This is a genomic window from Micromonospora sp. NPDC047467 (assembly GCF_040643095.1).
Lineage (GTDB): Bacteria > Actinomycetota > Actinomycetes > Mycobacteriales > Micromonosporaceae > Micromonospora.
On record NZ_JBEYTO010000010.1, the window covers coordinates 1 to 56100 of the forward strand.

At 71.7% G+C, this 56100-nt stretch carries 52 protein-coding genes and 1 pseudogene (1 of these 53 only partly in view); 39 read left to right on the forward strand and 14 right to left on the reverse strand.

Annotated features, from left to right (window positions below; genetic code table 11):
* Positions 1 to 133 precede the first annotated feature (133 nt).
* Entirely contained in the window at positions 134 to 823 is a 690-nt protein-coding gene (locus ABZ780_RS25085; RefSeq protein WP_357008873.1) for a TIGR03089 family protein, read from the reverse strand.
* A gap of 152 nt (positions 824 to 975) precedes the next feature.
* Between ABZ780_RS25085 and ABZ780_RS25090 the strand changes: the two genes are divergently transcribed.
* Together ABZ780_RS25090 and ABZ780_RS25095 are read left to right on the forward strand one after the other, a co-directional pair.
* Positions 976 to 2121: a glycosyltransferase family 1 protein gene (locus ABZ780_RS25090; RefSeq protein WP_357008870.1), complete on the forward strand. Its 1146-nt coding sequence runs from the start codon at positions 976 to 978 to the stop codon at positions 2119 to 2121.
* 63 nt (positions 2122 to 2184) lie between these two features.
* Entirely contained in the window at positions 2185 to 3276 is a 1092-nt protein-coding gene (locus tag ABZ780_RS25095; protein WP_357008867.1) for a sugar phosphate nucleotidyltransferase, read from the forward strand.
* On the opposite strand, the gene ABZ780_RS25100 is transcribed toward ABZ780_RS25095, so the two are convergent.
* Positions 3245 to 3862 carry an NUDIX hydrolase gene (locus ABZ780_RS25100; RefSeq protein ID WP_357487676.1) on the reverse strand — a complete coding sequence of 206 codons (618 nt, stop codon included), beginning with the start codon at positions 3860 to 3862 and terminating at the stop codon, positions 3245 to 3247. The genes ABZ780_RS25095 and ABZ780_RS25100 overlap by 32 nt on opposite strands.
* A gap of 403 nt (positions 3863 to 4265) precedes the next feature.
* Between ABZ780_RS25100 and ABZ780_RS25105 the strand changes: the two genes are divergently transcribed.
* A complete protein-coding gene (locus ABZ780_RS25105) occupies positions 4266 to 5255 on the forward strand; it encodes a winged helix-turn-helix domain-containing protein (protein ID WP_357008862.1) in 990 nt (329 codons plus the stop codon).
* A gap of 39 nt (positions 5256 to 5294) precedes the next feature.
* Here ABZ780_RS25105 and ABZ780_RS25110 read toward each other — a convergent pair whose 3' ends face one another.
* Positions 5295 to 6383 carry a coenzyme F420-0:L-glutamate ligase gene (locus ABZ780_RS25110; protein ID WP_357487677.1) on the reverse strand — a complete coding sequence of 363 codons (1089 nt, stop codon included), beginning with the start codon at positions 6381 to 6383 and terminating at the stop codon, positions 5295 to 5297.
* A complete protein-coding gene (gene cofD / locus ABZ780_RS25115; protein ID WP_357487678.1) occupies positions 6380 to 7324 on the reverse strand; it encodes a 2-phospho-L-lactate transferase in 945 nt (314 codons plus the stop codon). Before cofD ends, ABZ780_RS25110 begins: the two co-directional genes overlap by 4 nt.
* A gap of 98 nt (positions 7325 to 7422) precedes the next feature.
* Between cofD and ABZ780_RS25120 the strand changes: the two genes are divergently transcribed.
* The 6 genes from ABZ780_RS25120 (at position 7423) to ABZ780_RS25145 (ending at position 14223) form a co-directional block, all read left to right on the forward strand.
* On the forward strand, positions 7423 to 8505 hold the full coding sequence (locus ABZ780_RS25120; RefSeq protein WP_357008854.1) for a hypothetical protein: 1083 nt from the start codon (positions 7423 to 7425) through the stop codon (positions 8503 to 8505).
* Positions 8506 to 8743: 238 nt separating this feature from the next.
* Positions 8744 to 11254 carry a bifunctional FO biosynthesis protein CofGH gene (locus tag ABZ780_RS25125; RefSeq protein WP_357008851.1) on the forward strand — a complete coding sequence of 837 codons (2511 nt, stop codon included), beginning with the start codon at positions 8744 to 8746 and terminating at the stop codon, positions 11252 to 11254.
* Positions 11255 to 11416: 162 nt separating this feature from the next.
* Positions 11417 to 11695: a hypothetical protein gene (locus tag ABZ780_RS25130; RefSeq protein ID WP_203178498.1), complete on the forward strand. Its 279-nt coding sequence runs from the start codon at positions 11417 to 11419 to the stop codon at positions 11693 to 11695.
* Between the two features lie 53 nt (positions 11696 to 11748).
* Positions 11749 to 13146, forward strand: a complete 1398-nt coding sequence (locus ABZ780_RS25135) for a DUF4331 domain-containing protein (protein WP_357487679.1) — start codon at positions 11749 to 11751, stop codon at positions 13144 to 13146.
* A 20-nt stretch (positions 13147 to 13166) separates the two neighbouring features.
* The gene (locus ABZ780_RS25140) at positions 13167 to 13496 is read left to right on the forward strand and encodes a phospholipase (RefSeq protein WP_357008845.1); all 330 of its coding nucleotides are present in this window, start codon (positions 13167 to 13169) and stop codon (positions 13494 to 13496) included.
* Between the two features lie 469 nt (positions 13497 to 13965).
* The gene (locus ABZ780_RS25145) at positions 13966 to 14223 is read left to right on the forward strand and encodes a WhiB family transcriptional regulator (protein ID WP_007455784.1); all 258 of its coding nucleotides are present in this window, start codon (positions 13966 to 13968) and stop codon (positions 14221 to 14223) included.
* An 82-nt stretch (positions 14224 to 14305) separates the two neighbouring features.
* On the opposite strand, the gene ABZ780_RS25150 is transcribed toward ABZ780_RS25145, so the two are convergent.
* Positions 14306 to 14755: a metallopeptidase family protein gene (locus tag ABZ780_RS25150; RefSeq protein WP_110562108.1), complete on the reverse strand. Its 450-nt coding sequence runs from the start codon at positions 14753 to 14755 to the stop codon at positions 14306 to 14308.
* A gap of 153 nt (positions 14756 to 14908) precedes the next feature.
* Between ABZ780_RS25150 and ABZ780_RS25155 the strand changes: the two genes are divergently transcribed.
* Positions 14909 to 15274 carry a DUF3499 domain-containing protein gene (locus ABZ780_RS25155; RefSeq protein ID WP_053658603.1) on the forward strand — a complete coding sequence of 122 codons (366 nt, stop codon included), beginning with the start codon at positions 14909 to 14911 and terminating at the stop codon, positions 15272 to 15274.
* A gap of 7 nt (positions 15275 to 15281) precedes the next feature.
* Here ABZ780_RS25155 and ABZ780_RS25160 read toward each other — a convergent pair whose 3' ends face one another.
* From ABZ780_RS25160 to ABZ780_RS25170, 3 genes are all read right to left on the reverse strand, one after another.
* Positions 15282 to 16688, reverse strand: coding sequence for an FAD-dependent oxidoreductase (locus ABZ780_RS25160; RefSeq protein ID WP_357487680.1), 1407 nt, complete (start codon positions 16686 to 16688; stop codon positions 15282 to 15284).
* Positions 16673 to 18019 carry an aspartate aminotransferase family protein gene (locus ABZ780_RS25165; RefSeq protein WP_357008840.1) on the reverse strand — a complete coding sequence of 449 codons (1347 nt, stop codon included), beginning with the start codon at positions 18017 to 18019 and terminating at the stop codon, positions 16673 to 16675. The genes ABZ780_RS25160 and ABZ780_RS25165 overlap by 16 nt, the downstream gene beginning before the upstream one ends.
* Before the next feature lie 1646 nt (positions 18020 to 19665).
* On the reverse strand, positions 19666 to 20178 hold the full coding sequence (locus ABZ780_RS25170) for an Lrp/AsnC family transcriptional regulator (RefSeq protein ID WP_357008837.1): 513 nt from the start codon (positions 20176 to 20178) through the stop codon (positions 19666 to 19668).
* 216 nt (positions 20179 to 20394) lie between these two features.
* Here ABZ780_RS25170 and ABZ780_RS25175 point away from each other — a divergent pair, with 216 nt between their 5' ends.
* The 8 genes from ABZ780_RS25175 to ABZ780_RS25210 are packed head-to-tail and all read left to right on the forward strand — an operon-like array spanning position 20395 to position 29113.
* Positions 20395 to 21579, forward strand: coding sequence for a spermidine/putrescine ABC transporter substrate-binding protein (locus ABZ780_RS25175; protein WP_357008834.1), 1185 nt, complete (start codon positions 20395 to 20397; stop codon positions 21577 to 21579).
* A gap of 5 nt (positions 21580 to 21584) precedes the next feature.
* Entirely contained in the window at positions 21585 to 22736 is a 1152-nt protein-coding gene (locus tag ABZ780_RS25180) for an ABC transporter ATP-binding protein (RefSeq protein ID WP_357487681.1), read from the forward strand.
* Positions 22733 to 23641 (forward strand): ABC transporter permease, encoded by a 909-nt coding sequence (locus tag ABZ780_RS25185; protein ID WP_357487682.1) that lies wholly within the window; start codon positions 22733 to 22735, stop codon positions 23639 to 23641. Before ABZ780_RS25180 ends, ABZ780_RS25185 begins: the two co-directional genes overlap by 4 nt.
* Positions 23642 to 24478, forward strand: a complete 837-nt coding sequence (locus ABZ780_RS25190) for an ABC transporter permease (RefSeq protein ID WP_357008827.1) — start codon at positions 23642 to 23644, stop codon at positions 24476 to 24478.
* A 34-nt stretch (positions 24479 to 24512) separates the two neighbouring features.
* Complete coding sequence (locus ABZ780_RS25195; RefSeq protein WP_357487683.1) at positions 24513 to 25934, forward strand: FAD-dependent oxidoreductase; 1422 nt, start codon at positions 24513 to 24515, stop codon at positions 25932 to 25934.
* The gene (locus ABZ780_RS25200; protein ID WP_357487684.1) at positions 25934 to 27115 is read left to right on the forward strand and encodes a saccharopine dehydrogenase C-terminal domain-containing protein; all 1182 of its coding nucleotides are present in this window, start codon (positions 25934 to 25936) and stop codon (positions 27113 to 27115) included. Before ABZ780_RS25195 ends, ABZ780_RS25200 begins: the two co-directional genes overlap by 1 nt.
* Positions 27112 to 28599: an agmatinase gene (speB, locus tag ABZ780_RS25205; protein WP_357487685.1), complete on the forward strand. Its 1488-nt coding sequence runs from the start codon at positions 27112 to 27114 to the stop codon at positions 28597 to 28599. The genes ABZ780_RS25200 and speB overlap by 4 nt, the downstream gene beginning before the upstream one ends.
* 34 nt (positions 28600 to 28633) lie before the next feature.
* Complete coding sequence (locus tag ABZ780_RS25210) at positions 28634 to 29113, forward strand: DUF559 domain-containing protein (protein ID WP_357487686.1); 480 nt, start codon at positions 28634 to 28636, stop codon at positions 29111 to 29113.
* Between the two features lie 161 nt (positions 29114 to 29274).
* Here the strand turns inward: ABZ780_RS25210 and ABZ780_RS25215 are convergent, their stop codons facing one another.
* From ABZ780_RS25215 to ABZ780_RS25225, 3 genes are read right to left on the reverse strand one after another with little or no spacing between them, the layout of a single operon-like run.
* Positions 29275 to 29622, reverse strand: coding sequence for a DUF779 domain-containing protein (locus ABZ780_RS25215; protein ID WP_357009545.1), 348 nt, complete (start codon positions 29620 to 29622; stop codon positions 29275 to 29277).
* Positions 29619 to 31124: an aldehyde dehydrogenase gene (gene adh, locus ABZ780_RS25220; RefSeq protein WP_357008815.1), complete on the reverse strand. Its 1506-nt coding sequence runs from the start codon at positions 31122 to 31124 to the stop codon at positions 29619 to 29621. Before adh ends, ABZ780_RS25215 begins: the two co-directional genes overlap by 4 nt.
* 48 nt (positions 31125 to 31172) lie before the next feature.
* On the reverse strand, positions 31173 to 32450 hold the full coding sequence (locus ABZ780_RS25225; protein ID WP_357008812.1) for a transcriptional regulator: 1278 nt from the start codon (positions 32448 to 32450) through the stop codon (positions 31173 to 31175).
* A 153-nt stretch (positions 32451 to 32603) separates the two neighbouring features.
* On the opposite strand from ABZ780_RS25225, the gene ABZ780_RS25230 reads away from it, so the two are divergent.
* The 6 genes from ABZ780_RS25230 to ABZ780_RS25255 all read left to right on the forward strand — a co-directional run bounded on the left by ABZ780_RS25230 (position 32604) and on the right by ABZ780_RS25255 (position 37961).
* Positions 32604 to 33269: a response regulator transcription factor gene (locus tag ABZ780_RS25230; RefSeq protein WP_357008809.1), complete on the forward strand. Its 666-nt coding sequence runs from the start codon at positions 32604 to 32606 to the stop codon at positions 33267 to 33269.
* The gene (locus tag ABZ780_RS25235; RefSeq protein ID WP_357008806.1) at positions 33266 to 34330 is read left to right on the forward strand and encodes a HAMP domain-containing sensor histidine kinase; all 1065 of its coding nucleotides are present in this window, start codon (positions 33266 to 33268) and stop codon (positions 34328 to 34330) included. Before ABZ780_RS25230 ends, ABZ780_RS25235 begins: the two co-directional genes overlap by 4 nt.
* A gap of 102 nt (positions 34331 to 34432) precedes the next feature.
* Entirely contained in the window at positions 34433 to 35431 is a 999-nt protein-coding gene (locus ABZ780_RS25240; RefSeq protein WP_357487687.1) for a pyridoxal-phosphate dependent enzyme, read from the forward strand.
* Positions 35428 to 36555 (forward strand): D-alanine--D-alanine ligase family protein, encoded by a 1128-nt coding sequence (locus tag ABZ780_RS25245; RefSeq protein WP_357487688.1) that lies wholly within the window; start codon positions 35428 to 35430, stop codon positions 36553 to 36555. Before ABZ780_RS25240 ends, ABZ780_RS25245 begins: the two co-directional genes overlap by 4 nt.
* On the forward strand, positions 36552 to 37229 hold the full coding sequence (locus tag ABZ780_RS25250; RefSeq protein WP_357008798.1) for a M15 family metallopeptidase: 678 nt from the start codon (positions 36552 to 36554) through the stop codon (positions 37227 to 37229). Before ABZ780_RS25245 ends, ABZ780_RS25250 begins: the two co-directional genes overlap by 4 nt.
* 57 nt (positions 37230 to 37286) lie before the next feature.
* A complete protein-coding gene (locus tag ABZ780_RS25255) occupies positions 37287 to 37961 on the forward strand; it encodes a hypothetical protein (RefSeq protein ID WP_357487689.1) in 675 nt (224 codons plus the stop codon).
* Between the two features lie 24 nt (positions 37962 to 37985).
* On the opposite strand, the gene gabT is transcribed toward ABZ780_RS25255, so the two are convergent.
* Positions 37986 to 39257, reverse strand: coding sequence for a 4-aminobutyrate--2-oxoglutarate transaminase (gene gabT / locus ABZ780_RS25260; protein WP_357487690.1), 1272 nt, complete (start codon positions 39255 to 39257; stop codon positions 37986 to 37988).
* A gap of 3 nt (positions 39258 to 39260) precedes the next feature.
* Positions 39261 to 40697, reverse strand: a complete 1437-nt coding sequence (locus ABZ780_RS25265; protein ID WP_357487691.1) for a gamma-aminobutyraldehyde dehydrogenase — start codon at positions 40695 to 40697, stop codon at positions 39261 to 39263.
* A gap of 141 nt (positions 40698 to 40838) precedes the next feature.
* Between ABZ780_RS25265 and ABZ780_RS25270 the strand changes: the two genes are divergently transcribed.
* A complete protein-coding gene (locus ABZ780_RS25270) occupies positions 40839 to 42278 on the forward strand; it encodes an aldehyde dehydrogenase family protein (protein WP_357487692.1) in 1440 nt (479 codons plus the stop codon).
* Position 42279: 1 nt separating this feature from the next.
* Here ABZ780_RS25270 and ABZ780_RS25275 read toward each other — a convergent pair whose 3' ends face one another.
* Complete coding sequence (locus ABZ780_RS25275) at positions 42280 to 43509, reverse strand: SUKH-3 domain-containing protein (protein WP_357487693.1); 1230 nt, start codon at positions 43507 to 43509, stop codon at positions 42280 to 42282.
* Between the two features lie 79 nt (positions 43510 to 43588).
* On the opposite strand from ABZ780_RS25275, the gene ABZ780_RS25280 reads away from it, so the two are divergent.
* The 14 genes and pseudogenes from ABZ780_RS25280 to manA form a co-directional block, all read left to right on the forward strand.
* Positions 43589 to 44011, forward strand: coding sequence for a YbaB/EbfC family nucleoid-associated protein (locus tag ABZ780_RS25280; protein ID WP_357008786.1), 423 nt, complete (start codon positions 43589 to 43591; stop codon positions 44009 to 44011).
* Positions 44008 to 44340 carry a hypothetical protein gene (locus tag ABZ780_RS25285; RefSeq protein ID WP_357008783.1) on the forward strand — a complete coding sequence of 111 codons (333 nt, stop codon included), beginning with the start codon at positions 44008 to 44010 and terminating at the stop codon, positions 44338 to 44340. The genes ABZ780_RS25280 and ABZ780_RS25285 overlap by 4 nt, the downstream gene beginning before the upstream one ends.
* Before the next feature lie 15 nt (positions 44341 to 44355).
* Positions 44356 to 48711 carry a toxin glutamine deamidase domain-containing protein gene (locus ABZ780_RS25290; protein WP_357487694.1) on the forward strand — a complete coding sequence of 1452 codons (4356 nt, stop codon included), beginning with the start codon at positions 44356 to 44358 and terminating at the stop codon, positions 48709 to 48711.
* Between the two features lie 59 nt (positions 48712 to 48770).
* Positions 48771 to 49151, forward strand: a complete 381-nt coding sequence (locus tag ABZ780_RS25295; RefSeq protein ID WP_357487695.1) for a hypothetical protein — start codon at positions 48771 to 48773, stop codon at positions 49149 to 49151.
* Position 49152: 1 nt separating this feature from the next.
* Positions 49153 to 49287, forward strand: a pseudogene (locus tag ABZ780_RS25300) (DUF664 domain-containing protein); the annotation flags it as partial.
* Positions 49287 to 49421 carry a hypothetical protein gene (locus tag ABZ780_RS25305; protein WP_357487696.1) on the forward strand — a complete coding sequence of 45 codons (135 nt, stop codon included), beginning with the start codon at positions 49287 to 49289 and terminating at the stop codon, positions 49419 to 49421. The pseudogene ABZ780_RS25300 and the gene ABZ780_RS25305, both read left to right, overlap by 1 nt.
* Before the next feature lie 9 nt (positions 49422 to 49430).
* Positions 49431 to 49742: a hypothetical protein gene (locus ABZ780_RS25310; RefSeq protein WP_357487697.1), complete on the forward strand. Its 312-nt coding sequence runs from the start codon at positions 49431 to 49433 to the stop codon at positions 49740 to 49742.
* 59 nt (positions 49743 to 49801) lie between these two features.
* On the forward strand, positions 49802 to 50515 hold the full coding sequence (gene nfi, locus ABZ780_RS25315; RefSeq protein ID WP_357487698.1) for a deoxyribonuclease V: 714 nt from the start codon (positions 49802 to 49804) through the stop codon (positions 50513 to 50515).
* Between the two features lie 174 nt (positions 50516 to 50689).
* Positions 50690 to 51754: a hypothetical protein gene (locus ABZ780_RS25320; protein ID WP_357487811.1), complete on the forward strand. Its 1065-nt coding sequence runs from the start codon at positions 50690 to 50692 to the stop codon at positions 51752 to 51754.
* Between the two features lie 69 nt (positions 51755 to 51823).
* A complete protein-coding gene (locus ABZ780_RS25325) occupies positions 51824 to 53209 on the forward strand; it encodes a phosphomannomutase/phosphoglucomutase (protein WP_357487699.1) in 1386 nt (461 codons plus the stop codon).
* Positions 53210 to 53270: 61 nt separating this feature from the next.
* On the forward strand, positions 53271 to 53456 hold the full coding sequence (locus ABZ780_RS25330; RefSeq protein ID WP_357008769.1) for a Trm112 family protein: 186 nt from the start codon (positions 53271 to 53273) through the stop codon (positions 53454 to 53456).
* Positions 53453 to 54649, forward strand: coding sequence for an SIS domain-containing protein (locus ABZ780_RS25335; protein WP_357008767.1), 1197 nt, complete (start codon positions 53453 to 53455; stop codon positions 54647 to 54649). The genes ABZ780_RS25330 and ABZ780_RS25335 overlap by 4 nt, the downstream gene beginning before the upstream one ends.
* Before the next feature lie 49 nt (positions 54650 to 54698).
* Positions 54699 to 55706 (forward strand): cation diffusion facilitator family transporter, encoded by a 1008-nt coding sequence (locus ABZ780_RS25340; protein WP_357008764.1) that lies wholly within the window; start codon positions 54699 to 54701, stop codon positions 55704 to 55706.
* Between the two features lie 3 nt (positions 55707 to 55709).
* Positions 55710 to 56100, forward strand: the 5' portion of a protein-coding gene (gene manA / locus ABZ780_RS25345; protein WP_357487700.1) for a mannose-6-phosphate isomerase, class I. It continues 773 nt past the right edge of the window; the window shows 391 of its 1164 coding nt (coding positions 1–391); the start codon lies at positions 55710 to 55712; its stop codon lies beyond the right edge, outside the window.

Below are 56100 nucleotides of genomic sequence, written 5' to 3' on the forward strand. Positions count from 1 at the left end.
GGCAGGGCGGGGCGGGGCGGGGCGGGGCGGGGCGGGGCGGGGCGGCAGGGCGCGGGGCAGGACGAAGCCGGGCCGGGCCGGGAAGGTGGAGGCGGGCCGGGCGGAGGGGGTGCCGAACGCCGGGCGGGGGTGGTTACGGGAGGGGGTGGGTGATCTTTTCGGTGGACTGGCGGGTGGGGAGGTTCGCCGGGTTCGGGTTGGCGCACAGGACAACCGTGGCGGCCCGGGTCAGCGGGGCCAGCAGCCAGTCGACCGGGTCGGGGTAGCGGGTCGCGTCGACCAGGATCCGGGCACCCGGCTCGATGCCCAACTCCGTGGCGCGTGCCTCGGCGCGGGCCAGCAGGTGCCCGTCGGACGGGCCCGGCCCGGGTTGCGGGGTGAAATGGTCGCCGTGGGCGCGTACCTCGACCACGTAGTCGGCGAAGCCGGGGGGCACCTGTCGCAGCGGGGCGGCGAGTGGGGACAGCCCGAGGGCGTACCGCTCGTCGGCGGACCAGGACTGTGCCTCGTCGAGTCGGTCGGCGGCAGCGAAGAGCACGTCCACGGTGCCCGGTGTGTCGATCACGCTCAATTTGGCCGACCAGCAACCCAGCAGCACGGCCGCGGTCTGCCAGTGCGGCGGCAGCAGCACCCCGGCCAGGGCGCCCGGTGCCAGGCCGACCTCGTCGACGAGGAGGTTGGCGGTCTTGGCCACCCAGTTCGCCAGGGTGGCGCCGGAAAGTTCGGTGCGGTCGCCGCTCGCATCGTCGTACCAGGTCAGCAGCGGTCGGGTCGGGTCGGTCGCGATCGCGTCGGCGAAAACCCGGGCAATATTGTCGGCCATCGGCGCGAACGATACGCCTCTGCGGGCCGTACTCGAAGACGATGACAAGTCGGCGTAGCGTCGGGTCGCAGTCAGCGTCGGCCCCGAACTCCGGCGTAGGCTTGACCCCCGGAGTGTTGTTCCCCACAGACACCAGTACAAGGAGTCGCCCCGTGACCGCCGGTCGCCCGCCCCGCGTGCTCATCGACGCCACGAGTGTCCCCGCCGACCGTGGTGGTGTCGGTCGATACGTCGACGGTCTGCTCGGTGCCCTCGGCAAGGTGTGCGGGTCGGGGGTGGAGTTGGCTGTGGTGAGCCTCCGCACCGACCTGGAGCGTTACACCCGGATGCTGCCGGGCGCGGAGATCATCCCCGCTCCGGCGGCGGTGGCGCACCGCCCGGCGCGGCTCGCCTGGGAGCAGACCGGCCTGCCGCTGCTCGCCCAGCAGGTGGGCGCGCACGTGCTGCACTCGCCCTTCTACACCTGCCCGCTGCGGGCGGGATGCCCGGTCACGGTCACCGTGCATGATGCGACGTTCTTCACCGAGCCGGAGCACTACGACAAGTCCCGCCGGACGTTCTTCCGCAGCGCCATCAAGACATCCCTGCGCCGTGCCGACCGGGTGATCGTGCCCAGCAAGGCCACCCGGGACGAGCTGATCCGGCTGCTCGACGCCGACCCGACCCGCATCGACGTGGCCTACCACGGGGTCGACCACTCCGCCTTCCACGCGCCCGGCGAGGAGGAGAAGGCCCGTGTGCGTGCCCGGCTGGGGTTGGGCAACAGCAGTTACGTTGCCTTCCTCGGTGCCAAGGAGCCGCGCAAGAACGTACCCAATCTGATCCGTGGCTGGGCCCGGGCGGTGGCCGACCGGGAGGACCCGCCGGCCCTGGTGATCGCCGGCGGGCAGGGGCACGACGACGACATCGACCGCGCGGTGGCCGAGGTCCCGTCGCACCTGCGCCTGCTGCGTCCCGGCTACCTGCGCTACGCCGACCTGCCCGGTTTTCTCGGGGGCGCGCTGGTCGCCGCCTACCCCTCGTACGGTGAAGGGTTCGGTCTGCCGATCCTGGAGGCGATGGCGTGCGCCGCCCCGGTGCTGACCACGCCCCGGCTCTCGCTGCCCGAGGTGGGCGGCGACGCGGTGGCGTACACCTCGGAGGACCCGGAGCAGATCGGCACGGACCTGGCCGCCCTGCTGGACGACGAGCAGCGACGGTTGTCGCTGGCGAAGGCCGGTTTCGACCGGGCCAAGGAGTTCACCTGGGAGTCCAGCGCCGAGGTGCACATCGCCGCATGGAGTCGCGCCCGTTCGTGACCATCCGCGCCGCTGGCGGTGACCCGTGCCACTCTGGGCGGGTTCGTCGGGCATGATGTGCGGATGCTCTACGCGGTAATTCCGGCAGGTGGCAGCGGCACGAGGTTGTGGCCGTTGTCCCGCGCCGGCCACCCCAAATTCCTCCACCCGCTGACCGGCACCAGCGCGTCGCTGCTCCAGGCCACCGTGGAGCGGCTCGCGCCGCTGACCACACCGGATCGGACCCTTGTGGTCACCGGTGCCGCGCACGTCGCGGCGGTGGCCCGACAGCTGACCGGGCTGCCCGAGGAGAACATTCTGGTCGAGCCCTCACCACGGGACTCCTGCGCGGCGATCGCGCTGGCTGCGGCGGTGATCGCGCACCGTGATCCGGACGCGGTGATGGGCAGCTTCGCCGCCGATCACCTGATCGGCGACCCGGACAGCTGGGTGCGAACGGTCCAGGAGGCGGTGCGGGGGGCCGAGCAGGGAATGCTGATGACGGTTGGGATCACCCCGACCCGGCCGGAGACGGGCTACGGCTACCTGGAGACCGGCGACCCGACCGGGGACCTGCCGTGGCGGCCGGTGGCCGAGTTCAAGGAGAAGCCGGCCGCCGAGGTCGCCGAGGCGTACGTCCGCTCGGGCCGGCACCTGTGGAACGCGAGCATGTTCGTCTGGCGGGTGGACGTGTTCCTCGCCGAGTTGGCCCGCCAGCAGCCGGCCCTGCATCTCGGCGTCACCGCGATCGCGGCAGCCTGGGGCACCCCCGAGCAGGACGACGTCCTCGGCACGGTGTGGCCGACGCTGCCGAAGATCTCCGTTGACTACGCGGTGATGGAGGGCGCGGCCACCGCGGGTCGGGTGGCCACCGTGCCGGGCGACTTCGGCTGGAACGACGTGGGCGACTTCCACACCCTGGGCGAGGTGCTGCCGGCCGACGACGCGGGCAACGTGGTGCTCGGCACCGACGCCAAGCCGGGTGTGCTGCTGCGGGACAGCGCCAACCTGGTGGTCGTGCCGCAGTCGGGTCGGCTGGTGGCCGTCCTCGGGCTGCGTGACCTGATCGTGGTGGACACCCCGGACGCCGTGCTGGTCTGCCCACGTGACCGGGCCCAGGGCGTCAAGGCCCTGGTCGACGAGCTCAAGGAGCGGGGCGAAGAGGGCTACGTCTGAGGGCCGTGAGGGCCGGCGCGACCAGTCGTGCGGTCCCGCCGGCCAGCGGCTCGGGCAGCCGGTCCGGCGGAAACCAGCCCAGTTCGTCGGCCTCGTCGCTGACCTGCTCGACCGCTCCGGGCGGGGCGAGCACGGCGAACCGTACGTCGTAATGCAGGGAGCCACCCTGGCAGCGCACCGGGTGGATGTCCACGTCGATCGGAACGGGGTCGATGCGCAGGCCGGCGATCCCTGATTCTTCGGTGGCCTCGCGCAGCGCGGCGGCCGCCAGGGTCCTGTCCTCGGGCTCGCAGTGCCCGCCGAGCTGCACCCAACAACTGAGCTTGGTGTGCAGGCAGAGCAGCACCCGCGACCCGGTGGGGTCCAGCACCAGCGCGCTCGCGGTGACGTGGCCGGGGAGGTGCTGGCGGCTCATCGCGGCCGGCCCGGTGGCGAGCAGCGCGAGGGTCCGATCCCGGGCCGTGGCCGCGCCCGGGCTGGTCGGCTGCCAGCCGTCGAGCAGCGCGGTGGCGTCGGCGTGCAGCGCCGCGTACGTCTCGGGGTCGGTCGGGTGGGCGGCGGGTCCGGCGATCGTGGTGTCAGGCACCCCGACACTGTACGAGCGCACGCTCCACACCCGGGCGCGGCGACGCGACACCGGTTTCATCACGTCGAAGAGCTGGCATCTACGTCACCGGCGAGGACCATCGCGTCGCGCTCTGGGTCGTCTGACCTGGGCTGGCCGGTGACGAGCCGACGGATGATCGGGCGGCACCTCTGCGGAGCAAGGGCCGCAGACCCTCGTGGTGCCGCCCGATCACCGGTCGTTCCCGGTCCCGGAGCACCGGCAGAATGACGTGCCGGTGCCGCGCTCGGGTATTGGAAGCATGCCTAACTACCCCGGGAGGCGTCGAGCTCTTTCAGCCCAGACTTAAAAATGGAGATAACTGCCGGCCAGGTAGAGTCGGACGGTCACCCGGCATCCCTCTGCTGGCGACACGGGAGCTCCAATGCTGAGGATCTATTTTTCTGGCGAGGACATTCTCCGGACCCGGGTGGCGCCGACGGCGGACCCGGTCTGGGAGCTGGTCCTCAGCTTGCACGTGCTGCAGGGCCGAAACCGTGACCCGCTGACGTCGATGTGGCGGCAGGCCGTCACCCGCGACCTGCGCCAGGATGCCGCATCCGACCAGCTCCGGCTGCTCTTCGCGCTGAACCCGCCGCGCGGTTACTTCCCCGACTTCCTCACCCCGTACGCCAGCGTTGACGGTTTCGAGGCCGGTCTGGACGCGGTCCGCAGCACGCCGACACCGCGGTTGCAGCGAGACCTGACTGTGCTGGCCGCCGCGACCCCGCTGCCGGCCTCGGCCGCCGCGCTGGCCCGGGGCGACACGGCGGCGCTGCGCCAGTTCGCCGATTCGATGGAGCGGTACCGGTCGCTGGCGATCAGCCCGTACTGGGGTCAGATCCAGGCCGCGGTGGCGGCGGACCGCACCCGACGGGCGCGGGCCCTGCTCGACGGCGGCGTGGAGGGGCTGTTGACCAGCCTTCGACCGGCGATGCGCTGGGAGGCCGGGGTGCTGGAGGTCCGTGACTACCCGCACAGCCGGGAGCTGCACCTCGACGGCCGCGGGCTGATGCTGGTGCCGTCGTTCTTCTGCGCGAGCACCCCGGTCGCCCTGCTCGATCCGGCGCTGCCGCCGGTGCTGGTCTATCCGGTGGACCGGCTGGGCGGGCTGGCACCGGACAACAGTGCCGCGCCGGGCGCCGCGAGTGAGTCGCTGGCCGCGCTGCTCGGCCGGACCAGGGCCGCGGTGTTGCAGGCCAGCGGCGACGGCTGCACCACCGGCGAGGTGGCCCGCCGGCTCAACATCTCGGCGGCGGCGGCCAGCCAGCACGCCACCGTGCTGCGCAACGCCGGCCTGCTGGTCAGTCACCGCGACCGCAACACTGTGCTGCACACGCTGACCCCGCTCGGCCAAGCGGTGCTGGACGCCTGACGCGGCCCGACCGTGCCGGGTGGCCGGCTCAGCGGGCCGTCACAGGGCGAGTGTGGCGCTGGCCGGGCTGCCGGCGGGCGGGGGCAGCAGGGTTGACCCGATGCCCTCGGCGGCCAGGGCGACGCGCAGCCGGTGCAGGTCGGCGCCGAAGCGGACCAGGTCGCTCGGGTCGACCGGTGCGGGTGCCGTGCCGAGCACCAGGGCGGTGGCGTCGTCCGGCCAGCCGGGCACCCCGGCGATCAGGCCGAGCCGCATCTCCGTCTCGTCGAGCAGAGTGAAGACCGTGCCGGGGGCGACCACCCCGGCGACCGCCTCGATCGCCCGGCGCACCGCGACCGGGTCTGCCGGCGTGGGGCTCAGCGAGTCGACGAGGGCGGCGGCGTCGGCCAACCCGGCCGACCGGGCCTCGGCGGTGCCGAGCGAGAAGAGATCCTGCGCCGCGTCGCGGACCAGCGACTTCGCTCCGCTGGAGTCGTCGGCGCCGAGGCCGGAGAGGTAACCCCGCACCACCGCAACGGGGACCTGGTCGCACTTGCCCTTGATCAGCTCGCCGGCGCCCGCCAGCTCGTCCACCACGGCCATCTGGGTCAGCTGGAGTTCGTTGCCGTACGGATCCACTTCTCCCCGGTGGTCGCGGATGGCCGGCATCCCGGCCACCCCGAGCGCGACGTCGGTCAGTCCGTTGCGCCACGGCCGGCCCATGGTGTCGCTGACGATCACGGCGACGTCCAGGTCGTACCGGTCCTTGAGCGCCGCCCGCAGCGCTCGGGCCGACGCGTCCGGGTCGACCGGCAGCAGCACCAGCCGGGTCTTGTCGACGTTCGACGCGTCGATGCCGGCGGAGGCCATCACGAAGCCGTGGTGGGTCTGCACGATGCGGGTCGGCCCCCGGCTGGCCACCACCCGGGCGGTCTCACCGGCCAGTACGTCGTCCCGCGCGGCGAGCCGCTCGGGCCCGTCCGCCGGAACGTCGACCAGCCGCCCCTCCGCCTTGGAGACGATCTTGCTGGTGACCACCAGCACGTCGCCGTCGCGCAGCCAGGGCGCGGCGGTGGCGATCAGCGCCGCCAGGTCATCACCCTCGGTCACGTGGCCGATGCCCAGCACCGGCAGGATCTCCAGCCTCACGTCAACTCCACTGCGGCGCGGACCATCGCCGCCGTCGCCGCCTCGTCGGTCATCCGCAGCGGGAGCGCGCGGACCGTCACCTCCGGCACCAGTGTTCCCGCGTCCTCCTCGGCCACCAGCCAGCCGTCCAGCAGCCCGCCGGCCGACCGGCCGCCGTAGAGCCGGCCCACCCCGGCCGCACTGCACTCGACCCCCAGCACGGCGAGGCAGCGGTCGGCCATCCCCCGGACGGGAGCGCCACCGATGATCGGCGAGACGCCCACCACCGGCGCCGGGCCGTCGGTCACCGCCTCGCGCATCCCCGGTACGGCCAGCACCGGCGCGACGCTCACCACCGGATTGCTCGGTGCGATCAGCACCAGGTCGGCAGCACCGATCGCCTCCAGCACGCCGGGCGCCGGCTTCGCCGTCTCCGCGCCGACGAAGACGAAGCGGTGGGTGGGGATGTCGGCCCGGTACCGCACCCACCACTCCTGGAAGTGGATCGCCCGTTGGTCGCCGTCGCCCACGACGGCGTGGGTCTCCAACCGGTCGTCGGTGGCCGGCAGCAGACGTACGCCCGGCTGCCAGCGGGTAGCCAGCGCCTCGGTGACCGCGCTCAGCGGATAACCGGCGTTGAGCATGGTGCTGCGTACGAGATGGGTGGCGATGTCCTTGTCGCCGAGGCCGAACCAGGTCGGTTCCGCCCCGTACGCGGCCAGCTCCTCCTTGACCGTCCAGCTCTCCCCGACGCGGCCCCAGCCCCGCTCGGGGTCCGCGCCGCCGCCGAGCGTGTACATGACGCTGTCCAGGTCGGGACATACCTTCAACCCGTGCAACCACAGGTCGTCGCCGACGTTCACCACGGCGGTCACCTCGGCGTCGACCTCGCGGGCGTACGCCCGGACGCCGAGCAGGAACCGAGCGCCGCCGATGCCGCCGGCCAGAACCACGATGCGCATGTCGACCATCCTCGCGCACCTGACGCCTCCGGTCCGCCGGTGGCCGGGGAGACTAGGCTCACGTGCGCCCTGTCCGATTACGCCCCGAGGGGGAGCTCGTGACCAGCCCCGCCGAGCCCGCGTCCACCGACGCGTCGCAGGCCCGCCAGCTGACCAAGCCACTACGCGAACTGGGCGCGCTCGCGCTGCTCGGTGCGAACGCCGTGCTCCTCTTCGTTGGTCTGCTCCGGTTGCTCAGCCCGAACGACTACGCCGACATCACCGACCGCGCGGGCGGCGCGTTCTTCGCGTTCATCGGCGTGGAGGCGGTGGCCCTGCCGCTGCTGGCCGTGCTGCTGGCCACCCACATCTCGCCGATCGTGCCGAAGGCGAAGCTGATCACGCAGGTGGCCCTGGGTGAGTACGCGTTCAGCGCGCTACTCGGCACGCTCACCATGCTGGTCTGGACGGTGGGTCGACTCGCCGAGGCCGAAATCCTCGACGCGCTGCTCGGCGTCCTCAGCCGGTTCGCCTGGCTGATCATCTTCGGGGTCGCCGCCTGGGTGGTCTTCACCGTCTGGCGCAGGCTCTACTACGTGCCCAAGCCGAAGGCCCAGCCGGGCGTCTACGGCCAGCCGCAGCCGGGCTGGCCGCAGCAGCAGGGTGGCTGGCCGGCTCCGGGTCAGCCCGGTGGCCAGCCGCAGGGTGGGTGGCCGGCTCCCGGCCAGCCCGGTGGTCAGCCCCAGGAGGGTTGGCCGGGTCAGCAGGGCGGTCAGCCGCAGGGTGGTTGGCCAGGTCAGCAGGGCGGTCAGCCGCAGGCGCAGTTCCCGGGCCAGTACGGCCAGTCCTCGCCGCCCTTCCAGGCGGCCCCGCAGTCGGCACCGCCGGCCCCGCAGTCGGCCCCGCCGTTTCCGCAGTCCGGGCCGCCCTTCCCGACCGCCCCGCAGTCCGCACCGCCGGTGAACCCCGCCCCGCAGTCGGCACCGCCTGCCCCGCAGTCGGCGCCTCCCGCGCCGCCGTTCGGGCAGCCGCCGTCGGCCGACCCGACCCAGGCGATCCCGCGCCAGTCCGCTGACCCGACCCAGGCGATCCAGCACCAGCCCGCCGACGCGACCCAGGCGATCCCGCACCGGGCCGCCGACGCGGACACCGACCGCACCCAGTACCTCAACCCAGGCGACCACCCCACCCAACCCCGCTAAACCACACCCACCGCCGCCTCCCCACCCGGTCGATCATGAAGTTATTGCCCTGACACGCCGAGATCGAGGGCAATAACTTCATGATCGACCGGGTGAGGGGCGGACCGGGGCCGGGTGAGGGGCGGACCGGGGCCGGGTGAGGGGCGGACCGGGGCCGGGTGGGGGCCGGACCGGGGCCGGTGGGGGCGGACCGGGGGCGGGACCGGGGGCGGCGGAATGCTGCGCATAGGCTGGGCGGATGGTTGATCGCACCCACTCCGGCCCGAGCGAGGCGAGCGTGCGGCGGGCCCTGGGCCGGGCCGCGACCGGGCGGTCGCTGGACGTCGACGAGGCGACCGCGCTGCTCGCCGCCCGTGGTGACGCGCTCGACGAACTGCTCCGGACCGCCGGTGGGATCCGTGACGCCGGGCTGCGTGAGGCCGGGCGGCCGGGCGTCGTCACGTACTCGAAGAAGGTCTTCATCCCGCTGACCCGGCTCTGCCGGGACCGCTGCCACTACTGCACGTTCGCCACCGTGCCGCACCGGCTGCCGGCGCCGTTCCTGGACCGCGACGAGGTGCTGGCCATCGCCCGGGAGGGCGCCGCGCTGGGCTGCAAGGAGGCCCTGTTCACCCTCGGTGACCGGCCGGAGGACCGCTGGCCGGCGGCGCGGAGCTGGCTGGACGAGCGCGGCTACGACTCCACCCTCGACTACCTGCGCGCCTGCGCGGTGGCGGTGCTGGAGGAGACGGGCCTGCTGCCGCACCTCAACCCGGGCGTGCTGACCTGGTCGGAGCTGCAACGGCTCAAGCCGGTCGCGCCCAGCATGGGCATGATGTTGGAGACCACGGCGACCCGGCTCTGGTCCGAGCCGGGCGGCCCGCACTACGGCTCGCCGGACAAGGAGCCGGCGGTCCGGCTGCGGGTGCTCGACGACGCCGGCCGCGTCGGGGTGCCGTTCACCACCGGCATCCTCATCGGCATCGGCGAGACCCCGGCGGAGCGGGTGGACGCGCTCTTCGCGATCCGCCGCGCGCACCGGGAGTACGGCCACCTCCAGGAGGTGATCGTGCAGAACTTCCGCGCCAAGCCGGACACGGCGATGCGCGGTATGCCCGACGCGGAGCTGCACGACCTGGCCGCCACGGTGGCGGTGGCCCGGCTGCTGCTCGGCCCGAAGGCCCGGATCCAGGCTCCGCCGAACCTCATCGCCGGCGAGTACGACCTGCTGCTGCGCGCCGGCATCGACGACTGGGGTGGTGTCTCGCCGCTCACCCCGGACCACGTCAACCCGGAACGCCCCTGGCCGCAGATCGAGGAGCTGGCCCGGCACACCGAGCTGGCCGGGTTCACGCTGCGGGAGCGGCTGACCATCTACCCGGAGTACGTGCGCGCGGGCGACCCGTGGCTCGACCCTCGGCTGCTGCCGCACGTCGGTGCCCTGGCCGATCCGGCGACGGGAATGGCGGTCGAGGCGGCCCTGCCGCAGGGCCACCCCTGGCAGGAACCGGAGGAGGTGTTCGGCGGCCGGAGCGACCTGCACGCCACCATCGACACCACCGGCCGGACCGGGGACCGGCGGGGCGACTTCGACAGCGTCTACGGGGACTGGGCCGAGGTGGCCACGAAGGTGACCGCCGGGCCGACGGCTCTGACCGGCGACGATGACCTGCGGGCCGGGCTGCGGCTCGCCGCCGACAACCCGGCCGCGCTGCTGGAGCCGGGCAACACCGATGCCGCGCTGGCGCTGTTCGGCGCGGACGGGCCGGCGCTGGACGAGTTGTGCCGGCTCGCCGACGACGTGCGCCGCGACACGGTCGGCGACGACGTCACCTACGTGGTCAACCGCAACATCAACTTCAGCAACGTCTGCTACGTCGGTTGCCGCTTCTGCGCCTTTGCCCAGCGGGAGCGGGACGCCGACGCGTACCGGCTCTCCGTCGAGCAGGTCGCCGACCGGGCTGAGGAGGCGTGGGCGGCCGGTGCCAGCGAGGTCTGCCTCCAGGGCGGCATCGACCCGAAGATGCCGGTCACCGGGTACGCCGACATCGTGCGGGCGGTCAAGGCCCGGGTGCCCGGGATGCACGTGCACGCGTTCTCACCCATGGAGATCGTCACCGCCGCGGCCAAGGCCGGCGTGCCGGTCCGCGAGTGGCTGACCCAGCTGCGCGAGGCGGGCCTGGACACCATCCCGGGCACCGCTGCGGAGATCCTCGACGACGACGTGCGCTGGGTGTTGACCAAGGGCAAACTCCCGGCCGCCGCCTGGGTCGACGTGGTGAGCACCGCCCACGAGCTGGGCATCCGGTCCAGCTCCACGATGATGTACGGCCACGTCGACCATCCCGGGCAGTGGTTGGCGCACTTCCGGGTGCTGGCCGGTGTGCAGGACCGCACCGGCGGGTTCACCGAGTTCGTGGCGCTGCCGTTCGTGCACACCAACGCCCCGATCTACCTGGCCGGCATCGCCCGCCCGGGGCCGACGTGGCGGGAGAACCGGGTCGTGCACGCCATGTCCCGGCTGCTGCTGCACGGCCGGATCGACAACATTCAGTGCTCCTGGGTGAAGCTCGGTGACGAGGGCACGGTGGCCATGCTCCAGGGTGGCTGCAACGACCTGGGCGGCACGTTGATGGAGGAGACCATCTCCCGGATGGCCGGCTCCGACAACGGTTCGGCGCGTACCGAGGAGCAGTTGCGGGCGATCGCGAAGGCGGCCGGGCGTCCGGCGCGCAAGCGTACGACCGCGTACGGTCACCTTCGCCCCTGAGGTCGAACCTTTCCCCGCCGCCGGCCGTACCAAGCGATGCCGGCGGCGGTTGCGGCGAGGACCGCCGCCGGTGACCCCACAGGGCCCGGCGACGTCGGTCGGCGGCACCGGACCCGTCCGTCCCCCGCGGGCGCGTTCGCGCCGCAGCCGGAAAGGTTGCCCATGACCAGTGATCAGCGGAAGCGGCCCTGGCCGCGACTGACCCGCCGGCAGACGTTGACCGCCGCGGCCAGCGCCACCCTCGGTGCCGCGGCACTCACCGTGCCGGGTCTGTCGGCCGCGCAGAACGCGCCGGGCGCGGCCGGTCGGGCCGACGAACCAATCGTCGTGCATCTGCGGGACGCGGCCTCCGGAACGATGGACGTCTTCGTCGGTGAATCCCGCATCGAGGTGCGCGACCGCGGCCTGGCGGACCGGCTGCGGCGCGCCGCCCGGCGCTGACCCGTCCGCTCCGCTCCGCCATCCTGTTCCCCGCCCAGTGAGGTTGGTCCGCCATGTCTTCCCACCGCGAGGCCCCGGAAATAGCCAAGGATCCGGTCGCCGACAGCTCCGACCTGTACGCGTTCGTCAGCCCCGACAAGCCCGACACGGTCACGTTGATCGCCAACTACGTGCCGTTGCAACTGCCGTCGGGAGGGCCGAACTTCTTCGAGTTCGGCGACGACGTGCGGTACGAGATCCATATCGACAACGACGGCGACGGCCGTGCGGATGTCACCTACCGGTTCGAATTCACCACCGAGATCACCAATCCGAACAGTTTTCTCTACAACACCGGCCCGATCGACTCGCTGGACAGCAAGAACTGGAACCGGCGGCAGTTCTACAGCCTGACCCGGGTGGCCGACGGTCGGGAGCACCGGCTCGCGCACAAACTGCCCTGCCCGCCGTGCAATGTCGGCCCGCTGTCCACCCCGAAGTACGCCGAGTTGGTCCGGCAGGCCACCTTCACCCTGTCCACGGGGGAGCGGGTCTTCGCCGGTCAGCGCGCGGACGGCTTCTTTGTCGACCTCGGAGCGATCTTCGACCTCGGTACGTTGCGGCCGTTCCAGCAACTGCACGTGGCGGGCAAGAAGATCTTCAAGGCCGAGGGGGAGCCGGTCAACGCCACCGACCGGATGAACGTGCACAGCATCGCCGTGCAGGTGCCGTTGAAGCACGTGCGCCGACGCGCCAACCGGTACGGTGCGGCCGACCCGGCCTCGGTGATCGGAGTGTGGACCTCGGCATCGCGCCGGCAGGTCCGGGTGCTGGGTGACCGGGTGGCCGGGGACACCTCGACCGGCCCGTTCACGCAGGTCTCCCGGCTGGGCAATCCGCTGTTCAACGAGGTCATCGTGCCGATGTCCAAGAAGGATCTGTGGAACTCGCTGCCGCCCTCGGAGGACAAGCGGTTCGCGCAGTTCGTCGAGCAACCGGAGTTGGCCGCGCTGCTGCCGGCGCTCTACCCGGACGTCTTTCCTAACCTGGACAAGCTCACCAAGGCCAAGAAGGCTCGGGCGGACCTGGTGGCGATCCTGCTCACCGGTGTGCCGGCCGGCCTGATCGACGGGTTCACCAATGCCACAGGTGACGTTCAGGCTGACATGCTGCGGCTCAACACGGCGATCCGGCCGACCCGCCGTCCGGACCGGTTCGGGGTGCTCGGCGGTGACCTGGCCGGCTATCCGAACGGGCGCAGGGTCGGCGACGACGTGGTCAGCATCGCGCTGCGGGCCATCGCCGGGGTGACCGTCCCGCTGGTGGACAAGACGTTCCGCCCGGACGCGGCGGCCGCGGCGGTGACGCCGGGGTTGAGCGCGGCCGACGTGACCGCCCCGTTCCTCGCGAACTTCCCCTACCTGGGTACGCCGTACGACGGGTTCAACAACCCGTCAGCGGCGGCGGCCTGACGGGCGTGGGGGAGCGGCGGATGCACGAGCACGCGTACGGGCCCTCGGAGACCGGGAGTGTCGTCCTCGACCTGGGTGGCGACACCGGTGCGCTGATCATCTACACCGGTCGGGATCTGCACGGTCGGGAGATCGAGATCAGCCGCGACGGTGAGCGGCGGGTCCACTCGGCGGTGCGGGAGCGCCGGGTGCGGGACGGGTCGTTCCACAGTGCGGTCTATCCCGATCTGGACGCCGGGATTTATACCGTCTGGTGGGACGACGATACGTCCGCCGGCACAGTTTCTGTCCACGGTGGAGGGATAGCGGAGTTCGTCTGGCCCAGCAGCGGTTTCAGGTCGGTCGGCTGACCGTACCGTGCCTGTTTTCCGATCGCGCCCCGTCCACATCGTGGACGGGGCGCGTTGGTCGTCGACGGCTCGACGGGCGGTCTGCGTCGCGCCGCGTTAACCTGTCTCCCACCAAGATCAGCTTTGTGGTGAGGGGGTCGACCACCATGTCCGGCGTCGCCATGACGTCCTCTGTCGGGGGAGCGCCACGGCAGAAAAGTCGGGCAACTCGCCGGAGAGGGCGTTACTCGGCCGGGGTCTGAATCGATAGGGCAGGTTGCGAGGCCGGACGGTCCTGGTGGCCGACCGGGGGTGTCGGGAGGGCGACTCCATTATCAAGTTTGGCTTGACGGCGCACGCATTACACGCGTGTAATTTGAATGGGGTTGTTCGCACGGAACGCAACAAAACGGGACCGGACGGACAAGCACGCCTTTCGCGTGGGGGGTTGCAGCGGCGATGACGCCGGTGCGCGACAAGGAGGCATTTGATGGACGGCCAGCTTGAGGTGGCCGACCTGCTCGGAAACGCGCCGGAGTGGCAGGAGCGAGCCTTGTGCTCGCAGACCGACCCCGAGGCGTTCTTTCCCGAGAAGGGCGGCTCCACCCGGGAGGCGAAGCGGATCTGCTCGCGCTGCGAGGTCAAGACCGAATGCCTCGAATACGCTCTGGGTCACGACGAGCGTTTCGGCATCTGGGGTGGGCTATCGGAGCGGGAACGGCGCAAGTTGAAGCGGCGGGCCGCTTGAGCGGTGCGGGGTCGGGGCGGTGGGGGCCGCCCGACTCAGCCGTCGTAATCCAGGTCGCCCCGGCCGACGCGGCAGAGGCTGCTCAGGCCAACTCGTCGGGGTCGACGCCGAGCAGGTTCGCCACCTGCTCGATGATCACGTCATGGACGAGGTCCGCGAGATCCTCGCGGTCCATCGCCCGGAACTCCAGTGGCCGCCGATAAAGCACGATCCGCGGGGGCACCTCCTGGCGGCCGGGGCGGCCGGGCAGCAGCCGGGCCAGCGGCACCTCGCCGTCCTCCAGCACGTCGGAGTCGTAGACGTTCAGATCCGGCGGGACGTCCTCGACCGCGAACTCGACACCGGCCAGCTCCTTGGCGAACCGGCGCTCCAACGTCTCGACGGTGTCCAGGACCAGGTCGTCGAAGACCTCGGCCTTGGTCCGGGCCAGCGGGACGGTCGCCGGCACCAGTCGCCCGCGCAGGCCACGCCCGTGCCGGTCACGGTGCACACGCCGGCCGGGGCCGGGGCGGCGGTGTTCCGGGCTCGTCATGAGGCAAAGGGTAGCCCCCGCGCCGGGTCGGTCAGCGGCAGCGCCGCTCCTGTGGCGCGGCGCGGATCGAGGTCGTGAATTGTGATCACCACGACGGGCGTGTCGCAACGCGAAGCGATGCGCCGGACCCGGTAATGGAGATACCCTGCCGCCGTGAGGTCACCACGGCGCTGCTCCCGTAACGGCTGCCCCCGGCAAGCGGTCGCCACATTGACCTATGTCTACAACGAGTCGACAGCGGTCGTGGGTCCGTTGGCGGCGTTCGCCGAGCCGCACACGTACGACCTGTGTGAGCCGCACGCCCGCAGCCTGACCGCGCCGCGTGGCTGGGACGTGGTCCGGCACGAGGGCGAGTTCGAGCCGCCCCCGCCCACCACCGACGACCTGGTGGCGCTGGCCGAGGCGGTCCGTGAGGCGGCCCGTCCGGCCCCGCGCCCGCCGGAGCCCGACCAGCACCACGAGAACCCCCACCAGACCGGCCGCCGAGGCCACCTCCGGGTGATCCCGCCCAACCACTGACCCCCGGTCAGTGGCCCAGCAGGCGGGAGAACGCGGCGGCCCGGCGTGCCGGTCGGCCGGTGCGGGCTTCGGCGGCGTCGGCACCTGTCATGACCCGTAGGCCGGCGTTCACCGCCAGCCAGCGCAGAGGCTCCGGCTCCCACCGGGGCGAGCGGTGGTTCACCCAGGGCAGCGTGGTCAGCTCGGTGCGTTGGCCACGGATCAGGTCGGCCAGCGTGCGGCCGGCGAGGTTGCTGGAGCCCACCCCGTCCCCGACGTAGCCGCCCGCCCAGGCCAGCCCGCTGGCCCGGTCGAAACCGACCGAGGCGTTCCAGTCCCGGGCCACGCCGAGCGGGCCACCCCAGGTGTGTGTCAACGGCACGTCCGGGCCGAGCACCGGGAAGAGTTCCCCGAGGGTCCGCCGCAGCGCGGCGAACACCCGGGGCTCCCGGTCGTAGCCGGGCAGGATCCGGGACCCGAGATGGTACGGCGCGCCGCGCCCGCCGAACGCCAACCGACCGTCGGCGGTGCGCTGGCCATAGATGATCACGTGCCGGTAGTCGGAGAACGTCTCCCGCCGGGCCAACCCGATCCGCGCCCACGTCTCGTCGGCGACTGGCTCGGTGGCCACCATCAGCGAGTACACCGGCGCCACGGCCCGCCGCTGACGGGGCAGCGTGGGCGTGTACCCCTCGGTGGCCCGGACCACCACCGGCGCCCGTACCGTCCCGGCCGCCGTCACCGCCGCGCCGGCCCGGATCGCGACCACCGGGGTGCCCTCGTGGATCGTCACCCCGAGCCGTTCCACGGCTCGGGCGAGACCGCGGACCAGCTTCGCCGGGTGCACGGCCGCGCAGTGCGGGGTGTACGTCCCACCGCGTACCCCCTCGGCGGCGCACCGCGCGGCGGCCTCGTCGGCGTCGAGGAGCGCCAGGTGCTCCGGGCCGAAGCCGAACGCGCGGGCCTCGTCCACGGCGGCCCGAGCACGGGCGAGCTGTGGGCCGGTGCGGGCCAGGGTGATCGTGCCACCGTCGGCCCAGTCGCAGTCGATGCCCTCGGCCACGGCCACCCGGCCCACCTCGCGCACCGTCTCGTGCAGCGCCCGCTGCATGGCGACGGCAGCGTCCCGGCCGTGTCGACGGGCCAGCCCGGTCAGCGACGTGGGGAAGAGCGCAGAGCACCAGCCGCCGTTGCGGCCGGACGCGCCGTACCCGGCGATCTCCTTCTCCAGCACCGTGACGCGAAGTGCCGGGTCGGCCCGAGCCAGGTGGTACGCCGTCCACAGCCCGGTGTAGCCACCTCCCACGATCACCACGTCGGCGTCCGCGTCGCCGGGCAGCGCGGGCCGTGGGGTCAGTGGTTCATCCAGGGTGGACAGCCAGTACGACAGGCCCCGGTAGCGCCCGGCGGGATCGCCGCTCAGAGTCGCGTCCATGCCTCGGTGAGGACCGCGCGCAGGATCTGCTCGATCTCGTCGAAGTGCCGCTGCTCGGCGATCAGCGGCGGCGCGAGCTGAATGACGGGGTCGCCCCGGTCGTCGGCCCGGCAGTAGAGCCCGGCCTGGAACAGCGCGGTGGACAGGAAGCCACGCAGCAGCCGCTCCGACTCGGCCTCGTCGAAGGTCTCCCTGGACGTCTTGTCCTTGACCAACTCGATGCCGTAGAAGTAGCCGTCACCCCGGACGTCGCCGACGATCGGCAGGTCGTGCAGCTTCTCCAGAGTGGCCCGGAACGCGTCCTCGTTGGCCCGTACGTGCCCGATGAGGTCCTCGCGGGCGAACACCTCCAGGTTGGCCAGGGCCACCGCGCAGGAGACGGGGTGGCCGCCGAACGTCACCCCGTGGGCGAACATGCCGGTCTCGGTGAGGAACGGCTCCATCAGCCGGTCGCTGGCGATCATCGCGCCGAGCGGGGCGTACCCGGAGGTGATGCCCTTGGCCGTGGTGATGATGTCGGGCTGGTAGCCGTAGCGCACCGCGCCGAAGTACTCGCCCAGCCGGCCCCAGGAGCAGATCACCTCGTCGGAGACGAGCAGCACGTCGTACGCGTCGCAGATCTCCCGGACCCGCTCGAAGTAGCCGGGAGGGGGTGGGAAGCAGCCGCCGGAGTTCTGCACGGGCTCCAGGAAGACCGCGGCAACCGTGTCCGGCCCTTCGCGCTCGATGGCCCGGCCGATCTCGTCGGCGGCCCAGCGGCCGAACGCCTCGGGGTCGTCGCCGTGCTCGGGCGCCCGGTAGAAATTGGTGTTCGGCACCTTGATCCCGCCGGGCACCAGCGGCTCGAAGTCACTCTTGATGCCGGGCAGGCCGGTGATCGACAGCGCGCCCATCGAGGTGCCGTGGTATGCGATGTACCGGCTGACCACCTTGTACTTGTTGGGCTGGCCGGTGCGCTTGAAGTAGGCCCGGGCCAGCTTCCACGCCGCCTCGACCGCCTCCGAACCGCCGGTGGTGAAGAAGACCCGGTTCAGGTCGCCGGGGGTGAGCGAGGCGATCTTCTCGGCCAGCTCGATGGCCTTCGGGTGGGCGTACGACCAGAGCGGGAAGTAGGCCAACTCGCCGGCCTGCTTGGCGGCGGCCTCGGCCAGCTCGGTGCGGCCGTGGCCGGCGTTGACGACGAAGAGCCCGGCGAGGCCGTCCAGGTAGCGGCGGCCCTGCGCGTCCCACACGTACGCGCCCTCGCCGCGCACGATGGTCGGCACCTCACCGGCGGAGTAGCTCGCCATCCGGGTGAAGTGCATCCAGAGGTGGTCGGTGGCGTTGGCCATGTCAGCCCCATCGGTCGTCGGGCCGGTCAAAGGGGTGACACCGGCCGCTCTGCCCACGGTTATCGCACAGTCTCGGGCCTCAAGGCAAGTGTTATCGGTGGCGTGATGGCGCAGTCACGACGGATTCAGCGAACGGATGTCTGAAGCTCAACGGAATCCGCATCGGATGGGCGGGGCGGGTGGCGAGCCTGTAGCGGGCCGGTGGCGGGCGGTGGGCCTGTGGCGGGCCAGTGGCGGATGGCGGGCCGGTGGCGGGCGGTGGGCCGGTGGCGGGCCGGCGGTGGGCCGGTGGCGGGCGGCGAGGTGGTAGGGCGACTGGGCGGCATCCCCTGGAGGGCGGCGGTGCGGTGGCTGCGGCCTTTGGAGCTGAATCGTTTACGACATCACGGCTGCGTTGGGCTGCTCGCTGCTGGCCCTCCGGTGCCGGGCGCGTCGGGCTGGGGCCCATTGCGATGTGGGCCCCGTTGGTGTGGGGCGCATCGGGGTGGGCCCCGTCGGGGTGGGCCCCGTCGGGGTGTGGCCCGTCGGGGTGTGGCCCGTCGGGGTGTGGCCCGTCGGGGTGTGGCCCGTCGGGGTGTGGCCCGTCGGGGTGTGGCCCGTCGGGGTGGGCCCCGTCGGGGTGGGCCCCGTCGGGGTGTGGCCCGTCGGGGTGTGGCCCGTCGGTGTCGGGCCCGTTCGTGTCAGGCCGTCGGTATTGGGCCCGTTGGCATTGGGGTCCGGCGGTGTCGGGCCCGTCGGTGTCGGGCCCGTTCGTGTCAGGCCGTCGGTATTGGGCCCGTTGGCATTGGGGCCCGTCGGTGTCGGGCCCGTCGGTGTCGGGTCCGGTGGCATTGGGTCCGGTGGCATTGGGTCTGGTGGCGTCGGGCCCGTCGGTATCGGGCCCATTGGCGTCGGGTCGGTGGCGGTCAGGCCCGTCGGTAGCGGGCCCGTCGGTAGCGGGCCGGTTGGCGCCGGGTCCGGTGGCGTCAGGCCCCCTTTGGCGCCCGGCCCGCTGTTGCCCACCCTGCTCTCGGCCGATTCGTTTACGACATCAGCTCCAAAGCGCCCGCAGGAGGTGGTGCCTCCCCTTGGCCGGCGTCTCGATCCACTCCAGATCGCCGATGTTGCGGTGTCGAGGCGGGGTGATACCGCCAGGTCGGCGATGTTGAGTGGATCAACTGTGTGGATCAACCGTGGGCCGCGGGGGACGCCTTTGGGGGCGATCGAGGGCGTCCTGAATGCGCGCCAAACCGTCCTATCGCAACACGCCGGTAGACGGGGGACTTCGGCACCCAGCGTGGCTGGCGTGCACCGAGCCGAGCGGCGCTTTGCACCGAGCCGGGCGGCGTTTTACACCGAGCGGAGCGGCAGTCTGCGCCGAGCGGAGCGGCAGACGGGGGACTTCGACACCGAGCCGAGCGGCAGTCTGCGCCGAGCGGAGCCGTGGTGTGCGTCCGGCTAGGCGGGAGGAGGATCCGAGGGCGAACTAGGCGTTGCGGCTGGCGATGGCCGAGGCGGGGGAGACGGTCGAGTCGCTGGCCGAGAAGGTCCGCGTCGACCCCAGGACGGCGGCGCGGACACCCCGATTTCCGGAATGCCGAGTGGATCACGCGGAGCTATCGTGCTGCGAGCGGGCGGCGCCGAGCCCCGAAGCGACCAGGGGCAGGTCAGGCCGTACCCCAGGTGTAGGTCTGCTTGCGCAGCTTGAGGTAGACGAACGCCTCGGTGGAGAGCACCCCGGGCACCGAGCGCAGCCGTTGCAGGATCTCCAGCAGGTGGTCGTCGTTGCGGCAGACCACCTCGGTGAGCAGGTCGAACGACCCGGCGGTGATGACCACGTAGTCGACCTCGTCCAACTCGGCCAGCCGGTCGGCCACGGACTCCAGGTCGCCGTCGGTACGCAGGCCGATCATCGCCTGGCGTGGGAAGCCGAGCTGGAGCGGATCCGTCACGGCGACGATCTGCATCACACCGGAGTCGAGGAGCCGCTGCACCCGCTGGCGCACGGCCGCCTCGGAGAGCCCGACCGCCTTGCCGATGGTGGCGTACGGACGGCGGCCGTCCTCCTGGAGCTGTTCGATGATCTGCTTGGCGACGTCATCGAGCAGAGCGTGATTGGCACCTTCACGGACAGCGACGCGTCGACCGCCGTTGCCGTTCTCGTGCTGCCGGTTCGTCATCGTGCGCTCCCCATGTCCCGAATCGTGATGTCGCGCGTGTATCTCCGCGTAGTCTGGCGTATTTCGTCGTGCATCGCTATTCCCGCAACGGAATCCCTTGTAAGGAAGGTCACCTCATGTCAGGATCAGTCGTCCACGACACCTGATTCTCCCGACCCTTCCGCCGGCGCGCCTCCCCCGTCCCGCCCGCCGACGATGACCCCCTTAGGAGTCGTCATGCGTACTCCCCTCCGGCCTCTCTCCCGGCGTGGACTGCTCACCGGCACTCTCGGTTCGGCCGCACTGCTCACCATGGGCGGCAGCCTCGCCGGCTGTGGCACCAAGGGCGCGCAGCAGACCGAGGCCGGCTGCGTCAGCGAGGACCTTTCCGGCACCGAGAAGAAGCTTGCCTTCTCCAACTGGCCGCAGTACATGGACGTCGACGAGAAGGACGAATCCAAGCGGCCGAGTCTGGACGAGTTCATCACGAAGACCGGCATCCAGGTCACTTACACCGAGGACATCAACGACAACAACGAGTTCTTCGGCAAGGTGCAGAACCAGCTCGCCGCCTGCCAGAGCACCGACCGGGACATCATCGTCCTGACCGACTGGATGGCGGCGCGGATGATCCGGCTCGGCTGGATCCAGAAGCTCGACCCGGCGAAGCTCCCGAACGTCCAGGCGAACCTGTTGCCGTCGCTGCTCAACCGCTCCTTCGACACCGAGAACCGGATCTCGATCCCGTGGCAGTCCGGCCTCGCCGGGTTGGCGTACAACGGCAGCGTCACCAAGGAGGTGCGGACCGTCGACGAGTTGCTGACCCGGCCCGACCTCAAGGGCAAGGTGACGGCGCTCAGCGAGATGCGCGACACCATGGGCCTGCTGCTCGGCGCGGGCGGGCACAACCCGGCGAACTTCACCGGCGCCCAGTTCGACGACGCGCTCAACAAGCTCAAGAAGGCCGTCGACTCCGGGCAGATCCGCAAGTTCACCGGCAACGACTACGCACCGGATCTGGCCAAGGGCGACATCGCCGCGTGCATCGGCTGGTCCGGCGACGTCATCCAGCTTGCCAGTGAGAACGAGAAGGTGAAGTTCGTCGCGCCCGACTCCGGTGTGATGCTCTTCAGCGACAACATGATGGTTCCCAACAAGGCCACCCACAAGGGCAACGCCGAAGCGTTGATCAACTATTACTACGAGCCGGCCGTCGCCGCGAAGCTCGCCGCGTACGTCAACTACATCTGCCCGGTCAAGGGCGCGCAGGCCGAGATGGAGAAGATCGACCCGGAGCTCGCCGCCAACCCGCTGATCTTCCCGGACGAGGCGCTGCTGTCGAAGTCCAGGGTGTTCATGTCCCTGGACGAACGGCAGGAGAAGGAGTACGAAGGCAAGTTCCAGCAGGTCATCGGGGCGTGACGGGGATGGCGCGCGAGACACCGGCCGGCGATCTGCGCCTGGCCAACCTCACCAAGCGGTTCGGCATCTTCACGGCCGTCGACGATCTGAGCCTCACCATCGAGCAGGGTTCGTTCTTCGCACTGCTCGGCGCGTCCGGCTGCGGCAAGACCACCACCCTGCGGATGATCGCCGGGCTGGAGGAGCCGACCAGCGGCCAGGTACTGCTCGGCGATCGGGACATCGCCCGGCTGCGGCCGTATAAGCGGCCCGTCAACACGGTGTTCCAGAGCTACGCGCTCTTTCCGCACCTCACGATCTTCGAGAACGTGGCCTTCGGGCTGCGTCGGCGGGGCATCCGCTCGGTCGACGACGAGGTCCTGCGGATGCTGTCGCTGGTGCAGCTCGACGGCTTCGGCAGCCGCCGCCCCGCTCAGCTCTCCGGTGGTCAGCAGCAGCGGGTCGCGCTGGCCCGTGCGCTGATCAACCAGCCGCAGGTGCTGCTGCTCGACGAGCCGTTGGGCGCGCTCGACCTGAAGCTGCGCCGGCAGATGCAGATCGAGCTGAAGCGGATCCAGACCGAGGTGGGCATCACCTTCGTGCACGTCACCCACGACCAGGAGGAGGCCATGACGATGGCCGACACCGTCGCGGTGATGAACGCCGGCCGGATCGAGCAGCTCGGTGCCCCGGCCGACATCTACGAGTTCCCCGCCACCGCGTTCGTGGCGAACTTCCTCGGCCAGTCCAACCTGCTCGCCGCCGAGGCCGCCGGCACCACCGGGGGCGACGTCGCGGTGACGGCACACGGCTCGCGCTTCTCGGTGCCCGCCGGCCGGGCACGGGCCGACCGGGGGCCGGTCCACCTGGGGGTACGCCCCGAGAAGTTGCACCTGGTCGGTTCCGCCGACCAGGTGCCCGCCGGCCACCAGCACGTCACCGGGGTCGTCACGGACGCCTCCTACGTGGGGGTCAGCACGCAGTACCTGCTGCGCACCGACTGGGGCACCGAACTGTCGGTCTTCGCGGCCAACAGCGGAGTGGGGACCCAGGTGCCGGTCGGCAGCCAGTCGGTGGCGTACTGGGATCCGCGGCACGCGTTCCTGCTGCCGCGCGACGCCGCCGACACCGACCGGACGTCGCCGGTGCTCGACGAGCCGGTGGGCGCGTCGTCATGACCCTCCTGGCTCCCACCAAACCGGGGCAGCCGCCGCCCCCGCCACCGCCCGCCCGGCCCGGGCGCTACCGGCTCCTGCCGTACCTGTTGCTGCTGCCCGGCGCTGCCTGGCTGTTGGTGTTCTTCGGCGTACCGCTGCTGCAACTCGCCGCGGCGAGCCTCTACGACCCCAGCGGCTCGCTCTCCACCGGGTACGCGATGACGTGGGCGTTCGGCAACTACCCGGACGTGGTGCAGGCGTACTGGCCGCAGTTGCTGCGCTCGTTCGGCTACGCCGGCCTGGCCCTGGTGCTGGCGCTGCTGCTCGGCTACCCACTGGCGTACGCCATCGCGCAGAAGGCCGGCCGGTGGAAGAACCTGCTGTTGGTGTGCGTGGTCGCGCCGATGTTCACCAGCTTCCTGGTCCGCACGTTGGCCTGGAAGACGATCCTGTCGGACAACGGCGCGCTGGTCGGGCTGCTGCGTGACGTGCACCTGCTCGCCCCGGACGGCCGGCTGCTGGCCACCCCGTTCGCGGTGGTGCTCGGCCTGACGTACAACTTCCTGCCGTTTCTGGTGCTGCCGCTGTACGCGAGCCTGGAGCGGCTGGACCACCGGCTGCTGGAGGCGGCGAGCGACCTGTACGCGAGCGGGTTGCAGGCGTTCCGTCGGGTGACCCTGCCGCTGTCCATGCCCGGCCTGGTCGCCGGCACGCTGCTGTTCTTCATTCCGGCCAGCGGCGACTACATCAACGCCGAACTGCTCGGCACCCCGAACGAGTACATGATCGGCAACGTCATCGATTCGGCGTTCCTGGTGCGGCTGGACTACCCGCAGGGCGCCGCGCTGTCGTTCCTGCTGATGGCGGCGATCCTCGCGGTGGTCTTCGGCTATCTGCGCAGGGCCGGCACGGAGGAGGTGCTCTAAATGAGAGTGTCCCGCTGGCTGGCTGACCGCTGGGTGATGATCGTGGCGCTGCTGGTGCTCGGCTATCTGGCGCTGCCGATCCTGGTGGTGGCCGGGTTGTCGTTCAACCGCCCGTCGAGCCGCCTGTCGTACGACTTCAACGAGTTCACGCTGGACAACTGGCGTCAGCCGTGCGCCACCTCGGACATGTGTGACGCGGTCGTGCGCAGCGTGCAGATCGGTTTCATCGCCACCGTGGTCGCCACGGTGCTCGGCACCCTGATGGCGTTCGCACTGGTCCGGCACCGCTTCCGAGGTCGGTCCGGCATCAACGTGCTGATCTTCCTGCCGATGGCCACCCCGGAACTGGTGATGGGCACGTCGCTGCTGGCCCTGTTCGTCTCCGCCGGGGTGCCGCAGGGCTTCTGGACGATCGTCATCGCGCACGTGATGTTCTGCGTGTCGTTCGTCGTGGTGACCGTGAAGGCGCGGCTGGCCGGGATGGACCGGCGGTTGGAGGAGGCCGCCATGGACCTCTACGCCAGCGAGTGGCAGACGTTCCGGCGGATCACCCTGCCGCTGGTGCTGCCCGGCATCGTGGCCGCCGCGCTGCTGGCCTTCTCGTTGAGCTTCGACGACTTCATCATCACGAACTTCAACGCCGGCACCACTGTCACGTTCCCCATGTACGTCTGGGGCGCTGCCCAGCGGGGCATCCCGCCGCAGGTCAACGTCATCGGCACCGCGATGTTCGCGATCGCGCTGCTGCTGGTCGGGCTCAGCTCACTGCGCGGCCGGCGGGCTCGCCGTGCCAACCTGCTGGCCCGTACGGCGCCTCAACCGCGCCGGTCGTCATGACCCCGGCCGCGGGTGGTCTCACAGGTCTGCGGTCATGACCCTCTCGCAGGCCGGCAGGGCGCTCGCCGACGCGGCACCCGTGCCGTACTGGCTGGACCGCCCGGACCGCCCCGATCCGCTGCCGCCCCTCGTTGGCCCGCAGACCGCCGACCTGCTGGTGATCGGCGGCGGCTACGGCGGGCTCTGGACGGCCCTGCTGGCCAAGCAGGCCGATCCCGACCGCGACGTGCTGCTGGTCGACGCCGGCACCTGCGGCTGGGCCGCGTCCGGGCGCAACGGCGGGTTCTGTGCCGCCTCGCTCACCCACGGCTTGGCCAACGGCGTCGACCGGTTCCCCGACGAGGTCGGGGAGCTGGAACGCCTCGGCCGGGAGAACCTGGACGCCATCGCCGCCACCGTCGCCGAACACGACATCGACTGCGACTTCGAACGTACCGGCGAGCTGGCCGTCGCCGTCGAGCCGTACCAACTCGACGGGCTGGCCGCCGACGCGGAGCTGGCCCGCCGGTACGGCCACCGGGTGCGGCTGCTCGACCGGGACGAGGTGCGCGCCGAGGTCGACTCGCCGACGTACCTGGGTGGGATGTTCGATGCCGACCGGGTGGCGATGGTGGACCCGGCGAAGCTGGCGTGGGGTCTGCGCCGCGCCTGCCTCGACCTCGGCGTGCGGGTGCACGAGCACACCCGGGTCACCGGCCTGCGCGCCGACGGCGCCGCGCTGCGTGCGCGGACGGCTGGCGGGCGGGGCGCCGCAGCCGGTTCGGTGCGGGCCCGGCGGGTCGTCCTGGCTACCAACGCGTTTCCGCCGCTGCTGCGTCGGCTGCGCGCGTACCTGGTGCCGGTGTACGACCACGTGCTGATGACCGAGCCGCTCACGCCGGCCCAGCGGGACGCGATCGGCTGGCGTAACCGGCAGGGGCTGGCCGACACGGCAAACCAGTTCCACTACTACCGGATCACGGCCGACGGGCGGATCCTCTTCGGCGGCTACGACGCGGTCTACCACTACGGCAACCGGGTCGCCCCCGAGCTTGAGCAGCGGCCGGCCACCTTCACCACCCTCGCCAACCACTTCTTCACCACGTTTCCGCAGCTCGCCGAGGTGCGCTTCAGCCATCGCTGGGGCGGCGTCATCGACACCTGCACCCGGTTCTGCCCGTTCTACGGCACCGCCTACGACGGTCGACTGGCGTACGCGGCCGGCTACACCGGCCTCGGCGTCGGCGCCACCCGCTTCTCCGCGCGGGTGCTGCTCGACCTGCTGGACGGCGGGGACACCCCGCTGACCCGGCTCGACCTGGTACGCCGCAAGCCGCTGCCGTTCCCGCCGGAACCGGTCCGCGCGCTCGGCATCAATCTCACCCGCCGGTCGATGGCCCGGGCCGACGCGCGCGAGGGTCGGCGTGACCTGTGGCTCCGTACTCTCGATCGCCTTGGTTTGGGGTTTGATTCCTGATGCGTGTCCTTCTCGTCGGCGCCGGTGGCGTCGGCTCCGCCGCTGTATCCATCGCCGCCCGACGGTCCTTCTACGAGACGATCGTGGTCGCCGACTACGACCTGGACCGGGCCCGCCGCGCGATCACCGGTCACGGTGACCGGTTTGTCGCCGCCCACGTGGACGCCTCCTCGACCGACGCGGTCGCGGCACTCTGCCGGGAGCACCGGATCACCCACGTGCTCAACGCCGTCGACCCACGCTTCGTCATGCCGATCTTCGACGGCGCGTTCGCGGCCGGCGCGGACTACCTGGACATGGCGATGTCGCTGTCGCACGCCGCGACCGGCGTGAAGCTCGGTGACGACCAGTTCGCCCGGGCCGACGAGTGGTCCGCGGCCGGGCGGCTGGCCCTCGGCGGCATCGGCGTCGAACCCGGCCTGTCCGACGTGTTCGCCCGGTACGCCGCCGACGAACTCTTCAGCGAGATCGACGAGATCGGCGTCCGCGACGGGGCGAACCTCACCGTCGACGGCTACGACTTCGCGCCCTCCTTCTCGATCTGGACGACTATCGAGGAGTGCCTGAACCCGCCCGTGGTCTGGGAGAAGGGCCGTGGCTGGTACACCACGTCGCCGTTCTCCGAGCCCGAGGTCTTCGACTTCCCCGAGGGCATCGGGCCGGTCGAGTGCGTCAACGTGGAACACGAAGAGGTGCTGCTCATCCCGCGCTGGATCGACGCCAAGCGGGTCACCTTCAAGTACGGCCTCGGCGACGAGTTCATCGGGGTGCTCAAGACCCTGCACAAGCTCGGGCTGGACGCGGTCACTCCGGTGCGGGTGCGTGGCGTCGAGGTGTCCCCGCGCGACGTCGTGGCCGCCTGCCTGCCCGACCCGGCCACCCTCGGCGCGCGGATGCGCGGCAAGACCTGCGCCGGCACCTGGGTTCGGGGCCTCGGCCCGGACGGGCAGCCCCGGGAGGTCTACCTCTACCACGTCGTCGACAACGAGTGGTCGATGCGGGAGTACGGGCACCAGGCAGTGGTGTGGCAGACGGCGGTCAACCCGGTCGTCGCGCTGGAGTTGCTCGCCAGCGGCGTCTGGTCCGGTGTCGGGGTGCTCGGCCCGGAGGCGCTGCCCCCGACGCCCTTCCTCGACCTGTTGACCGCCTACGGCTCGCCGTGGGGGATGGAGGAGCGATGAGCCGCTACGGGGCCATGTACGGGCCGGACATCACCTTCCTCGGCGTGGACCGGTGCACGCTCGACGACCCCGCCTCGTACGCCGACGCCGACGTGGTGATCGTCGGCGCGCCCTTCGACGGCGGCACCTCGCACCGACCCGGCACCCGGTTCGGGCCGTCGGCCATCCGCCAGGCGTGCTACCTGGCCCACGACGGCTCCCGCCCGTCCCTCGCGCTGCGCGTCGACGCGCTGCGCGACCTGCGGGTGTACGACGCCGGCGACGTCGAGATGTTCTCGGGCGACATCGAGAGGTCGCTGTCCGCGTTGGAGACGGCGGTGTATGCCGTCTCGTCCTCCGGTGCGATCCCGGTCGTGCTCGGCGGGGACCACTCCATCGCGCTGCCCGACGCGACAGGCGTGGCCCGACAGCACGGACACGGCCGGGTGTCGCTGGTGCACTTCGACGCCCATGCCGACACCGGCGAGATCGAGTTCGGCTCGCTACACGGGCACGGCCAGCCGATGCGCCGGCTCATCGAGTCCGGCGCGGTACGCGGCGACCGGTTCCTCCAGATCGGGCTGCGCGGCTACTGGCCGGGCCCGGAGACCCTGTCCTGGATGGCCGAGCAGCGGATGCGGTCGTACGAGATGACCGAGCTGGTCTCGCGAGGGCTGGAAGAGTGTCTGATCGAGGCCTTCACGATCGCGGTGGACGAGTGCGAGGGCGTGTTCCTCTCCGTCGACGTCGACGTGGTCGACCCCGGAATGGCACCCGGCACCGGCACCCCGGAACCGGGCGGCCTGACCTCCCGGCAACTGCTCGACGCCGTCCGCCGGGTCTGCTACGAGCTGCCCGTGGTCGGGGTGGACGTGGTCGAGGTCGCCCCGCCGTACGACCACGCCGACATCACCGCGTACCTGGGGAACCGCGTGGTCCTGGAGGCGCTCTCGGCCATCGCCCGCCGCGCCCTCGCCCCGCGATCTTGCACTTTCTGCCCCGGCTTTTCGTATCTTCCGGGCAATTCGGCGACAGGAAGCGCAAGATCGCGGGGCGGTCGGGGTGGGCTAGCAGAGAGGGCGAGGCTTTGGGACTTGTCCACAGGGGATGGCGTTATCCACAGCCCGCTTTCGTGGGGTCTCGGGGGGCGGTGTGGGCCGTCAGGCTGGCGGCGTGGCTACTCAGATGTGGCGTACGGATGCGCTGATGCGAGCCCTTACCGTGCGGCGGATTCGCACCCGACTCGCCCGCGAGGAGTTGCTGCGGGTGCGTCGCGGCGTCTACGCCGACCAGCCCTGCGGCGACGGAGACGAGCTACGTGCTCTCCTGCTCCGGCTGCCCGGGGAGGCCATGCTGACCAGGCAGAGCGCGGCGCGGCGACACGGCTTTGGCGTGCTGCGGGAGGACGTGGTCCACATCCAACTGCCCGCCTCGATACCCAAGCCCCGGCTCCCCGGGTTGGTCGTACACCACTCGATTCTGCCCGTGCATCCGGTTCTCGTTGATGGCGTGCCCTGCGTTCCGGCGGCCCGTTGTGCGGTGGATCTCGCACGCGCCGTCCGGCGACTGGACGCGCTGCCCGTGCTCGACGCGGCACTGCGGACAGGCAGGGTCACCCAGGAGGATCTGCTGAGGGAGGTGTCGGCCCATCGCGCGCTGCGCGGCGTCCGGCAGGTGCGCGAACTCGTGCCGTTGGCGGACGGTCGGGCGGAGTGCCGGCAGGAGAGCCAGCTCCGCCTAACGTTAATCGATGGACGGCTGCCGCCGCCGGAGCCGCAGCTATGGGTGCACGACCGTCACGGCATCCGTCTCTATCGGCTAGACCTGGGGTACCGCGAGCGCCGGGTCGGTATCGAGTACGACGGCTCATCTCATCTGGACCGTGATCGCCTCCGGCGCGACCGGGAACGCGTCAACTGGCTCGACGCGAACGGTTGGCGCATGCGCTACTTCACCGACCGCGACCTCTACCAGCGCCCCAGTTACATAATCGCGACCGTCCGTGCAGCCCTCTCGTAACCCCACCCCACCCACCCCGGTGCCCTTCCCGCCCCTTCCCGCCCCTTCTCTCACGCCGATCTTGCAGTTCCTGCCTCGACTATTGGTGCAGAAGTGGCACATCGGCGACACGAACTGCAAGATCGCGCGGGGGGTGAGGGTGAGGGTGAGGGCGGGGTGGGTTAGGGGGCTAGGTGGGAGCGGATTAGGAAGCGGACGCCGTCGGGCGCTTCCAGGGAGAAGCCACTGCCTCGGCCGGGGACCACGTCGACGGTCAGCCGCGTGTGTTTCCACAGCTCCCACTGCGACTTCGACATCCAGAACTCGACCGGCTCGGACACCCCGTCGACCGTGAGCGAGGCGAGCAGGATGTCGGACGAGCCGGTACGGAACTCGCCGGCCGGGTAGCACATCGGTGCGCTGCCGTCGCAGCAGCCGCCGGACTGGTGGAACATCAGCGGCCCGTGCCGCCCCCGCAGCGACCGGATCAACTCGGCCGCCGCGGGGGTGAGCGAGACGACGGGCATCAGAAGAAGCCGAGCTTCTTGGTGGAGTAGCTGACCAGCAGGTTCTTGGTCTGCTGGTAGTGCTCCAGCATCATCTTGTGGTTCTCCCGGCCGATGCCGGACTGCTTGTAACCGCCGAACGCGGCGTGCGCCGGGTACGCGTGGTAGCAGTTCGTCCACACTCGACCTGCCTGGATGGCTCGCCCGGCCCGGTACGCGGTGTTCATGTCCCGCGTCCACACGCCGGCGCCCAGCCCGTACAGGGTGTCGTTGGCGGTCTTGACGGCGTCGTCGAGGTCGGCGAAGGAGGTCACCGAGACCACCGGGCCGAAGATCTCCTCCTGGAAGATCCGCATCGAGTTGTCGCCCTCGAAGATGGTGGGCTGGACGTAGTACCCGCCCGACAACTCGCCGCCCAGGTCGGCGCGGGCGCCGCCGGTCAGCACGCGGGCGCCCTCCTGACGGCCGATGTCCAGGTAGGACAGGATCTTTTCCAACTGGTCGTTGGAGGCCTGCGCCCCGATCATCGTGTCGGTGTCCAGGGGATGGCCCTGCACGATCTGCTCGGTGCGGGCGACCGCGGCGGCGAGGAAGTCGCTGTAGTGGCCCTGCTGGATCAGCGCCCGCGACGGGCAGGTGCAGACCTCGCCCTGGTTGAGGGCGAACATGGTGAAGCCTTCGAGGGCCTTGTCGAAGAAATCGTCGCGAGACGCGCTGACGTCGTCGAAGAAGATGTTCGGGCTCTTGCCGCCCAACTCCAGGGTGACGGGTTTGATGTTCTCACTGGCGTACTGCATGATCAGCCGCCCGGTGGTGGTCTCGCCGGTGAACGCCACCTTCGCGACCCGGGCCGAGGACGCCAGCGGCTTGCCGGCCTCCACGCCGAAGCCGTTGACGATGTTGAGCACGCCGGGCGGCAGCAGGTCCGCCACCAGCGACAGCCAGTAGTGGATGGACGCCGGGGTCTGCTCGGCCGGTTTGAGCACCACGGCGTTGCCGGCGGCCAGCGCGGGCGCCAGCTTCCAGGTGGCCATGAGGATCGGGAAGTTCCACGGGATGATCTGCCCGACCACGCCGAGCGGCTCGTGGAAGTGGTACGCCACGGTGTCGTCGTCGAGTTCGCCGAGCGAGCCCTCCTGCGCCCGGATCGCCCCGGCGAAGTAGCGGAAGTGGTCGATGGCGAGCGGGATGTCGGCGGCGAGGGTCTCCCGGACCGGCTTGCCGTTCTCCCAGCTCTCGGCGATGGCCAGCGATTCCAGGTTCTCCTGCATGCGGTCCGCGATCCGGTTGAGGATCAGCGCCCGCTCGGCCACCGAGGTGCGCCCCCAGGCGTCGGCCGCGCCGTGGGCGGCGTCCAGTGCCTTCTCCACGTCGGGGGCGGTGCCCCGGGCGACCTCGGTGAAGGTCTGCCCGGTGACCGGGGTGGGGTTCTCGAAGTAGTCACCACCGTGCGGCTTGACGTACTCGCCGCCGATGAAGTGGTCGTAACGGGACTGCCAGTGGGTGGGCGCGTCGTAGCGCGTCATGGTTACCTCCGCCGTCGTTGTGCGGGTGTGCCGACGGCGACGGTAGTTTCAGGAACGTTGCAGCCACGTTGCGCGCGGAAGGTCGTACTCCTCGGCGAGCTGGTCGATGCGCGCGAGCGCGAGCGGCCGACGCGCCGCGCCCGCCGGCAACGCCCGCGCCAGGGCCTGCCACGCGGCCAGGTCGTCGACGCCGGCTGGTGTCGCGGTCCAGGCCGCGAGCAGCGCCGGGTCCGCGGCGGCCAGCACGGCCGCGCGGAGCTGACCGTCGATCAGCCGGCGCAGTCGCGTGACTCCCGGCGCGTCCGACCCGGGCAGCAACGGCCCGGGGTACGCGTCGAGCGCTCCCGCCGGATCGCCCTGGTCCAGCCGTGCGGCAACGGTGGTGAAGTCGGCCCGGACGGTGCCGCGTAGCCGGTACGGGCGGGAGTCGAGCAGCTCCGGCCCGAGCGCCCGGCGCAGCCGGGACAGCTCGGCGCGCAGGGTGACCGGGTGCAGCCGGTCGTCGCCGTAGAGGTCGAGGCCGAGTTGCTCGCCGGTGCGGCCCTCGGGATGGTGCAGCAGCAGCACCAACAGCTCGCTGTGCCGGCGACCGAGCCGGATGCGCCGTCCGTTGACACGCAGCTCCGCCTCGTCGCGGCCGAGCGCGGTCACGAAGGCGACGCCCGGCTCAATCGGCCAGGCGGCGGCGAGCTGCGCTTCGGCGGCCCGGGCGGTGGCCCGGACCAGCGCCAGGCTCTGCGGGTTGGCCAGGTGGTCGCCGCCGGTGATGTCGACGGCGCCGAGCAGCAGCCCGGTGGTTGGGTCGTGGATCGGCGCGGCGGCGCACGTCCAGCGCTGCACCGGCCGGCTGAAGTGCTCGGTGGCGAAGATCTGCACGCTGTGGTCGACGGCCAGCGCGGTGCCGGGAGCGTTGGTGCCGGCGTGCGTTTCGTCCCAGCGTGCGCCGGGCACGAAGTTCATCCGCTCGGCGTGCCGGAGCACCCCCGGATGCCCCTCCACCCAGAGCATCCGCCCGTACGCGTCGCAGACCGCCATCAGGTGCTCACCGTCCTGCGCGATGCCGCCGAGCAGGTCCCGGAAGAGCGGCAGCACCCGGGCCAGCGGATGCGCGGCCCGGTACGCGGCCAGCGCGTCGTCGGTCAGGTCGACCGGCGGGGTGGCCTCTGGGTCGAGCCGCGCCGAACGTTCCCAGGAGCGGCGGACCACCTCGCGGACCCGGTGCGGCGGGGCGCCGGCGGTGAGAAATGCTTCGTGGGCGGCGCCGACCTGCGCGATCCGCTCCGCCGGATCGACGCCGAACTCCAGGGCGAGCCACGGGTCAGCCATCGGCGACCTCCTAGGACCCCATCGTGACGCAGCTCACCCTCGATCGCCAACCGGCAGGTCGGGTGGAAGATGGCGCGGGTGAGGTGCTTACAAAACCCTTAACCCTGGTCTGGGACGGTATGCGGGCGAGGCGAACCACGGGGGAGCGGAATCGTGCGGGTGTTGGTGGCGGACGACGAGAGGCTGTTGGCGGACACGGTGGCCGAGGGGCTACGGCGGCTCTCGATGGCCGTCGACGTCTGTTACGACGGTGCCGGGGCGCTGGAGCGGATCGGGGTGAACCGCTACGACGTGGCGGTGCTGGATCGGGACATGCCCGGCCACACCGGCGACGAGGTGTGCCGCAGCATCGCCGGTTCCGCCGTCGGCACCCGGGTGCTGCTGCTCACGGCGGCGGCCGGCATCCGGGACCGGGTGGAGGGCCTCGACCTCGGCGCCGACGACTACCTCACCAAGCCGTTCGCCTTCGCCGAGCTGGTCGCCCGGGTGCAGGCCCTCGGGCGGCGGTCCACCCCGGCGCTTCCGCCGGTGCTCGCCCAGGATGGCGTGGTGCTGGACGTCGCCCGGCACCACGCCACCCGGGACGGCCGCCCGCTGGCGCTCAGCCCGAAGGAGTTCGCCGTGCTGCACGTGCTGCTGCGTGCCGGCGGGCAGGTGGTCAGCGCCGAGGAGTTGTTGGAGCAGGCCTGGGACGAGTTCGCCGACCCGTTCACCAACGCCGTACGGGTCACCGTCATGACGCTGCGCAAGAAGCTCGGCGACCCGCCGGTCATCCACACCGTGCCGAAGGCCGGCTACCGCATCGGAGGTCCGGCGTGAGCTGGACCCCCCGTCGCCGGGTCCTGCTGGTGGGCCTGCTGGCGCTGCTCGCCGGGCCGGTGCTGCCGACCGTCGGCAACTGGCTGGCCGGGCTGATCTGGGATCGTGGCCTGCTGCTCTGCGGCCTGCCGCTGCCCGGCGTGATGGAGTCCTGCACGCAGGCGGGCCGTGGCGCGTTCGTGCTCCCCGTGCTGTCCGTGCTGGTCGTGACGCTGGGCGCCCTGCTGGCGCTCTGGTTCGGGGCGACGTGGTGCATGCGCCCGCTGCGTAACCTCGCCGAGCCGATCCGGCACCTCGGCCCGCAGAACCTCGGCCACCGGATCCGGCCCCGGGGCAACGACGAGTTGGCCCAGTTGGCGCGGGCCATCGACGAGATGATGGAACGCGTCTCCGCCGGGTACGAGGGGCAGCGTCGGTTCGCGGCGAACGCCTCCCACGAGCTGCGTACCCCCCTCGCCGTGCAGCGGACCCTGATCGAGGTGGGCATGGCCCGGTCGCTCACCCCCGAGCAGTTGGAGCTGCTGACCGGCCAACTGCTGGAGACCAACGAGCGCAACGAGCGGCTGATCGAGGGCCTGCTGGCGCTCAGCGAAAGCGACCAGGGCCTGCGGGCGCGCATCCCGCAGCGGCTCGACCACCTGGTCGCCGGGGTGCTCGCCGGCTATCAGGACCGGGCGCGGGAGGCCGGCGTCAGCATCGAGAGCCACCTTGCGCCCCGGGTCGTCGTCGGCGAGCGGGTGCTGCTCGAACGCCTGGTCACCAACCTCGTGGAGAACGGAATCAAGTACAACCGGCGCGGCGGCTCGCTGACCGTCAGGGTCGGTCCGACGCCGGCGCTCTCCGTGGTCAACACCGGCCAGCCGGTGCCGGCGGAGGCTGTCGCCGGCCTCTTCGAACCGTTCCGTCGCCTCGCCCGGGACCGCACCTCGCACGGCGGAGGTGCCGGCCTCGGCCTGGCCATCGCCCGCTCGATCACCCAGGCACACGAAGGCACCATCGCCGCCCGACCCGCCGAGCACGGCGGCCTGCGGGTGGACGTCCAACTACCCACCTCGCCCTAGCACCCACCACCGTTCGGGGTCCCGCATCGCGGCAACCCCACCTTCGGCGTGCTCGGAGAACGACCGTCGCGGTCGTAAGCCGGGCCGTGGCAAAGGAGTCCGATGTCATCCACCGTTGGCCCCGTCCGGGCCGATGTCGAGGAGGCCGCCCGCTGGCTCAGCGGGCGGGTGATCCGTACGCCCGTGCTGCGCTCCCCGGCGATCGATTTGCTGGCCGGTGCCCGGGTCCTGCTCAAGGCGGAGAACCTGCAGACCGGCGGCTCGTACAAGATGCGTGGCGCGCTGCGGGCGGTCGGCCGGCTCGCCGCGGCCGGCCACACCGGGGTGATCGCGCAGAGCACTGGAAACCACGCGGTGGCGGTGGCGTTGGCGGCCCGCCAGCACGGGCTCACGGCCACCGTGGTGTTGCCGGTCGACGCGGCGGCGACGAAGGTCGACCGGGCCGGTGCGGCGGGGGCTCGGGTGGTGTTCGCGGGCACCAGCGTCGACGAGCGGGTGGCGGTGGCACACGCGCTCCGCGACCAGACCGGTCACCCCGTTGTCGACGCGTACGACCACCCGGATGTGATCGCCGGGCAGGGCAGCGCCAGCCTGGAGTTGATCGAGCAGGCCGAACGTGCCGGCACCCCGCTCGACGCGATAGTGGTGCCGGTCGGTGGCGGCGGTGGGGTGGCGGGCGCCTGCCTGGCCGCCGCCGGCACCGGCATCGAGGTGTACGGCGTCGAACCGGTCGGCTGCGACTCGTTGGCGCGCAGCCTGGCGGCCGGCGAGCGGGTTCCGGTCGCGCCGGCTCCCACCATCGCCGACGGGCTGCGGCCGTCCTGCGTGGGTGAGCTGCCGTTCGCGATCCTGCGGACCGCCCTGCGCGGCGTGGTCCGCGTCGACGACGAGCAGATCGCGGCGGCGTTCCGGCTGCTCCTGATGGAGCTGAAGGTGCTCGTCGAGCCGTCCGGGGCCGCTGGCCTGGCCGGCGCGCTCCGACTGCGGGAGCGGACGGTCGGCGTGGTGTTGACCGGCGGAAATGTGGAGGCGGCGTTGGTGGCCCGGTTGGCGGCGCCACGGCTCGCGGAGTTGACGACTGTGGAAGGAGCGGCGGCATGAGCGCCCCGACTCGGATCGGAATTCTGTTCGGCGGCCCGTCGGCGGAGCACGAGGTCTCCTGCGCCTCGGCGCTGGGCGTTGTCCGTGCGCTGGCCGGCGGTGGGTACCGCACGGTCGCCATCGGCGTCACCCGCACCGGGGGGTTCCGGCTGCTGCCCGACGCGCTGCTGACCGAGTTGCGCGACCGGCCCGCCTCCGATCGGGCCATCGACGACCGGCTGACGGTGACCGGGCCGGCGGTCGAGCTGCGGGCCGGCCCTCGCTCGGGCAGCGTGCAGGTGTGCGCCAGCAACGCCCCCGGCGCGGTGCACGCGGAACTCGACGTGATCTTCCCCGTGCTGCACGGCCCGTTCGGCGAGGACGGCGTGGTGCAGGGGTTGCTGGAGCAACTGGACGTGCCGTACGTCGGGTGCGGCATCCTCGCCTCCGCCGTGGGCATGAACAAGGTGGCGATGAAGCGGGCGCTGCGGGCCGAGGGCATCCCGGTGACACCGTCCGTGGCCTTCGACGCGTACACCTTCCGGGAGACTGCCGACCCGGAGAAGCTGGTGCTCGGGCTGCGCCGGCCGCTGTTCGTCAAGCCGGCCAGCATGGGATCGTCGATCGGCATCTCCCGGGTCGGCGAGGGTGACGACCTGGCCGCAGCGGTGCGGGAGGCGCTGCGACACGACCAGCACGTCATGGTCGAGCAGGGTGTCACCGGCCGGGAGTTGGAGTGCGCGGTGCTCGGCGGCTGGCGACCGGAGGCGTCCGCGGTGGGCGAGGTGCGCGTCGCCGGCGGCTGGTTCGACTACCAGCAGAAGTACTTCGGCGACAGCGATCCGATGATCGTTCCGGCGGTGCTGCCCGACGAGGTCACCGAGCGGGTCCGCGAGCTGTCGCTGCGCGCGTTCGCCGCGATCGGGGGGTGGGGTCTCGCCCGGGTGGACTTCCTCTACGACGAGACGACCGGCGACCTGTACGTCAACGAGCTGAACACGATGCCCGGCTTCACCGCGCACTCCATGTACCCGAAGGCGTGGGCGGCGGCCGGCGTCGGCTATCGCGAGGTCGTGGATCGGTTGGTGGCGCTGGCGCGTACCCGACATGCGGAACGACCGGCGACCACCGGGAGTGTCCGGTGATCCTGCTCTCCGACCCTCGGGTGGCGGCGGTGCGCAGCGCCGACGACGGCGACCCGCTGGTGGACCTGCGTGAGCTGCCGGAGCTGCGGCTGGACGGGCGGGCGGCCGACGACACCGGGGCGTACGCCCGGCTGCGCGCCGGTGTCGCGGACCGGTTGCTGGCCGCGCAGCGCGCCCTGCCCGCCGGGGTACGCCTGCTGGTCATCGAGGGGTACCGGCCGTATCGGGCGCAGTTGTCCATCTTCACCGGCTACCGCGACGAGCTGCGCCGACGGCACCCGGACTGGTCCCCGCAACGGCTGCACCGGGAGACCACCAAGTTCGTCTCGCCGGTCGAGGTGGCCCCGCACACCACCGGCGGCGCGGTGGACCTGACCCTGTGCACCGCCGATGGCGTGGAGCTGGATCTCGGCACGGCCGTCGACGCCACCCCGGAGGACAGCGCCGACGCCTGCTTCACCGACGCACCTGCCATCGGGGCCACCGCCCGCCGGCACCGACAGCTCATGGTGGACGCGCTCGGCGGTGCCGGGCTGGTGAACTACCCGACCGAGTGGTGGCACTGGTCGTACGGGGACCGTTACTGGGCGCTGATGACCGGGGCGTCGCACACCCGGTACGGGCCGGTTGACCTGGCCGTCGCGCGATCGATACCCGTGCCGGCTGAACGGTAGGGCGCTCCGGTCCGTACCACGCGGTGAAGGACACCACCGAGGGCGGGAGTGACGACGATGAGGGTGCAGCGCAGGCACGTGCTGGCGGCGACCGTGGCGGTGCTCGCCGCGGCGGGTGTGGCGGTGGGCACCGGGTTCGGGTTCGCCGGCACCAGCCCCGCACGGCCGTCCGTCTGCTCCGGCTCGGTCACGTTCTCGGCGGAGGCCGGCGCGCCGGCGGCGACCAGCGACCGGTTCCCGGTGGGCACCCGGCTGCGGGTGACCAACCTGGACAACAACCGGGCGGCCACGGTGACGGTGACCGGCCCGTCGGGCAGTTGCGTGCTGCTCAACGCCGCCGCCATGGAGCTGGTCCGCGAGCCGGGCAAGAACGTGATCCGCCGCAACGTGGTGGAACGGCTGGACAGTGTGGCACCACCGGTCGGGCAGCCCGCCCCCGGTTCGGTGCGTCCCGGTGCCGCCTCGCCCGGCGCGTCGGGTCCGGCACCCGGTTCGGCCTGCACCGGTGCGATCACCTTCTTCGCCGAGGGTGGCGTGCCGGCGGCGACCAGCGGGCAGTTCCCGATCGGCACCCGGCTGCGGGTGACCAACCTGGACAACAACCGGGCGACCACGGTGACGGTGACCGGCCCGTCGGGCAGTTGCGTGCTGCTCAACACGGCCGCCATGGACCAGATCCGCGAGCCGGGCAAGAACGTGGTCCGTCGCAACACGGTCGAGGTGCTCCGCTGAGGTCGCCGGCGGCCTCGCTCCGGTTCAGCCGAAGGCGGCGTCGAGGATGTCGGCGCCGCGGGTGAGCTGATCGTCGGAGATCACCAGCGGGGGCAGGAAGCGCAGCACGTTGCCGTAGGTGCCGCAGGTCAGGGTGAGCAGGCCTGCGGCGTGGCAGGCGGCCGAGATCGCCGCCGTCGCGGCCGGGTCGGGCACGAGTGAGCCCGGCTGGACCAGCTCGACGGCGAGCATCGCGCCCCGACCGCGTACCTCGGCGACCCGGGGATCCCGCTCGGCGATGGCCCGTAGCCGAGGTGCCAGCACCGACTCGATCCGGCGGGCCGCGCCGGCCAGGTCCAGCTCGTGCAGGGTCTCGATGGTGGCCAGCGCGGCGGCGCAGGCGATCGGGTTGCCGCCGTACGTGCCGCCGAGCCCGCCGACGTGCACCACGTCCATCAGTTCGGCCCGACCGGTCACCGCAGCGAGGGGCAGACCACCGGCGATGCCCTTGGCCAGGGTGATCAGGTCGGGCTCGACGCTCTCGTGCTCGCAGGCGAACCAGTCGCCGGTACGGCAGAAGCCGGTCTGGATCTCGTCGGTGACGAACACCACCCCGGCCGCCGTCGCCCAGGCTCGCAGCGCCGGCAGGAAACCGGGCGCGGGCACCACGAAACCGCCCTCACCCTGGATCGGCTCGATGAGCAGCGCGGCGACGTTCTCCGCGCCGACCTGCTTCTCGACCATCTCGATCGCCCGCGCCGCCGCCTCCGCCCCGGAGAGCCCGCCGTCGCGCAGCGGGTACGACATCGGCACCCGGTAGATCTCCCCGGCGAACGGCCCGAACCGGTGCTTGTACGGCATGTTCTTCGCGGTCAACGCCATGGTCAGGTTGGTCCGACCGTGGTACGCGTGGTCGAACACCACCACCGCTGGCCGCCCGGTTGCGTGTCGGGCGATCTTGATGGCGTTCTCCACCGCCTCGGCGCCGGAGTTGAACAGGGCCGAGCGCTTCTCGAAGCCGCCCGGCGTGAGCGCGTTGAGCTGCTCGCACACCGCCACGTACGACTCGTACGGCGCGACCATGAAGCAGGTGTGGGTGAACCGCTCGACCTGCGCGCGGACCGCCTCGACCACCCTCGGGGCCGAGTTGCCGACGCTGGTCACCGCGATGCCGGCGGCGAAGTCGATCCACTCCCGTCCGTCGACGTCGGTGAGCGTCCCGCCGCTGGCGTGCTCGACGTACGAGCCGATGACGCTGCCCACGCCCCGGGCGACCGCCGAGCCCCGGCGCTTGTTCAACTCCTCCGAAGTCGCCATGGGTCAGCCCTCGATGTTGTGCATGACGTGCTTGATCCGGGTGTAGTCCTCCAGGCTGTAGACCGAGAGGTCCTTGCCGTGGCCGGAGTGCTTGAAGCCGCCGTGCGGCATCTCCGAGACGAACGGGATGTGCGTGTTCACCCAGACGCAGCCGAAGTCGAGCCGCCGGGTCATCCGCATCGCCCGGCCGTGGTCCTTGGTCCAGACCGACGCGGACAGGCCGTAGTCGACGCCGTTGGCCCAGCGCACCGCCTCGTCCTCGTCGGAGAAGCGCTGCACGGTGATGACCGGCCCGAACACCTCGTCCTGGATGATCTCGTCGGCCTGGCGCAGCCCGGAGACCACGGTCGGCGCGTAGAAGTAGCCGCGCTCGCCCTGCCGGGACCCACCGGTCTGGATCGCCGCGTGGTCCGGCAGCCGGTCCACGAAGCCACTGACCCGGGCGAGTTGGTTGGCGTTGTTCAGCGGACCGTAGAGCACGTCGGCGTCGTCCGGGGCGCCGGTCTTCGTGTTGCGGGCCTGCTCGGCGAGCGCCGCCACGAAGTCGTCGTGGATGCCCGGCCCGGCCAGCACCCGGGTCGCGGCCGTGCAGTCCTGCCCGGCGTTGAAGTAGCCGCCCATCGCGATGGCCTCGGCCGCCGCCGCCACGTCCGCGTCGTCGAAGATCACCACCGGGGCCTTGCCGCCCAACTCCAGGTGGGTGCGCTTCAGATCGGGCGCCGCGGCGGAGGCGACCTCCATGCCCGCGCGGGTCGAGCCGGTGATCGACACCAGCTGCGGGGTCGGGTGCGAGACGAGGGTACGACCGGTGTCCCGGTCGCCGCAGACCACGTTGAACACCCCCGGCGGGAAGAACTCGGCGGCGATCTCGGCGAGCAGCAGCGTCGACACCGGCGTGGTGTCCGACGGCTTGAGCACCACCGTGTTGCCGGCGGCGAGCGCCGGGGCGATCTTCCAGACCGCCATCATCAGCGGGTAGTTCCACGGGGTCACCTGGGCGCAGACGCCGATCGGCTCGCGCCGCACGTACGAGGTGTGCCCGGCCATGTACTCCCCGGCGGACCGACCCTCCAGGAGCCGGGCGGCGCCGGCGAAGAACCGGAACTGGTCCACCGCGGGCGGCAGTTCCTCCTCGGCGGTGAGCTGGCGCGGCTTGCCGGTGTTGCGGACCTCGGCGTCGACCAGTTCGGCCGCGCGGGCCTCCACGGCGTCGGCGAGCCTGAGCATCGCCCGCTGCCGCTCGGCGGGTGTGACGTCCCGCCAGCTCTCGAACGCGGTGGCGGCGGCGGTCATCGCCGCGTCCACGTCGGCCGGGCCGGAGACCGGGGCCTGGGCGAACACCTCACCGGTGCAGGGGTCGACCAGGTCGGCGTACCCGCCGTCGACCGTGTCGACGTAGGAGCCGTTGACGAAGTTGCGCAGCTGCTGCTGGTCACTCATGACGGGATCTCTCCGAAGGGCCGAGGGTGCGGTCTGCGGCGGTTATCGCAATCTGTCTGCCATCTTGGCTACTGAATTCGCGGCAGACAAGGCCTCTGGCGACTGTTTCCGTCGACTGCTCTCTCGTCTACGCTGCTCGGCGTGGAGCCCGCAGCCTTCTTCGTCGCCTCCCGCCCCGCCCACGGTGTGGGCGAGCTGACCGTCCACCACCCGTACGACGGTCGCCCGGTGGGGCGTACCACCCTCGCCACGGCCGACCAGGTCGACGCCGCCGTCGCCGCGGCGGCCGGGGTGGCCGCGCAGGCCGCGGCTCTGCCCGCGCACGCCCGCGCGGCGGCCCTGGACCACGTGTCCCGCCGGCTCGCCGAACGCGCCGACGAGGTCGCGGCCCTGATCACCGCCGAGAACGGCAAACCGGTGAAGTGGGCGCGGGCCGAGGTGGGGCGGGCGGTGTCGACCTTCCGGTGGGCCGCCGAGGAGGCCCGGCGCTTCTCCGGCGAGTTGCAACGCCTCGACACCGACCCGGCCGCCACCGGGCGGATCGCGCTGGTCCGGCGTGTGCCGAAGGGGCCGGTGCTCGGCATCGCGCCGTTCAACTTCCCGCTCAACCTGGTCGCGCACAAGGTCGCGCCGGCCATCGCCGTCGGCGCGCCGATCATCGTCAAGCCGGCCCCGGCGACCCCGCTGTCCGCGCTGCTGCTCGGCGAGCTGCTGGCCGAGACCGAGCTCCCGGCGGGAATGTTCTCGGTGCTGCCGCTGCCCAACGACCGGGCCGCCGAACTGGTCACCGACCCCCGGCTGCCGGTGGTGTCGTTCACCGGGTCCGGGCCGGTCGGCGCGGCCATCCGCCGCCAGGTGCCCCAGAAGCACGTGACGCTGGAACTGGGCGGGAACGCGGCGGCGGTGCTCTGCGCGGACTGGGCGTCGGACGAGGATCTGGAGTTCGCCGCGCAGCGGATCGCCACGTTCGCCAACTACCAGGCCGGCCAGTCGTGCATCGCCGTCCAGCGGGTGTACGTGCACCACACGCTCTTCGCCGACTTCCTTCCCCGGCTGGTGGCGGCGGTGCGCGGGCTGCACACCGGCGACCCGACCTCCGAGCTGACGGATGTCGGGCCGATGGTGAGCGAGGACGCCGCTCGCCGCGTCGAGACGTGGGTGGCCGAGGCCGTCGCGGCCGGCGCGACAGTCGAGGTGGGCGGCGCGCGGGACGGTGCGACATACCCCCCGACCGTGCTCACCGGCGTGCCGGCGGACGCCAAGGTCGTCGCCGAGGAGGTGTTCGGGCCGGTGCTCGTGGTCGCCCCGGTCGCCGACGACCAGGCCGCGTTCGTCGCGGTCAACGACTCGGCGTACGGGTTGCAGGCCGGCGTTTTCACCCGACGTCTGGACGTGGCCTTCGCCGCCGCCCGGACGCTGGAGGTGGGTGGGGTGATCGTCGGCGACGTGCCGTCGTACCGGGCCGACCAGATGCCCTACGGCGGGGTGAAGGGCAGCGGGGTCGGCCGGGAAGGGCTGCGCAGCGCGATGGACGACTACACCGAACCGAGGGTCATGGTGCTGACCGGGCTCGCGCTCTGAGTTAGCCGGCCTGCCAAGTGCCGTCGTCGCGGACCCGGGCGGGCGCGCGGCCGAGCAGCAGGGTGGTCAACGCCGCGTCGATGGTGTCGCCGAGGAACCACTCACCGGCCTGGTCCAGCGCGAAGACCCGGCCGCGCTCGTCGACAGCCAGGATGCTGTCCTGCTGCTCGGTGCCGATCGGAAAGAGCCGCACGCCGAGCACCGCGCCGAAGTCCGCGAGGGTGTCGGCGGTGTGCGCGATGGTGTGCGGGCGGATGTCGAAGCGGGAGATCCACACCTGCTCGCCCCGGCCGCGCCGAGCGCCCACCAGGCTGGGGAAGGCGGTCAGCGCCTCCACGGCGGCGGGGAAGACCGTGTGCCCCGGCACGGCCGTGACGTCCCGCACGGCGGCGGCGGCCATGAGCTGGTCCCCAATATGCGGTCGCCACCCCGCCGCCACCAGCGCGTTGGCCACCTCCGGCGGAAAGCGACCGGGGTCGGGGTCGGGCTCTGCCGGCGCACGCCACGTCTCGGTGTAGCCCCGAGCCGACTCCGGCAACACGTTGGCGCGTACCAGGAAGTCGACGCACGAGTCGCAGGGACGGTCGGCGACGCCCCCGGCGGGGTCACCCGGCTCACGGATCCGGAAGATCTCGAACCGGGCGCCGTCCAGCAGTGCCGCTGCCTCGGCCCGACCCATCGGCGCGATGCCCTCGGCGGCCCGGCGGTGGTCGTACTCGTGGAGGACGTCGGAGACCACGATCAGCTCGGCATGCGCCTCACCACCCCGGACCAGCTCGCCGGGAGGCAGTTGGTCCAGGTAGGAGCGCACGAGCGGGTGATGGTTCAACGGGACGTCGCCCTTGGTGCCCTGGGCCGTCCAGATCCGCCCGTCGATGGTCAGATGAGCGGCCGTGTTCGGGGTGGGAAGTCGATGGATTTCCCGGGACAGCAGCGTGGACGGGTCGACAGTGCGGGGAGCGGTCGGGCCGGTCGGCTGACTGCGGCGATACATCTCCGCCACCACCGTGCTCGGCACCCGGGGCCAGGTGGTGACCGTGCCGGTCTGCTTGTCGATGACGGTCGTCGGCAGGTCACCGGGGATCGTCCGGACCTCGGTGGGCACGACGGACGTGATGACGTAGCCCAGGTCGAACTCGTCGACCGTCGCTGTGCACTCGTAGCCGAGGCGTTGCGAGTCGCGGCGTGCCCAGGTGGCCGCGAGCTGCTCGGCCTGCTGACGGTCGATCACACACTGAAACTACCGGACCACACGGATCGATGGCGGCCGGTATCGTCTCGCTCTACCGACGGTGACGGGAGGAGCGGCGGTGACCGAACGTGTGGACCGGGGTGCCAATCGCGAGCTGCGGGCCCGATTCGACGATGTCTACGGGCAATACCAGCAGCTCAGGTCCGATTTGGACAACCTGCGGACGCGGCTCGCCGAGCTGCGGGTGACCCGCCGGTCCGCCGACGGGCAGGTGACGGCGACCGTCGGTTCCCGGGGGGAGCTGGTCTCGCTCGACCTGACCCCGGCCATCTACCGAGACCGGGACGCCGCAGCACTGAGCCGAAAGATCTCCGAGACGATCAGCGCCGCCACGGCCGCCGCCACCGCCGCCACCCGTGACCTGGTCGCCGAGACCGTGCCGGCCGGGTCTGGCTCGGTGGACTTCCTGCGTACCGGGGATTTCGGCGCGCTGCTCGGCCGCGCCGACGCCGTTCTCGGGCGCGGCGAGGGGCCGGCATGACCGACGGGCAGCTCTGGCTCGATCCGGCCCGCACGCGACGCGGTGGCGCCGATCTGGCACTCGCCGGCGAGGCGGTGACGGCCCGCCGAGTTGTCGAAGGTGGCGCGATCGAGGCCGCCAGCGCTGCCCGACCCTGGGGTCGCGACGACATCGGCGGTGCGTTCGAGCGCAACTACCGGGGGTTCGAGCAGACCGTGCTGCGGGCCTGGGCGGGCGTCGGGCACCGGCTCACCGACCTGGGCAGCGACGTGGTTCGCGCGGTCGACGCCAGCGTGCAGACCGACGGGGCGAGCGCCGCCCGGTTCGGTCGGGCCGCCGACCAGCGCTGACGGCGGGCGAAACCGATGAGCGTGCTGCCGAGCCCCATTCCGCACCCACTCGACTACGCACCCTGGGACGTGCCGGGCTGGATCTACGAGGCCCTCGACTGGGTCGTCGGGGTGCAGTGGCCGGAGGGCAACGAGCGTGCCGTCTGGGACGTCGCCGACCAGTGGTACGCGGTCGCCACCGTGCTCGCCGGCCCGCACGCCGACGCCGCCACGGCCGCCGTCGAGGTCTGCAGCGGGTACGGCGGTGTCGGAGCCGTCGACGCCGCGTTCGAGGCGGCCTGGCGGCGGATCGCCGAGGGCGCAGACGCCCCGCTGCCCGTGCTGCTCGCGGTCACCGCCGACCTGGGCCGGCTGGTCGAGGAGTGCGGGTGCGACATCGAGGGCGCCAAAATCGAAGTCTGGATCGAGCTGGGCATCCTCGTCATCGAGCTGCTCTCGGTGGCGGTGGTGGCGGTGCTCACCGCCGGTGCCGCGACCCCGGCCGCAGGCGCGGCGATCACCGCGACCCGGCTGCTGATCCAACAGATCTTCAAGCGCCTGATGGGTCAGTTGGCCGCCAAGTCCCTCAAACACGGGCTCAAGGAGGCCGGCGAGCGTGCGGCCAAGGAGGTCGCGAAGGGCGGGGTGCGCGGGTTCGCCAAGCGCGCCACCCGGGAAGGGCTGGAAGAGGCGGCGGAGGAGGCCGGTGTCACCCTCGCCACCCAGGCGTACCAGAACTCCACCGGGCGGGCACACGGCCTGGACGTCACCGACCTCGGCGCGTCAGCGGTAGGCGGGCTCGCCGGCGGGGCGGTAGCGCCGCTCGCCGGCCTGGGCCGGCACGCGACCGGGCGAGCGGCACGGGTCGGGGAGCACCTGGGGCGCGAGATGACCGGCGAGGTGCTCGCCGACAGCGCCGCCAGCCTGGCTACCGGTCAGGGGCTGACCTCGCTGGAGGACGCGGCGCGTGCTGCCGCCTCCGGGGCGACCGGTTCGGCGACCGCCCAGACCGACCACGCGTTGCAGGCGAGGCTCCAAGCGCAGACCAACGCCCTGGCCGGGGCGCCCCTCGCCGGCCCCTTGCTCCCGCCCGTCGTCCCCGTTGCCCCTGCCGTGGATGGCCCGTCTTCGGGGTCGTCGCCGGTGGTGTCCTCGTCTCCGGGGTCGTCGCCTGTCGTGTCCTCGCCTTCGGTGTCGTCTTCGTCGGCGGCGGGTGTTCCCGCGCAGGCGGGGGTGGGTGTGTCGGCCTCGCCGGTGATGACGGCGCTCGACCACGCGACGCCGCTCGGCGCTGAGGTGACAGTGTCCGCGGCCACCGACGGTGCCGGGCCGCCGCAGCCCACCGCGTCGGACCTGAGCCGCTCGTCGTCCAGCGGTGTCGAGCTGTCCAGCATGGACGACGGGCCGGTCCGAGCGGCGCTCCCGACCGAGACCGCCGTACCGGCCGGGCCGATCGCCACCGACCCCACGCTCTCCTCGGTGGCGCCGGTGGCGCCGGTGGCGCCGGTGGCATCGGTGGGGCCGGCGGCGCCGGTGGCCGTGGACCCGGCGCTCGCTGGCAGCCCGGCCGGCGCGTCGCACGGGACCACCCCGGGTGCGGTCGCCCCGAGCAGCAACAGCCCGGCAGCCTGGCCCACGTCGGCCGGCACGAACACCTTCGCGCCGCCGGTCGCACACGCGGGCCCCACCTCGACGGCCCCGCCGTTGACGGTGACCGGCACGGCTGCCGGTGCGCCGAACGGTGCCGTCACCCGAGGGGTCGCGGCGGAGGCGGTAGGCAGCACGGTCACCGGCGCGGCCGTGGGCCACCACCCCGCGCCGTCGCGCGAGGCGTCGGCGCCGGCCCGCGTACCCCCTCATCCGGCCCGTGGTCGGGCGTCGGTCCCCGACGACGTGGTGGCGTTCGGCGAGCCGGTGGTGCCCGCACGGGACGACCACGACTGGTACGCGGCCCGCTGGGCGGCCGAGGCGGAAGCCGCCGAGCGGCGGCGCTACCAGGGCCACTACGAATCACAGCGGACCGGGTTCGAGAACAACCGCCGGCAGGCGGAGGCCACCCGACTGCGCTCCCGGGCCGCGGAGCACGATCGCAGAGCCATCGAGTACGCCACCTACGCCCGACAGTTGCACCAGGCCGGTCACCGGCAGTGGGCCGACGGCTGGCAGCGGGCCGCGAACGACGAGGCGCGGGCGTACGCCCAGTGGCGTGACCTCGCCGGCGCGGTGCTGGCCGGCACCACGGCGCCCGCGGTCGTGGACATCGACGCCGCAGGCTTCGAGCACGCCAACAGAGACGTGGGTGCCCTCGCGCTCGGCGCGGTGGAGACGGCCGGCCGGTCCGCGTTGACCGGCGACGACGGTCCGCCGCCGATCGACGACTCCCGACCGTACGGGCAGCCTGGAGGGCTGCGGCCCCCGTTGGCCCTGCACCAGGTCGACGTCGAACGTCAGATGCCCCGCGAGCGGAATGGCGCCGTCACCCGTACCGCCGACCCTCGCCGGGGCGGCTGGTTCCGGCTGTTGAACGACGGCGGCCCCCGCGCCGACGCCACCCGGGGCATCAACTGCCTGGACTGCACGCTGTCGCTGTTCGAGACGTGGGTGCACGGGCGACCCCGGGTGTCGGCGCCACGGACCTTCGACGGCTATCTCAACGGTGACACCCGACGCCCGATCCGCGGCGAGGCGGGCGGCCCGGGCCGGGTGGAAGATGTGACCGGCGGACGCTTCCAGCAGGTCCTCGCCCCACCACCCGGCCAGCGGTCACACCCCGAGCATGCGCGGCAGGCCGCCGACCGGGGTTACCGCAACCTGCACGACCAACTGCTGCTGGGTGGCCACGGCAGCTACGCGTTCCTGGTCACCGAATGGCCGCACGGCGGTTCGCACGCCTGGGTGGCGCTCAACCAGAACGGCACGGTGCTCTACGTCGACCCGCAGACCGGCGCCATCCGGGACCGGCCGCTCTACCCGGACGTGGTCGGCATCGACGCGCTCGTGCTGAGTGGCGACGGCCGGCCGATGCCGCTCGGCGGTCTGCCCCGGGGTCGGTTCAGCGAGCGCCCCGACCTGCCGTACCACCCACCGGCGCACGACAACGGCAGCCACGGCGACCCGTACATCAACCGCATGTACCTGCTCCTGGACGGCCCCGGCTCTGCGGACGCGGACGCGCCGCCCGGAGCGGCGCCATCGCAGCGACCGACGGACGGGAGCCAGGCACCTGGCTCAGTGCCGACGGAACCGGACTCGATCCAGGCTGTCCTGCTGAGTAGTGCCGGGTTGGATCAGGTCTTCGCCGCCGAGGTGAGCCCGGGCGAGTTCGCGTCGGCGGTGGATGCGCCGACCCTCCGCCGTCTCGTGCCCGACCTCGACGAGGCGGCGGCCCAGAATGTGGCGCGACTGTTCGGCGACGCGCGGGTCCGCGACATGCTGGACAGGGCGGAGCGGGAGCCGCCCCGGAACGAGCCGGACCTGGCCGTGTCCCTGGTCCGGCAGTTGGTACGGCAGCCCGATCTGGTGCGGATGATCCTGACCACGCCGGAGCTTGCGAACTCGTTGACGGCCCGTCCGTTGACACTGCACCACCTGGCGAGTCATCAGCAGGCCATCGACGTTCTCGGTGAGGTGCTGGACGACATCGCTCAGCAGGAGGCGGTGGGATTGCCGGCTGCCGCCAACAGGGGCGTGGACCAACCCGAGCCGACTCCTCTCACGGATCAGCAGCGGCAGATCAGCGCGAGTCTCCAGTTGCCAGATGATCCGGCAACCCAGCCAGGCTTCGACAAGCATCGTCAGGCCGACCAGTCTTACCAGCAGCACTACCTCGACGACCTCTATGAGGCGGCGGCTGATGCTCAGTTGGAGCTGAATCAGTTGGCCGTGTCCCTCGCTCAAGTCGGGGGTCTTCGTGTTGGTGAACCTGGCTGGCGCCTTCAACCCAAGGATCGTCGTCGGGTTGACGACAAGCTGGACAAGTATCAGGGCGACGCCTCCAGGTTGTTCGATCTGGCCGCCGCGAAGGTCGAGTTTCGCTGCCTCGATGACCTCTACACGGCGCTCGCGCGGATACGCGAACATCCCGACGTCGTGATCGTGAGGGGCGATGACCGCTTCGTATCGCCCATGGACAGCGGTTATCGGGACGTGCAGCTCGTGTTGCAGATGAGCAACGGCCACCTGGCTGAGTTCCGCCTGCACCTGGCGGCGCTCGACGCGGTCGCAGTTTGGGAGCATGTGCTCTATGAGGTGCGTCGGGATATTGAAGCCCTCGCTCAAGGTGACGGTCGGGCGTTGACGCTGCGAGAGCGAACGATCGCAGGAGGTGTCCGCCGTCGCGAGCAACAGTTGTTCTGGCAGGCGCTGCAGTCAACCTTCGAGGAGAACGCCTAGTGTCCGGAGGTCTTTCACTTCCCTCCTACTACGTCTATTACCAATCCCCAGTAAAGATCGTGGAAACCGCAGATGGGGGTGCAAGGGTATGGCGCGTCTCCATCGAGACAGGTGGCTGGCAGGAGAAGAACGACATCTTCGTGGAGATCACGCTCGGTGTCGGGGGCGAGATTTTTCGACGTACGCGCGAAGACTTCGTGCAGGAGGTGGAGCGTTTTAGAGCTCACTATCTTGAGGGCGAGGGGCCAATCTTCGCCCTGTACGAGACGGTGCAGGCACTCAGGGATGCGGCGAAGGCCGAGGGACGCCACCTGACCCCGAAGGAGCAGGCGCTAATCCGGGGGATTCGCCAGCGAACGTTCGTGATGTTCGAGGAGCAGCTACGGGCTGCCGGCGATCCAGGCGCCGATCCCGACTTGTCGGCCGGGCCTTCGAGGTGACGTGCAGGGGCGGCATCGCGAGGGCAACGTCATCGTGCTGCGCGAGCTGCTGGTGCACATGATCGAGGAGTACGCGCGACACAATGGCCACGCCGATCTGTTACGCGAGCGGATCGATGGAAGGGTTGGCCAGTGATGACCGAAGATGTGGATGCTCGGTTGACGCGAGTGCAGGAGCGTTACGAGCAGGCGGTCTTCGGCGGCGACGCGAAGCACGTGGGCAAGACGGAGCGGGACCTCATGGCGCTGAAGGGGTGCAGCGCCGAATAACATCGGTGCATGGCGAAATCCGACACGAGGAGCGGCAAGTCCAATGCCTGGGCGTGGCCGGCTGGCATCTTGATCGGTCTGGCGATCGGCATTCCCTTGTTCGGCTCGGCAGGCGGTGTTGCCTTCGGCGTCGCCATCGGTGTTGCCTTCGCGGTCGCCTTTGGCGCCACCACAAATCGGGCCGAAGGGGGCAGTCCTGGCGGCGACCCGGAAGTGGCGGCCAGCTCCACCGTTGATGGTGCCCCGATCGGATCCTCCAAACAGGACGAATCGGACGGCGCTGCCGGCGGTGGCCCCGTCGATGGGCCTTCTCGGCCGTGATCGACTCCGGATCGGCGATGTCGGGGTATCCGGGGGCCTTGAATACCCCGACATCGGCGATGTCGAGTGGATCATGGAAGCCGACGCCGACGCCGACGCCGACGCCGGGGTTGCCTTCGCCGGGCAGTGTGGCGGAGGCGGTGGCCATGCAGGAGGAGTTGCGGCCGCTGGTGGACACTGTGGGGCCGGGGCCGACCTCGCCGGCGACGGTGGCTGGCCTAGACGTCGCGTACGAGGAGAGCGGTGACCTTCTCGCGGCGGCCGTGACTGTGTTGGATGCCCGGACGCTGGCCGTGGTGGACTCGGCCGTCAGCGTGGGCCGGCCCGCGTTCGGCTACGTTCCGGGCCTGTTCGCGTTCCGTGAGCTGCCCGCGCTGCTCGCCGCGCTGGACCGGCTGACCACCTCACCGGACCTGCTGGTCTGTGACGGGCACGGGCTGGCCCATCCGCGCCGTTTCGGGCTCGCCTGCCATCTTGGTGTGGTCACCGGGCTGCCCGCGATCGGGGTGGGGAAGACGCCGCTGGTCGGTCGGTGGGATCCGCCGCCCGTCGAGCGGGGCGCCTGGTCGCCGTTGCGCGACGGGGACGAGGTCGTCGGCCGGGTGCTGCGTACCCGGGGCGGGGTGAAGCCGGTCTTCGTGAGCGTCGGGCACCGGATGAGCCTGGACAACGCCAGCGTGCAGGTGCTCGCACTGACCCCGCGTTACCGACTGCCGGAGACCACGCGTACCGCCGATCGGCTGTGTCGCGACGCCCTCGCGCGGGCGCGCTAGCCGGGCGTCGCGGCCCGTCCGGATTCGGCAATTCGGCAGGCCACAGCAGGTAGGCGAGTCGGGTCCGTAAACCGTAACGCCGCACACATTTGGGCCGCTCTATGACCGGGGGTGGAGGTGGCCTGGTAGTAGCCTGGCCGCGGACCCCACCCGGGGAGGAACGGTGAGGTGATCATGTCGGTGCGTCGACGCGCGGCACGGCTCGCGACGGTCTGCGGTCTGGTGGGCGGCCTGGTGATGCTCGGTGCGTCGCCGGCGCTGGCCGCCGATGACTCGGTCCGGGTCGGATCTGCCAGCAGCTTCGCCGCCGGTGGGTCGGCGCAGGGGGTGAACGTCGCGGTGCGCAAGCGCTCCGACGGGTGCGTCCTGCTGCGTACCGCCCTGGGTCTGCGCCTTGAAGGTCTTGAGCCGGGCCAGGTGACGGTTCAGGTCAACGCGGGCGGGCACTGGTTCCCGGTGCCCGTGTCCGGCGGGGGCGGCAGCGTGACGACCGAGCAGACGTCGCCGACGAAGCCGACCCTGTGCAAGGGCAAGGGGATCACGGTGCGTTACCGGGTGGCGTTCGCCGCCGGTGCTCCGGGCGGTCGGCTCGTGGTGACCGGCGTGGGTGCCAGCGCGGCCGGCGAGGAGCTGGCCCGGGGGTCCGACACGGCGAGGGTGGCCGGTGTGCGGGTCTCCGCGTCGCCCACGCCGTCGGAGAAGCCGACGCCCACCCCGAGCCCCACCGAGGTCACGACGCCCGCCGATGCGGTGAACCCGGCCGCGTTGGGTGCCGTCTCCGCCGCGCCCAGCACCGTGGCGGCCGCCTCCGAGTCGTCCGGTGGGGGTTCGCCGGTGATGTTCTTCGGCATCGCGATGGTGGCGGTCGGGTTGCTGCTCATCGTGCTGCTGTTCCGCCGCTCGCGGCAGGACCGGACGCCGACCGACGAGCCGGGTCCGCTGCCCGGCAACCCCGGTGGCACCACCTACCGGTCCGGGGGTGGGTCGCCGGCCGCGTCCGGTCGCCCCGGCTCGGTGTACGGCCAGCAGCAGCCGGCCGACGGCTACGGCGTGGTGCCGTCGCCCCGGCCCGCCACCGGCGGGGTCTACGGGGCCCGACCCGCCGCGCCGGCGCCGGACGCGACGCAGCCGATGCCGGGTGCCGCGGGCACTCCGGGTGGTCGGCCGCTCCCCGGTGACCCGCCTCCGCCCGAGGACGGCGGCGATCACACCGTGTTCATGCCCCGGCTCCCCGGCTGAGCGGGGTCCGGGGCGGGCGCTCCGTTACGCTCAGGTTCGTTGGAAACCTGCGGCCAAGGAGCGGAACTAGTGTCTGATCTGTCCCAGATCGTGAAGGCGTACGACGTCCGAGGGACGGTGCCGGACCAGTGGGACGAACGGGCCGCCGAGGCGCTCGGGGCCGCATTCACCCAGTTGCTCAACGCCACCGACGAGCCTGGTGACGCCGTGGTCGTCGGGTACGACATGCGGGCCAGTTCGCCCGGTTTGGCCGCCGCCTTCGCCGCTGGAGTCCGGGCCGAGGGCCGCTCGGTGATCGAGATCGGGCTCGCCTCCACCGATCTGCTCTACTTCGCCTCCGGCTCCCTCGACCTGCCCGGTGCGATGTTCACGGCCAGTCACAACCCGGCGCAGTACAACGGCATCAAGATGTGCCGCTCCGGTGCCCGGCCGATCGGTCAGGACAGCGGGCTGGCGCAGATCCGTGAGCGGGCGCAGGCGCTGCTGGATTCGGGCGCGTCGCGCCCGGCGGGTGAGCCGACCCAGCCGGCCGAGCGGCGTGACCTGCTGCCCGACTACGCCTCCTACCTGCGCAAGCTGGTCGACCTCTCCGGCATTCGGCCGCTGAAGGTGGTGGTCGACGCCGGCAACGGAATGGGCGGCTTCACCGTCCCCACGGTGCTGGGCGACGCCGCTCTGTCGGCACTGCCGCTGGAGATCGTGCCGCTCTACTTCGAGCTGGACGGCACCTTCCCCAACCACGAGGCCAACCCGCTGGACCCGGCGAACCTGGTCGATCTGCAGCGCGCGGTGGTCGAGCACGGGGCCGACATCGGGCTGGCTTTCGACGGCGACGCCGACCGGTGCTTCGTGGTGGACGAGCGCGGCGAGCCGGTCTCGCCGTCGGCGATCACCGCCCTGGTCGCCGCTCGGGAGCTGGCCAAGCACCCGGGTGCCACGGTGATCCACGGTCTGATCACCTCCAGCGCGGTCGCCGAGATCATCCGTGAGCACGGTGGTGAGCCGGTGGTCGCCCGGGTCGGGCACTCCTTCATCAAGGCGGAGATGGCGCGGACCAACGCCGTCTTCGGCGGCGAGCACTCCGCGCACTACTACTTCCGGGACTTCTGGTTCGCCGACACGGGAATGCTCGCCGCGATGCACACCCTGGCCGCGCTCGGTGAGCAGTCGCTGCCGCTGTCCGTGCTGGCCGGGGAGTACGAGCGCTACATCGCCTCCGGCGAGATCAACTCGACGGTGGTCGACCAGGCCGCGGCGGTGGCCGAGGTCCGCGCCGCGTACCCGGACGCGACGGCCGACGAGATGGACGGGCTGACGCTGCGTTTTCCCGACGGCGCCTGGTTCAACCTGCGCGCCTCCAACACCGAGCCGTTGCTGCGGCTCAATGTCGAGGCGCCCACCCGCGAGCGGATGATCTCGCTGCGGGACGACGTGCTCGACCGCGTTCGCCGATAAGATCGCCTGCGCCGGTCGGCACCGCCGCCGGTGACCCCGCACTCGTGGAAGGAGCCGCGCCATGGCCCTGGATCCGCAGTTGCTTGAGATCCTTGCCTGTCCGGACACGCACCACGCCCCGCTGACCTACGATGCCGAGGCGCAGACGCTGACCTGCACCGAGTGTGGCCGGATCTTCGAGATCCGCGACGACGTGCCGGTGCTGCTGCTCGACGAGGCGCGCGGCGGCCCCGGGCAGTCCTCATGATCGACGGTACGGCGGGGGTCAGCGGGCGCCGCGACGCCGACGAGGCCCTGCTCGACAACCCGGCGGCGCTGGCCGAGCACGACCCGGGCGACATGCTGCGGCACACCGCGTCGGCGGGCGCGCAGGTTCGCGAGAGCGCGGCGCTGGCCGCCGAGGCGAACCTGGCGGTGCTGGCCGACGACGGGCGGCCGCGGGCCGTGGTCATCGCCGGCATCGGCACCGCCGGGCGGACCGGTGACGTGTTGGCCACGGTGGCTGGGCCGCGCTGCCCGGTCCCGATCATCGGACACCGCAGCGCGGGCGTACCCGGTTGGGTGGGCGCCGCCGACGTGGTGATCGCGGTGAGCGCGTCCGGTCGCAGCCCGGAGGCGCTGGGCGCGGCCGAGGCCGCGCACCGGCGGGGCGCCCGGCTGGTCGCGGTGGGCGCCCCGGATTCGCAGTTGCAGGCGGTGGCCGAGCGGGCCCGTGCGCCGTTCATTCCGGTGCCCCGGCGCGCTCCGGCGCGAGCGAGTCTCTGGGCGTTGACCGTGCCGGTCCTGCTCGCCGCCCGCGCGCTCGGGCTGGTCAAGGTCAACGAGGCGGATCTGGCGGAGACCGCGGCGCGGCTGGACGCGGACGCGGACCGCTGCCGCTCCAGCGCGGAGTCGTTCGTCAACCCGGCGAAGTCGCTGGCGCTGGGCCTGGCCGGCTCGATCCCGATCGTCTGGGGTTCGTCACCGCTGGCCACCGTGGCCGCTCGCCGGTTCGGCGACACCCTGTCCGCGAACGCCCGCTACCCGGTGGTCACCGGGGCGCTCGGCGAGGCCGGCCGGGGTCGGGTGGGGCTGCTGGACGGCGTCTTCGGCGGCCTGGCGGAGGGGGAGCGCGACATCTTCGCCGACCGGGCGGAGGACGACGGCGAGGGCACCCGGCTGCGGCTGGTGCTGCTGCGCGACGGCGGGCTCAACGCCGAGGACGACACCGACGAGCCCCTCGCAGTCGAGGAGCGCCGTGCGGACGCGGTGCAGACCCTCGCGGAGCGTCGCGGTGTGCGCTGCGACGTGGTGACCGCCGAGGGCGGGTCGGCGTTGGAGCGGCTGGCGTCGCTGATCGCCGTACCGGATTTCGCCTCGATCTATCTTGCTCTGGCCCATGGGCTCGACCCGATGGCCGTTCCGGCCATCACCGAGATGAAGGAGCTTTCGAACCAGTGAACGAACGTAGGGCGTCTCAGGTCGCCGCGACGCGAGGCGGAGTGGTGGCGTGAGCGCGACCGGTGGGACGAAGGCAATCGTCGCCGCTCTGCTGGCAAACGTCGGCATCGCCGTCACCAAGTTCATTGCGTTCCTGCTCTCCGGCTCGTCGTCGATGCTGGCCGAGTCGGTTCACTCGGTCGCGGACTCCGGTAACCAGGCCCTGCTGCTGCTCGGCGGCAAGCGGGCGAAGCGGGCGGCCACCCCGGAGCACCCCTTCGGGTACGGCCGGGAGCGCTACATCTACGCGTTCATCGTGTCGATCGTGCTGTTCAGCATCGGTGGTCTGTTCGCCCTCTACGAGGCTTACCACAAGTGGAGCCACGAGGGCGGAATCGAGTCGTGGCACTGGCTGCCGGTGGTCGTGCTGGTGGCGGCGATCATCATGGAGTCGTTCTCCTTCCGGACGGCCATCAAGGAGTCCAACCTCGTCCGGGGCAAGCAGTCCTGGGTGCGTTTCATCCGGCGGGCCAAGGCGCCGGAGCTGCCGGTGGTGCTCCTGGAGGACTTCGGCGCGCTGGTCGGTCTGGTGTTCGCGCTCTTCGGCGTGTCGATGACGCTGATCACCGGCAACGGTCGGTGGGATGCCGCCGGCACCGCGATGATCGGCATCCTGCTGGTGCTCATCGCCGTCGTGCTGGCCATCGAGACCAAGAGTCTGCTGCTCGGTGAGGGTGCCGAACAGCAGGATCTGGACGCCATCGAGCGGGCGATCACCGACGGCCCCGAGGTGGAGCGGATCATCCACATGAAGACGCTCTACCTCGGTCCGGAGGAGCTGATGGTGGCCGCGAAGATCGGCGTACCGTCCTGGGAGAGCGCTCCCGAGCTGGCCCGTGGCATCAACGCCGTGGAGGCGCGGATCCGCGTCGCGGTGCCGATCGCCCGGGTGATCTACCTGGAGCCGGACATCTTCAGCGTCGCCGCCGAGAAGGCGGGCACCGGCGCCGCCGCGGACACCGCCGTACCGCCGCCGCAGGACGCGTCGGGCGAGGCGGCCGGGCGGCCCAGGGACTGACGAGTGGAACCGCTGTATGGACCGATCCGCGACTACGCCTGGGGTTCCCGTTCGGCCATCGCGCTGTTGCAGGGGCGGCCGGTGCCCAGCGAGGGCCCGGAGGCGGAGCTGTGGCTGGGCGCCCACCCGGGCGCCCCGGCCAGGGTCGAGCGCGCCGGCCTGCGGGTGAGCCTGTGCGACCTGGTGCGGGACGAGCCGGGGCGGTGGCTGGGCCAGCGGGTGTCCGACCGGTTCGGCACCCGACTGCCGTTCCTGCTCAAGGTCCTCGCCGCTGATGCGCCGTTGAGCCTGCAGGCCCACCCGGATGCCGAGCAGGCCCGGGTGGGCTTCGCGGCGGAGGCGGGCCGCCCCGAGGCGGAGCGCAACTACTCCGACCCGCACCACAAGCCGGAGT

What these genes read in the sequence shown, in the direction of transcription:
- ABZ780_RS25085 (WP_357008873.1), bottom strand. Translation starts at nt 823, where the DNA reads ATGGCCGACAATATTGCCCGGGTTTTCGCCGACGCGATCGCGACCGAC.
- ABZ780_RS25095 (WP_357008867.1), top strand. Translation starts at nt 2,185, where the DNA reads ATGCTCTACGCGGTAATTCCGGCAGGTGGCAGCGGCACGAGGTTGTGG.
- ABZ780_RS25105 (WP_357008862.1), top strand. Translation starts at nt 4,266, where the DNA reads ATGCTGAGGATCTATTTTTCTGGCGAGGACATTCTCCGGACCCGGGTG.
- cofD (WP_357487678.1), bottom strand. Translation starts at nt 7,324, where the DNA reads ATGCGCATCGTGGTTCTGGCCGGCGGCATCGGCGGCGCTCGGTTCCTG.
- ABZ780_RS25125 (WP_357008851.1), top strand. Translation starts at nt 8,744, where the DNA reads ATGGTTGATCGCACCCACTCCGGCCCGAGCGAGGCGAGCGTGCGGCGG.
- ABZ780_RS25130 (WP_203178498.1), top strand. Translation starts at nt 11,417, where the DNA reads ATGACCAGTGATCAGCGGAAGCGGCCCTGGCCGCGACTGACCCGCCGG.
- ABZ780_RS25135 (WP_357487679.1), top strand. Translation starts at nt 11,749, where the DNA reads ATGTCTTCCCACCGCGAGGCCCCGGAAATAGCCAAGGATCCGGTCGCC.
- ABZ780_RS25140 (WP_357008845.1), top strand. Translation starts at nt 13,167, where the DNA reads ATGCACGAGCACGCGTACGGGCCCTCGGAGACCGGGAGTGTCGTCCTC.
- ABZ780_RS25145 (WP_007455784.1), top strand. Translation starts at nt 13,966, where the DNA reads ATGGACGGCCAGCTTGAGGTGGCCGACCTGCTCGGAAACGCGCCGGAG.
- ABZ780_RS25150 (WP_110562108.1), bottom strand. Translation starts at nt 14,755, where the DNA reads ATGACGAGCCCGGAACACCGCCGCCCCGGCCCCGGCCGGCGTGTGCAC.
- ABZ780_RS25160 (WP_357487680.1), bottom strand. Translation starts at nt 16,688, where the DNA reads ATGGACGCGACTCTGAGCGGCGATCCCGCCGGGCGCTACCGGGGCCTG.
- ABZ780_RS25165 (WP_357008840.1), bottom strand. Translation starts at nt 18,019, where the DNA reads ATGGCCAACGCCACCGACCACCTCTGGATGCACTTCACCCGGATGGCG.
- ABZ780_RS25170 (WP_357008837.1), bottom strand. Translation starts at nt 20,178, where the DNA reads ATGACGAACCGGCAGCACGAGAACGGCAACGGCGGTCGACGCGTCGCT.
- ABZ780_RS25175 (WP_357008834.1), top strand. Translation starts at nt 20,395, where the DNA reads ATGCGTACTCCCCTCCGGCCTCTCTCCCGGCGTGGACTGCTCACCGGC.
- ABZ780_RS25180 (WP_357487681.1), top strand. Translation starts at nt 21,585, where the DNA reads ATGGCGCGCGAGACACCGGCCGGCGATCTGCGCCTGGCCAACCTCACC.
- ABZ780_RS25185 (WP_357487682.1), top strand. Translation starts at nt 22,733, where the DNA reads ATGACCCTCCTGGCTCCCACCAAACCGGGGCAGCCGCCGCCCCCGCCA.
- ABZ780_RS25190 (WP_357008827.1), top strand. Translation starts at nt 23,642, where the DNA reads ATGAGAGTGTCCCGCTGGCTGGCTGACCGCTGGGTGATGATCGTGGCG.
- ABZ780_RS25195 (WP_357487683.1), top strand. Translation starts at nt 24,513, where the DNA reads ATGACCCTCTCGCAGGCCGGCAGGGCGCTCGCCGACGCGGCACCCGTG.
- ABZ780_RS25200 (WP_357487684.1), top strand. Translation starts at nt 25,934, where the DNA reads ATGCGTGTCCTTCTCGTCGGCGCCGGTGGCGTCGGCTCCGCCGCTGTA.
- speB (WP_357487685.1), top strand. Translation starts at nt 27,112, where the DNA reads ATGAGCCGCTACGGGGCCATGTACGGGCCGGACATCACCTTCCTCGGC.
- adh (WP_357008815.1), bottom strand. Translation starts at nt 31,124, where the DNA reads ATGACGCGCTACGACGCGCCCACCCACTGGCAGTCCCGTTACGACCAC.
- ABZ780_RS25225 (WP_357008812.1), bottom strand. Translation starts at nt 32,450, where the DNA reads ATGGCTGACCCGTGGCTCGCCCTGGAGTTCGGCGTCGATCCGGCGGAG.
- ABZ780_RS25240 (WP_357487687.1), top strand. Translation starts at nt 34,433, where the DNA reads ATGTCATCCACCGTTGGCCCCGTCCGGGCCGATGTCGAGGAGGCCGCC.
- ABZ780_RS25245 (WP_357487688.1), top strand. Translation starts at nt 35,428, where the DNA reads ATGAGCGCCCCGACTCGGATCGGAATTCTGTTCGGCGGCCCGTCGGCG.
- ABZ780_RS25255 (WP_357487689.1), top strand. Translation starts at nt 37,287, where the DNA reads ATGAGGGTGCAGCGCAGGCACGTGCTGGCGGCGACCGTGGCGGTGCTC.
- gabT (WP_357487690.1), bottom strand. Translation starts at nt 39,257, where the DNA reads ATGGCGACTTCGGAGGAGTTGAACAAGCGCCGGGGCTCGGCGGTCGCC.
- ABZ780_RS25265 (WP_357487691.1), bottom strand. Translation starts at nt 40,697, where the DNA reads ATGAGTGACCAGCAGCAGCTGCGCAACTTCGTCAACGGCTCCTACGTC.
- ABZ780_RS25285 (WP_357008783.1), top strand. Translation starts at nt 44,008, where the DNA reads ATGACCGACGGGCAGCTCTGGCTCGATCCGGCCCGCACGCGACGCGGT.
- ABZ780_RS25290 (WP_357487694.1), top strand. Translation starts at nt 44,356, where the DNA reads ATGAGCGTGCTGCCGAGCCCCATTCCGCACCCACTCGACTACGCACCC.
- ABZ780_RS25305 (WP_357487696.1), top strand. Translation starts at nt 49,287, where the DNA reads ATGACCGAAGATGTGGATGCTCGGTTGACGCGAGTGCAGGAGCGTTAC.
- ABZ780_RS25310 (WP_357487697.1), top strand. Translation starts at nt 49,431, where the DNA reads ATGGCGAAATCCGACACGAGGAGCGGCAAGTCCAATGCCTGGGCGTGG.
- nfi (WP_357487698.1), top strand. Translation starts at nt 49,802, where the DNA reads ATGTCGAGTGGATCATGGAAGCCGACGCCGACGCCGACGCCGACGCCG.
- ABZ780_RS25320 (WP_357487811.1), top strand. Translation starts at nt 50,690, where the DNA reads ATGTCGGTGCGTCGACGCGCGGCACGGCTCGCGACGGTCTGCGGTCTG.
- ABZ780_RS25330 (WP_357008769.1), top strand. Translation starts at nt 53,271, where the DNA reads ATGGCCCTGGATCCGCAGTTGCTTGAGATCCTTGCCTGTCCGGACACG.
- ABZ780_RS25335 (WP_357008767.1), top strand. Translation starts at nt 53,453, where the DNA reads ATGATCGACGGTACGGCGGGGGTCAGCGGGCGCCGCGACGCCGACGAG.